Annotated in this window: 56 protein-coding genes, 8 tRNA genes, 1 pseudogene and 1 riboswitch (1 of these 66 cut by a window edge); of the genes and pseudogenes, 42 read left to right on the top strand and 23 right to left on the bottom strand. The window is 61.5% G+C overall.

The window, feature by feature from the left end:
* Positions 1 to 694 carry the 5' portion of a sulfurtransferase gene (locus AC6I97_RS15390; RefSeq protein ID WP_224089642.1) on the bottom strand. It extends 233 nt beyond the left edge of the window, so the window shows 694 of its 927 coding nt (coding positions 1–694); the start codon lies at positions 692 to 694; its stop codon lies off the left edge, out of view.
* A gap of 212 nt (positions 695 to 906) precedes the next feature.
* Between AC6I97_RS15390 and zapE the strand changes: the two genes are divergently transcribed.
* A complete protein-coding gene (zapE, locus tag AC6I97_RS15385) occupies positions 907 to 1,947 on the top strand; it encodes a cell division protein ZapE (protein WP_224090952.1) in 1,041 nt (346 codons plus the stop codon).
* A 13-nt stretch (positions 1,948 to 1,960) separates the two neighbouring features.
* Here the strand turns inward: zapE and AC6I97_RS15380 are convergent, their stop codons facing one another.
* The 9 genes from AC6I97_RS15380 to AC6I97_RS15340 form a co-directional block, all read right to left on the bottom strand.
* Positions 1,961 to 3,181 carry a benzoate/H(+) symporter BenE family transporter gene (locus AC6I97_RS15380; protein WP_497945348.1) on the bottom strand — a complete coding sequence of 407 codons (1,221 nt, stop codon included), beginning with the start codon at positions 3,179 to 3,181 and terminating at the stop codon, positions 1,961 to 1,963.
* A gap of 116 nt (positions 3,182 to 3,297) precedes the next feature.
* Positions 3,298 to 3,531: an antitoxin gene (locus AC6I97_RS15375; protein ID WP_224167109.1), complete on the bottom strand. Its 234-nt coding sequence runs from the start codon at positions 3,529 to 3,531 to the stop codon at positions 3,298 to 3,300.
* An 83-nt stretch (positions 3,532 to 3,614) separates the two neighbouring features.
* The gene (locus AC6I97_RS15370; protein WP_216923133.1) at positions 3,615 to 5,069 is read right to left on the bottom strand and encodes an amino acid permease; all 1,455 of its coding nucleotides are present in this window, start codon (positions 5,067 to 5,069) and stop codon (positions 3,615 to 3,617) included.
* A 174-nt stretch (positions 5,070 to 5,243) separates the two neighbouring features.
* Positions 5,244 to 5,319: transfer RNA gene (locus tag AC6I97_RS15365), tRNA-Gly, on the bottom strand.
* Between the two features lie 57 nt (positions 5,320 to 5,376).
* A tRNA-Val gene (locus tag AC6I97_RS15360) sits at positions 5,377 to 5,451 on the bottom strand.
* Between the two features lie 24 nt (positions 5,452 to 5,475).
* Positions 5,476 to 5,548 (bottom strand) — tRNA-Gly (locus tag AC6I97_RS15355).
* Positions 5,549 to 5,605: 57 nt separating this feature from the next.
* Positions 5,606 to 5,680, bottom strand: a tRNA-Val gene (locus AC6I97_RS15350).
* A gap of 38 nt (positions 5,681 to 5,718) precedes the next feature.
* Positions 5,719 to 5,789, bottom strand: a tRNA-Cys gene (locus tag AC6I97_RS15345).
* A 45-nt stretch (positions 5,790 to 5,834) separates the two neighbouring features.
* A tRNA-Gly gene (locus tag AC6I97_RS15340) sits at positions 5,835 to 5,907 on the bottom strand.
* A gap of 270 nt (positions 5,908 to 6,177) precedes the next feature.
* Here AC6I97_RS15340 and AC6I97_RS15335 point away from each other — a divergent pair.
* Positions 6,178 to 6,252, top strand: a tRNA-Val gene (locus AC6I97_RS15335).
* Between the two features lie 37 nt (positions 6,253 to 6,289).
* Here AC6I97_RS15335 and AC6I97_RS15330 read toward each other — a convergent pair.
* From AC6I97_RS15330 to AC6I97_RS15300, 7 genes and pseudogenes are all read right to left on the bottom strand, one after another.
* Positions 6,290 to 6,490: a hypothetical protein gene (locus tag AC6I97_RS15330; protein ID WP_497947284.1), complete on the bottom strand. Its 201-nt coding sequence runs from the start codon at positions 6,488 to 6,490 to the stop codon at positions 6,290 to 6,292.
* A 652-nt stretch (positions 6,491 to 7,142) separates the two neighbouring features.
* Positions 7,143 to 7,292: pseudogene (locus tag AC6I97_RS15325) on the bottom strand (RNA polymerase sigma factor); the annotation flags it as partial.
* Between the two features lie 75 nt (positions 7,293 to 7,367).
* Entirely contained in the window at positions 7,368 to 8,243 is an 876-nt protein-coding gene (locus AC6I97_RS15320) for an NmrA/HSCARG family protein (protein WP_497945347.1), read from the bottom strand.
* Positions 8,201 to 8,467, bottom strand: a complete 267-nt coding sequence (locus tag AC6I97_RS15315) for an FAD-dependent oxidoreductase (RefSeq protein WP_497945346.1) — start codon at positions 8,465 to 8,467, stop codon at positions 8,201 to 8,203. The genes AC6I97_RS15320 and AC6I97_RS15315 overlap by 43 nt, the downstream gene beginning before the upstream one ends.
* Entirely contained in the window at positions 8,449 to 8,652 is a 204-nt protein-coding gene (locus AC6I97_RS15310) for a hypothetical protein (protein ID WP_497947280.1), read from the bottom strand. The genes AC6I97_RS15315 and AC6I97_RS15310 overlap by 19 nt, the downstream gene beginning before the upstream one ends.
* A 103-nt stretch (positions 8,653 to 8,755) precedes the next feature.
* Positions 8,756 to 10,054 carry a Y-family DNA polymerase gene (locus tag AC6I97_RS15305; protein ID WP_497945345.1) on the bottom strand — a complete coding sequence of 433 codons (1,299 nt, stop codon included), beginning with the start codon at positions 10,052 to 10,054 and terminating at the stop codon, positions 8,756 to 8,758.
* Entirely contained in the window at positions 10,047 to 10,478 is a 432-nt protein-coding gene (locus tag AC6I97_RS15300; protein ID WP_224089653.1) for a LexA family protein, read from the bottom strand. Before AC6I97_RS15300 ends, AC6I97_RS15305 begins: the two co-directional genes overlap by 8 nt.
* Before the next feature lie 1,416 nt (positions 10,479 to 11,894).
* Here AC6I97_RS15300 and AC6I97_RS15295 point away from each other — a divergent pair.
* The 17 genes from AC6I97_RS15295 to hisF all read left to right on the top strand — a co-directional run bounded on the left by AC6I97_RS15295 (position 11,895) and on the right by hisF (position 27,703).
* On the top strand, positions 11,895 to 13,859 hold the full coding sequence (locus AC6I97_RS15295; RefSeq protein ID WP_497945344.1) for a CLIPPER-2 domain-containing protein: 1,965 nt from the start codon (positions 11,895 to 11,897) through the stop codon (positions 13,857 to 13,859).
* A 171-nt stretch (positions 13,860 to 14,030) separates the two neighbouring features.
* The gene (locus AC6I97_RS15290) at positions 14,031 to 15,512 is read left to right on the top strand and encodes a SpaH/EbpB family LPXTG-anchored major pilin (protein ID WP_497945343.1); all 1,482 of its coding nucleotides are present in this window, start codon (positions 14,031 to 14,033) and stop codon (positions 15,510 to 15,512) included.
* Positions 15,513 to 15,732: 220 nt separating this feature from the next.
* Positions 15,733 to 15,912 carry a hypothetical protein gene (locus AC6I97_RS15285; protein ID WP_497945342.1) on the top strand — a complete coding sequence of 60 codons (180 nt, stop codon included), beginning with the start codon at positions 15,733 to 15,735 and terminating at the stop codon, positions 15,910 to 15,912.
* A gap of 37 nt (positions 15,913 to 15,949) precedes the next feature.
* Positions 15,950 to 16,903 carry a cytochrome gene (locus tag AC6I97_RS15280; RefSeq protein WP_497945341.1) on the top strand — a complete coding sequence of 318 codons (954 nt, stop codon included), beginning with the start codon at positions 15,950 to 15,952 and terminating at the stop codon, positions 16,901 to 16,903.
* Positions 16,904 to 16,953: 50 nt separating this feature from the next.
* Entirely contained in the window at positions 16,954 to 17,526 is a 573-nt protein-coding gene (gene def, locus AC6I97_RS15275) for a peptide deformylase (protein WP_224089662.1), read from the top strand.
* Positions 17,523 to 18,443, top strand: a complete 921-nt coding sequence (fmt, locus tag AC6I97_RS15270) for a methionyl-tRNA formyltransferase (protein WP_224089663.1) — start codon at positions 17,523 to 17,525, stop codon at positions 18,441 to 18,443. Before def ends, fmt begins: the two co-directional genes overlap by 4 nt.
* Positions 18,440 to 19,990: an RsmB/NOP family class I SAM-dependent RNA methyltransferase gene (locus AC6I97_RS15265; protein WP_224167121.1), complete on the top strand. Its 1,551-nt coding sequence runs from the start codon at positions 18,440 to 18,442 to the stop codon at positions 19,988 to 19,990. The genes fmt and AC6I97_RS15265 overlap by 4 nt, the downstream gene beginning before the upstream one ends.
* A gap of 125 nt (positions 19,991 to 20,115) precedes the next feature.
* Complete coding sequence (rpe, locus tag AC6I97_RS15260; RefSeq protein WP_224089664.1) at positions 20,116 to 20,802, top strand: ribulose-phosphate 3-epimerase; 687 nt, start codon at positions 20,116 to 20,118, stop codon at positions 20,800 to 20,802.
* Between the two features lie 77 nt (positions 20,803 to 20,879).
* Positions 20,880 to 21,034, top strand: a riboswitch (FMN riboswitch).
* An 87-nt stretch (positions 21,035 to 21,121) separates the two neighbouring features.
* Complete coding sequence (gene pnuC / locus AC6I97_RS15255; RefSeq protein WP_497945340.1) at positions 21,122 to 21,814, top strand: nicotinamide riboside transporter PnuC; 693 nt, start codon at positions 21,122 to 21,124, stop codon at positions 21,812 to 21,814.
* Positions 21,815 to 21,855: 41 nt separating this feature from the next.
* Positions 21,856 to 22,947 (top strand): bifunctional diaminohydroxyphosphoribosylaminopyrimidine deaminase/5-amino-6-(5-phosphoribosylamino)uracil reductase RibD, encoded by a 1,092-nt coding sequence (gene ribD / locus AC6I97_RS15250; RefSeq protein ID WP_497947132.1) that lies wholly within the window; start codon positions 21,856 to 21,858, stop codon positions 22,945 to 22,947.
* On the top strand, positions 22,947 to 23,645 hold the full coding sequence (locus AC6I97_RS15245; protein ID WP_497945339.1) for a riboflavin synthase: 699 nt from the start codon (positions 22,947 to 22,949) through the stop codon (positions 23,643 to 23,645). Before ribD ends, AC6I97_RS15245 begins: the two co-directional genes overlap by 1 nt.
* On the top strand, positions 23,642 to 24,337 hold the full coding sequence (ribB, locus tag AC6I97_RS15240) for a 3,4-dihydroxy-2-butanone-4-phosphate synthase (RefSeq protein WP_224167124.1): 696 nt from the start codon (positions 23,642 to 23,644) through the stop codon (positions 24,335 to 24,337). The genes AC6I97_RS15245 and ribB overlap by 4 nt, the downstream gene beginning before the upstream one ends.
* A complete protein-coding gene (gene ribA, locus AC6I97_RS15235) occupies positions 24,334 to 25,038 on the top strand; it encodes a GTP cyclohydrolase II (protein WP_224167125.1) in 705 nt (234 codons plus the stop codon). The genes ribB and ribA overlap by 4 nt, the downstream gene beginning before the upstream one ends.
* Positions 25,039 to 25,056: 18 nt before the next feature.
* Positions 25,057 to 25,542: a 6,7-dimethyl-8-ribityllumazine synthase gene (gene ribH, locus AC6I97_RS15230; RefSeq protein ID WP_223948696.1), complete on the top strand. Its 486-nt coding sequence runs from the start codon at positions 25,057 to 25,059 to the stop codon at positions 25,540 to 25,542.
* Between the two features lie 131 nt (positions 25,543 to 25,673).
* On the top strand, positions 25,674 to 25,937 hold the full coding sequence (locus AC6I97_RS15225) for a phosphoribosyl-ATP diphosphatase (RefSeq protein WP_018778638.1): 264 nt from the start codon (positions 25,674 to 25,676) through the stop codon (positions 25,935 to 25,937).
* A gap of 84 nt (positions 25,938 to 26,021) precedes the next feature.
* On the top strand, positions 26,022 to 26,882 hold the full coding sequence (gene hisG / locus AC6I97_RS15220; RefSeq protein WP_224089667.1) for an ATP phosphoribosyltransferase: 861 nt from the start codon (positions 26,022 to 26,024) through the stop codon (positions 26,880 to 26,882).
* Positions 26,883 to 26,926: 44 nt separating this feature from the next.
* Positions 26,927 to 27,703: an imidazole glycerol phosphate synthase subunit HisF gene (gene hisF / locus AC6I97_RS15215; RefSeq protein ID WP_497945338.1), complete on the top strand. Its 777-nt coding sequence runs from the start codon at positions 26,927 to 26,929 to the stop codon at positions 27,701 to 27,703.
* 83 nt (positions 27,704 to 27,786) lie between these two features.
* Here hisF and AC6I97_RS15210 read toward each other — a convergent pair whose 3' ends face one another.
* Complete coding sequence (locus AC6I97_RS15210) at positions 27,787 to 28,431, bottom strand: TIGR03085 family metal-binding protein (RefSeq protein WP_224090954.1); 645 nt, start codon at positions 28,429 to 28,431, stop codon at positions 27,787 to 27,789.
* 89 nt (positions 28,432 to 28,520) lie between these two features.
* Here AC6I97_RS15210 and hisI point away from each other — a divergent pair, with 89 nt between their 5' ends.
* The 11 genes from hisI to pyk all read left to right on the top strand — a co-directional run bounded on the left by hisI (position 28,521) and on the right by pyk (position 43,752).
* Complete coding sequence (hisI, locus tag AC6I97_RS15205) at positions 28,521 to 28,937, top strand: phosphoribosyl-AMP cyclohydrolase (RefSeq protein ID WP_224089670.1); 417 nt, start codon at positions 28,521 to 28,523, stop codon at positions 28,935 to 28,937.
* A gap of 57 nt (positions 28,938 to 28,994) precedes the next feature.
* A complete protein-coding gene (locus AC6I97_RS15200) occupies positions 28,995 to 30,578 on the top strand; it encodes an anthranilate synthase component I (protein WP_497945337.1) in 1,584 nt (527 codons plus the stop codon).
* Positions 30,575 to 31,177, top strand: a complete 603-nt coding sequence (locus AC6I97_RS15195; RefSeq protein WP_224167128.1) for a Trp biosynthesis-associated membrane protein — start codon at positions 30,575 to 30,577, stop codon at positions 31,175 to 31,177. Before AC6I97_RS15200 ends, AC6I97_RS15195 begins: the two co-directional genes overlap by 4 nt.
* A gap of 131 nt (positions 31,178 to 31,308) precedes the next feature.
* Positions 31,309 to 31,581, top strand: a complete 273-nt coding sequence (locus tag AC6I97_RS15190) for an HGxxPAAW family protein (protein ID WP_216923214.1) — start codon at positions 31,309 to 31,311, stop codon at positions 31,579 to 31,581.
* A 2-nt stretch (positions 31,582 to 31,583) separates the two neighbouring features.
* Entirely contained in the window at positions 31,584 to 32,402 is an 819-nt protein-coding gene (trpC, locus tag AC6I97_RS15185) for an indole-3-glycerol phosphate synthase TrpC (protein ID WP_497945336.1), read from the top strand.
* A gap of 113 nt (positions 32,403 to 32,515) precedes the next feature.
* Positions 32,516 to 33,892 (top strand): tryptophan synthase subunit beta, encoded by a 1,377-nt coding sequence (trpB, locus tag AC6I97_RS15180; protein ID WP_497945335.1) that lies wholly within the window; start codon positions 32,516 to 32,518, stop codon positions 33,890 to 33,892.
* Positions 33,892 to 34,704, top strand: a complete 813-nt coding sequence (gene trpA, locus AC6I97_RS15175; protein ID WP_216923226.1) for a tryptophan synthase subunit alpha — start codon at positions 33,892 to 33,894, stop codon at positions 34,702 to 34,704. Before trpB ends, trpA begins: the two co-directional genes overlap by 1 nt.
* Before the next feature lie 23 nt (positions 34,705 to 34,727).
* Positions 34,728 to 35,882: a prolipoprotein diacylglyceryl transferase gene (gene lgt, locus AC6I97_RS15170; RefSeq protein WP_497945334.1), complete on the top strand. Its 1,155-nt coding sequence runs from the start codon at positions 34,728 to 34,730 to the stop codon at positions 35,880 to 35,882.
* 260 nt (positions 35,883 to 36,142) lie between these two features.
* Positions 36,143 to 40,756: a glutamate synthase large subunit gene (gltB, locus tag AC6I97_RS15165; protein ID WP_224167133.1), complete on the top strand. Its 4,614-nt coding sequence runs from the start codon at positions 36,143 to 36,145 to the stop codon at positions 40,754 to 40,756.
* Entirely contained in the window at positions 40,749 to 42,206 is a 1,458-nt protein-coding gene (locus AC6I97_RS15160) for a glutamate synthase subunit beta (RefSeq protein WP_224089680.1), read from the top strand. The genes gltB and AC6I97_RS15160 overlap by 8 nt, the downstream gene beginning before the upstream one ends.
* Positions 42,207 to 42,261: 55 nt before the next feature.
* A complete protein-coding gene (gene pyk / locus AC6I97_RS15155; RefSeq protein WP_309931740.1) occupies positions 42,262 to 43,752 on the top strand; it encodes a pyruvate kinase in 1,491 nt (496 codons plus the stop codon).
* Positions 43,753 to 43,889: 137 nt separating this feature from the next.
* Here the strand turns inward: pyk and AC6I97_RS15150 are convergent, their stop codons facing one another.
* Positions 43,890 to 44,495 (bottom strand): ANTAR domain-containing response regulator, encoded by a 606-nt coding sequence (locus AC6I97_RS15150; protein ID WP_216923235.1) that lies wholly within the window; start codon positions 44,493 to 44,495, stop codon positions 43,890 to 43,892.
* A 198-nt stretch (positions 44,496 to 44,693) separates the two neighbouring features.
* Between AC6I97_RS15150 and AC6I97_RS15145 the strand changes: the two genes are divergently transcribed.
* A tRNA-Leu gene (locus AC6I97_RS15145) sits at positions 44,694 to 44,775 on the top strand.
* Positions 44,776 to 44,873: 98 nt separating this feature from the next.
* Positions 44,874 to 45,992 carry a tyrosine-type recombinase/integrase gene (locus AC6I97_RS15140; protein ID WP_497945333.1) on the top strand — a complete coding sequence of 373 codons (1,119 nt, stop codon included), beginning with the start codon at positions 44,874 to 44,876 and terminating at the stop codon, positions 45,990 to 45,992.
* Between the two features lie 15 nt (positions 45,993 to 46,007).
* On the opposite strand, the gene AC6I97_RS15135 is transcribed toward AC6I97_RS15140, so the two are convergent.
* The gene (locus AC6I97_RS15135; RefSeq protein WP_497945332.1) at positions 46,008 to 46,274 is read right to left on the bottom strand and encodes a hypothetical protein; all 267 of its coding nucleotides are present in this window, start codon (positions 46,272 to 46,274) and stop codon (positions 46,008 to 46,010) included.
* Between the two features lie 346 nt (positions 46,275 to 46,620).
* Between AC6I97_RS15135 and AC6I97_RS15130 the strand changes: the two genes are divergently transcribed.
* The 7 genes from AC6I97_RS15130 to AC6I97_RS15100 all read left to right on the top strand — a co-directional run bounded on the left by AC6I97_RS15130 (position 46,621) and on the right by AC6I97_RS15100 (position 51,971).
* Positions 46,621 to 47,442 carry an ETEC_3214 domain-containing protein gene (locus AC6I97_RS15130; protein WP_497945331.1) on the top strand — a complete coding sequence of 274 codons (822 nt, stop codon included), beginning with the start codon at positions 46,621 to 46,623 and terminating at the stop codon, positions 47,440 to 47,442.
* Between the two features lie 164 nt (positions 47,443 to 47,606).
* Positions 47,607 to 48,305: a toll/interleukin-1 receptor domain-containing protein gene (locus AC6I97_RS15125; RefSeq protein WP_497945330.1), complete on the top strand. Its 699-nt coding sequence runs from the start codon at positions 47,607 to 47,609 to the stop codon at positions 48,303 to 48,305.
* Positions 48,296 to 48,505, top strand: a complete 210-nt coding sequence (locus AC6I97_RS15120) for a hypothetical protein (protein ID WP_497945329.1) — start codon at positions 48,296 to 48,298, stop codon at positions 48,503 to 48,505. Before AC6I97_RS15125 ends, AC6I97_RS15120 begins: the two co-directional genes overlap by 10 nt.
* 314 nt (positions 48,506 to 48,819) lie before the next feature.
* Positions 48,820 to 49,311, top strand: coding sequence for a hypothetical protein (locus AC6I97_RS15115; RefSeq protein ID WP_497945328.1), 492 nt, complete (start codon positions 48,820 to 48,822; stop codon positions 49,309 to 49,311).
* 110 nt (positions 49,312 to 49,421) lie between these two features.
* The gene (locus AC6I97_RS15110; protein WP_497945327.1) at positions 49,422 to 50,321 is read left to right on the top strand and encodes a hypothetical protein; all 900 of its coding nucleotides are present in this window, start codon (positions 49,422 to 49,424) and stop codon (positions 50,319 to 50,321) included.
* A complete protein-coding gene (locus AC6I97_RS15105) occupies positions 50,318 to 50,773 on the top strand; it encodes a hypothetical protein (protein ID WP_497945326.1) in 456 nt (151 codons plus the stop codon). The genes AC6I97_RS15110 and AC6I97_RS15105 overlap by 4 nt, the downstream gene beginning before the upstream one ends.
* Positions 50,763 to 51,971 (top strand): alpha/beta hydrolase family protein, encoded by a 1,209-nt coding sequence (locus tag AC6I97_RS15100; protein ID WP_497945325.1) that lies wholly within the window; start codon positions 50,763 to 50,765, stop codon positions 51,969 to 51,971. Before AC6I97_RS15105 ends, AC6I97_RS15100 begins: the two co-directional genes overlap by 11 nt.
* Here the strand turns inward: AC6I97_RS15100 and AC6I97_RS15095 are convergent.
* Positions 51,925 to 52,206 (bottom strand): helix-turn-helix domain-containing protein, encoded by a 282-nt coding sequence (locus AC6I97_RS15095; protein ID WP_497945324.1) that lies wholly within the window; start codon positions 52,204 to 52,206, stop codon positions 51,925 to 51,927. The genes AC6I97_RS15100 and AC6I97_RS15095 overlap by 47 nt on opposite strands.
* A 197-nt stretch (positions 52,207 to 52,403) precedes the next feature.
* Here AC6I97_RS15095 and AC6I97_RS15090 point away from each other — a divergent pair, with 197 nt between their 5' ends.
* Complete coding sequence (locus tag AC6I97_RS15090) at positions 52,404 to 52,907, top strand: hypothetical protein (RefSeq protein WP_497945323.1); 504 nt, start codon at positions 52,404 to 52,406, stop codon at positions 52,905 to 52,907.
* On the opposite strand, the gene AC6I97_RS15085 is transcribed toward AC6I97_RS15090, so the two are convergent.
* On the bottom strand, positions 52,861 to 53,184 hold the full coding sequence (locus tag AC6I97_RS15085) for an ArsR/SmtB family transcription factor (protein WP_497945322.1): 324 nt from the start codon (positions 53,182 to 53,184) through the stop codon (positions 52,861 to 52,863). The two genes, AC6I97_RS15090 and AC6I97_RS15085, sit on opposite strands and share 47 nt — an antisense overlap.
* Before the next feature lie 180 nt (positions 53,185 to 53,364).
* Between AC6I97_RS15085 and AC6I97_RS15080 the strand changes: the two genes are divergently transcribed.
* Entirely contained in the window at positions 53,365 to 54,258 is an 894-nt protein-coding gene (locus AC6I97_RS15080; protein ID WP_497945321.1) for an RNA polymerase sigma factor, read from the top strand.
* Here the strand turns inward: AC6I97_RS15080 and AC6I97_RS15075 are convergent.
* Positions 54,255 to 54,608 (bottom strand): hypothetical protein, encoded by a 354-nt coding sequence (locus AC6I97_RS15075; protein WP_497945320.1) that lies wholly within the window; start codon positions 54,606 to 54,608, stop codon positions 54,255 to 54,257. The genes AC6I97_RS15080 and AC6I97_RS15075 overlap by 4 nt on opposite strands.
* Positions 54,609 to 55,082: 474 nt before the next feature.
* On the opposite strand from AC6I97_RS15075, the gene AC6I97_RS15070 reads away from it, so the two are divergent.
* Positions 55,083 to 56,144 (top strand): C40 family peptidase, encoded by a 1,062-nt coding sequence (locus AC6I97_RS15070; protein ID WP_497945319.1) that lies wholly within the window; start codon positions 55,083 to 55,085, stop codon positions 56,142 to 56,144.
* Positions 56,145 to 56,230: the final 86 nt, after the last annotated feature.

The following is a 56,230-nucleotide window of genomic DNA, read 5'->3' as shown; positions in this document are numbered from 1 at the left end:
GTTCCTCACGGGAACGGTAGGTGCCGTCCTCAGCGGCTGCGCGGGCCCACGGGATCGAAGCAGCAGTGGGGATGTGGCCGCCACGCAGCGCGCCTTCTTCCGGGTACGCGGGCATGTGGGTGCGCTGGCCCGTGTACTCCTCGGGGGAGCGCACGTCGATCAGGGGGTTGCCCAGGTGAGCCAGGACGTCCTCTTTGAAGGCGCGGATGGGAGCGTCGTTCCGCTCTACTTCGGGGTAGGTTCCCGGGGCCGGCGTCGGTACGTCCGTGGTCAATTCGCGGCCTTCGGCGATCCACTTGTCGCGGCCACCGTCCAGCAGGCGCACATCTTCGTGTCCGAACAGCGTGAAGACCCAGAGGGCGTAGGCTGCCCACCAGTTGGACTTGTCACCGTAGATCACCACAGTGGTGTCGCGGGAGATGCCCTTGGATGCAGCCAGGGAGGCGAATGCGGCGCCGTCCACGTAGTCGCGGGTCACTTCATCATTCAGGTCGGTGTGCCAGTCGATCTTTACGGCACCCGGAATGTGGCCGGTTTCGTACAGGAGGACGTCCTCATCGGACTCCACGACTACCAGCTTGCCGTCGGCGATGGCGCCTTCGGCAAGTGCTGCGGCAAGCCACTGCGTGGACACGAGTCGTTCAGGGTTCGCGTAGGAAGCGAACTTTTCGTTTTGTTCAACGGGGTAGGACATGATGATGGCCTTTCACTGACAACGGGCGGAGCCAGGGCCCTGGAAGCTGCATCAGTTGCCGGCCCGGCGTGCTCCAACACTAACCACGGGCCGCGAGGAATGCTTCCCCGCTGGTCACATGGTGAAACATGGCCTTGGTCACGTCGCCGTTTTCGGGACGCCCGATGCCGGTATTCTTGCTGGGGACCCAAATACTGGAAGAACGGACCACCGTGGTACAGATCGAACAACTGGCTGCCCGCACACCGGCAGTCTCCGTGGAGGAACTCCTCAAGGGTTTCTACCCGTCTCCGCGATTCGGAGAGGTATCGTTCGACAGCTACCGCCCGGACCCCGCCCAGCCCAGCCAGGCCAATGCGGTCAAGCTGCTGTCGGCTTTTGCCGATGGCGTGGGCGCCGATGACGGCGGCGGGCTGTTCAAGAAGTTGTTCGCCAAGAAGACCCCCGCCACTCGGGCCGGCATTTACCTTGACGGAGGCTTCGGCGTCGGAAAGACCCACCTCCTGGCCTCCCTTTGGCACAGGTCTCCCGGTCCCAAGGCCTTTGGCACATTCGTTGAGTACACCAACCTCGTGGGCGCGCTCTCGTTCCGCAAGACCGTGGAAGCCCTCAGCAACTACAAGCTGGTCTGCATTGACGAATTCGAACTCGATGATCCCGGCGACACCGTGCTGATGTCCCGCCTGATGCGCGAACTGGCCGACGCCGGCGTAAAGTTGGCCGCTACCTCCAACACCCTGCCGGGTTCCTTGGGCGAAGGCCGCTTCGCAGCCGTGGACTTCCAGAGGGAAATCCAGGTCCTTGCCGACCAGTTCGACGTCGTCAGGATCGACGGCGAAGACTTCCGTCACCGCGGCCTGCCCGCAGCTCCATCACCTTTGAAGACTGAAGAACTCAAGCACCGCATGCACGCGGAGTTCGACGGACAAACAGTTGCCGTGGATGACTTCCGCACTCTCGTGCACCACCTTGCCGGCGTCCACCCCAGCCGGTACCGCCAGCTGATCTCAGGCATCGAAGCCGTGGTGTGGCGCGACGTCGAGACGATTACCGAGCAGGCAGTAGCGCTGCGCTTCGTGGTCCTCGCCGACCGCCTCTATGACAAAGATGTGCCGATTCTTGCCAGCGGCGTCCCCTTCGACAAACTCTTCACCGAAGAGATGATGACCGGGGGATACATGAAGAAGTACTTCCGTGCCGTGTCCAGGCTTACGGCTCTCGCCCGCGAGGGACAGAACCACGAACCTGCCTGATCCGGTTCCGGCCCTACTTATGTGAAGGTGTCAGCGGTTCCCGGTCTTTCAGCAACCAGCGGACCAGGATGCCTCCCGCCAAAGCCCAGAAGGCAGCCCCCACTCCTGCGAAGCTGATCCCTGAAGCGGCAAGCAGGAAGGTGATGCACGCCGGTACGCGTTCTTCGGCAACTGCCAATGCGGAGGAGATGGCTGAGGCCAGCGTGCCCAACAAGGCCAATCCTGCGACCGCTTCAAGCAAGCCGGCGGGTGCAGCAGCCACCACCGTGACAAGGGCTGCTGAGAACGCGGCCAGTATCAGGTAGGCAAGGCCAGCCACGAATGCCGCGATCCACCGCCTGCTGTGGTCTTTCCCTGCTTCCTCTCCGGCCGCCAATGCCGCGCTCAAAGCAGCAAGGTTGATCGCGTGGCCTCCGAATGGGGCGCCCGCAATGGTTCCGGCTCCGGTGACCACCATCGATGCCCGCCAGGGTGTTGTGAAGCCAAAGGATTTAAGCACGGCGACGCCGGGAATGTTCTGCGATGCCATCGTGACAATGAACAGGGGCAGGGCAAGCCCCACCGCTGCCTCCACCGTGAATGTTGGAGTGGTCCACTCGAGCCGCGGCAACAGGTCATCCCCGGGAATCTGAACGCCGTTCGCCACGATATGGATGCCGATGACGGCGAGGGCGACCACGAGTGAGGCCGGGACCGCCCAGCGGGCCGCGAACTTCGTCATCACCAACCAGCAAAGGGCCACCGGGCCAATCAGCACCGGCGCTTCTCCCAGGGATCTAAAAGGAGCCAGGCACAGGGGGAGGAGGACGCCTGCGAGCATCGCCTGCGCAAGCGGTGTGGGTATCTTCGCCATGAGCCTGCCAAGGCTGGGGAGTAACCCCGTCAGGACGATCAGCACCCCGACGACGACGAACGCACCCACCGCTGCCGGCCAGCCGCCGTCGACCACTCCTGCAGAGGCGAGGAGCGCGGCACCCGGCGTGGACCACGCCAGGGTGACAGGCATTTTCGACCGCCACGCCAGCCATAAAATGCCCAGTCCGAACGTGAGTGTGAGGGCCAGCAGGCCGCTGGAGGCTTGCGCCTGGTTGGCTCCCACAGCCTTCAGTCCGGCAAGGACCACGGCGAAGGAGGACGTGAAACCGACGAGGGCGGTGACAATGCCGGCGGTGATGGGTGCCGCCAACGTGTCCTGGCGGGAGGGACGCTGGACTGCGGAAGAGGCTGATGGCATAAGGACCAAAATACCGGACTGGAAGCTGGAGACCGGTTAAACGCCAAGGGCACCGGTGGCGCCTCTCGGCGGGACCGGTGCCCCCTTGACGTATCTGGTACGGCGGGCTCAGGCAGCTACAGCTGCTTAGGCTCATCCGTGACGGGAGCCTGTGCGGCGTTCCCGTCTGTTGAAGCCACGAAGTCGGAAGCGGCATTCTGAACCGCGTCAACCTGACCTGCGAACTTGCCGCCTGTCTTCTGGTCGACGAAGTCTCCGGCCTTTTCGATGCCATTCTGAATGGCTTCTTCGTTGCCCTGAATGAGACCCTGAGCCTTACCCTTCAGGTCGTCAATTAAACCCACGGGCACCTCCCTTCCTTCGCGGAGCCAGTTCGCTCCTCCGCGTCCGACCCTAACACCAGATCCTTGAGGTGCCAAGGATTCCAAGGGCGCTACGCCAAGGGCTTACTGAGCTCAAGGTGGCGTGGGCTGTCCGGATTCATGAGCGAGTGCTTCCGGCCGTAGGAGAAGTAGATGATCAAGCCAACAATGAGCCAGACGGCAAAACGTAGCCAGGTTTCCCAATGCAGCTGGGACATCAGGAACGCGGAAGCCAGCACGCCGAAGGCGGGAACTACGGGCATCCACGGCAAACGGAAGGTGCGGGGGGCATTTGGCTTCTTGTAGCGGAAGACGATGACGGAAATGCAAACCACAACGAATGCTGCCAGGATGCCGATGTTGGTGAGGTCCGCCACTTCCTTGATCGGGAAAACGCCGGCGAGGAACGCTGAGGCGATGCCCGCGATCCAGGTCACCCGCTGGGGTGTGCCGTGACGGTCGGTACGGGCGAACCATCCCGGCAGCAGGCCGTCGCGGCTCATGGAGAACCATACGCGGGTAACGCCCAGAAGGAAGGTCAGCATCACGGTCAGGATGGACAGGACAGCGAAGACCGAAATGATGGTGGCGATGATAGGCAGGCCAACCCCGGTGAAGGCCGATGCGAAGCCAGCCTTGGGATCGATGTCCTTGTAGTTCTGCATGCCGGTGAGGACGAGCGTAGCTGCCACATACAGCAGCATGGCGATGATCAGGGACAGGACGATCGCCTTGGGCATGTGCTTCTTGCCGTCCTTGGCTTCTTCCGCGGCGGTACTCATGGCGTCGTAACCAAAGACAGCGAAGAACACCGTGGCTGCACCGGCAAAGACCGGGCCGAAACCACTGGGCATGAACGGATTGAAGTTCTCAGTGTTGATGTAGAAAATGCCCAACCCGATGATGAAGAGGATCAACACCACCTTGATGGCAACAGCAACCAATTCGAAGCGGCCGAAAGCCTTGGTTCCCCTGCTGAGGATCCAGGTCACCAGGAGGCACACCAGGATCGCCGGAAGGTTGATGATGCCGCCCTTGCCTTCATCCACTGTGGACGTCATCCAGGTAGGCATGTGGATTCCGATGCCGGACAAGAAGGCATCGAAGTAGCCGGAGATGCCGATTGCCACAACGGCCACAATGGCGATGTATTCAAGCAGGAGATCCCAGCCAATGAACCAGCCAATGATCTCGCCCAAAGCCACATAGCCATAGGTGTAGGCGGAGCCGGCCCTGGGGATCATGCCGGCAAATTCGGCATAGGACAGAGCGGCCGCGCCGGAAGCGAGTCCGGCGATAAGGAACGAGACGAGCACTGCAGGGCCTACGCCCGGATTGTTGGCGTCGCCGTGGGCTACAAGGCCAGCCAGCGAGAAAATGCCGACGCCGATAATGCCGCCGACGCCGATGGCCGTCAGTTGCCAGAGGCCAAGACTCTTGAAGAGTCCACTGTGCTTGCTTTCTTCCTCGATATCGTCGATGGGCTTGCGCCGCATGACGGATTGGGAAGCCGTCTGTTGATTCATGGGGTACTCCTGCCAGTTGGCGTGGAACGGTGATGAGTTCGCATTACATTGTGCGAGAGGAATCACATTAGATAAAGCGACTTTTTCTTAGGTGTATCAGTTACCTCAAATGATGAATGACATTTGGCTCCGCGTGGGCATAAAAAAAGCAGCTCCGAGGAGCTGCCTTTTTGTTGGAGCGGACGACGAGATTCGAACTCGCGACATCCACCTTGGCAAGGTGGTGCTCTACCAGCTGAGCTACGTCCGCACATGTTGCCTGCCCGGCAAATGCCTGGCCTTCAACAACAAACAAGTTGCCTTGTTCTGGTGGGCGATACTGGGATCGAACCAGTGACCTCTTCCGTGTCAGGGAAGCGCGCTACCGCTGCGCCAATCGCCCGTTTCCGGGTCCTAATGAAAGGAGAGCGGACGACGAGATTCGAACTCGCGACATCCACCTTGGCAAGGTGGTGCTCTACCAGCTGAGCTACGTCCGCACATGTTGCCTGCCCGGCAAATGCCTGGCCTTCAACAACAAACAAGTTGCCTTGTTCTGGTGGGCGATACTGGGATCGAACCAGTGACCTCTTCCGTGTCAGGGAAGCGCGCTACCGCTGCGCCAATCGCCCATGCATCCAGCCGTGACTGGAAGACATGGTTTTCACCGAGGTGGGTACGGGATTCGAACCCGTGTATACGGCTTTGCAGGCCGCTGCCTCGCCTCTCGGCCAACCCACCGTGTAAGCAGATTCCGAGGAATTCTTGCCTTGACAGTGCCTTGCGAGCGGACGACGAGATTCGAACTCGCGACATCCACCTTGGCAAGGTGGTGCTCTACCAGCTGAGCTACGTCCGCAGTGCCGTTACGCCGGCCTGCCCAGTAGGCATTCCGTCGCTTTCCGACGAGTAAAAACTCTATAGGAGGTTGCTTCAAACTCCAAATCGGTTGCTTGCTTTTGCTTCCCAAGGGGCTTGGATCCTTGAATTTACGGGCCTCTTGGGGAGTTTCACGGCTGTAATTCCACCTTTGTGGTTCAGTGGTCTGAGCGCGTTTTGCAATCCAGCCCGGGTGGGCTAGTCTTCTGTATGCATCAGCGAGTTGATGCAGCATTTACCCGTTGTACCGGGGCGATTGGCGCAGTGGTAGCGCGCTTCGTTCACACCGAAGAGGTCACTGGTTCGAACCCAGTATCGCCCACCAACAGAAACCCCCGGATTTTCCGGGGGTTTCTTTGCTTTCATCCGGGGGTTTCTTTGCTTTCAGGCGTGGTGCCATCGCTGAGGTAAACCGGGATTTCGCGTTGGGGTCTAGGCAGGTTCCTGGCAGCTTCTTCCGGGTTTGCCGGATCGGTTCCGTTCATCTGGTCCGAGTACACGTAGCCCTTTGCTCCGTTGGTGGCGATTACTGCGAGTAGGTCCGGGGCTTCGCGTCCTGGCACCTCGACGCCATAGCTCTCGCCCTTCGCGTTGATTTTCCACTCGGTAGGACCTTGTGCGATGTATCTGGCGCTGTTTTGCCACCTGTTCCCAGTTTCGGTTGTGGGCCACCCCTTGTGTTGAGGGCTCCAAAGCAACGACATATTTTGACCAGGCACCGCGTGTTCCCAGATCGGACGAAGAGCAGGAGACGTTGGCGCCATCCGGGAAAACGAACTTACCTTCGGTGAGGCAGGTGAGTTCCACCTCAACACCCGTCGCACCAGCGGGAGCCTGTCCAAGGTCAATCGTTGCCGTGCCGCTGTAAACGGCAGTCGAGGGGGCGTTCATGATGGATCTCCTTTCAATACTGGCGAATGGACATGGTGAGGTGATCGAGGCAGCGCAGCCTTCAGCTTCTGGCGGGCACGTGTGCATACGGAATTTAGCTGCCCCGGGTGAAATCCCGAGTGCTTCAGCTGCCGCTGGCAAGGGCAACTCTTCGAAAACGACAAGGCTGACCAGCCTGAGGTCCAAGGGCTTCAAGACAGCCAACGCCGCTGCGACCTCATCATTCATCGACGAGTCGTAGTTTGGATGGGCCGGATCCAGTTCCGCTTCGGCTTCTCTGCGTCTGGGAATGGCGTCTAAGAGCCTTCGATGGCGGACCTTTGATCGCTGAAGATTCCTGGCGGTGTTTGTCGTTGTAACCAACAGCCACGGAAGGATCGAACCATCAACCAGCCTGACGCCTTCCCGACGGCGCCATAACTCAAGGAAAGCGGCTGCCGTGGCGTCTTCGGCGTCGTGCCTTCCTCCAACCAAGGAGCAGTTCGAGCCCCGACCTCCGGCAGGTAAGGTAAGCGGCAGCCCCGCGATCTCCGCGGTGCTCAGTACCGCTCACTTTGGCCGTTGTATCAGCCATTCCTTAACGGTCCGGGCCTCCGGCAGGACCTCGCGCGTTGCCTGCGTACTCATGTCGAACTGCCCGGTCCGCAGCCATCGCCACATGGTGGTGAGGTCCTTCCCCACGAACCGTTCAAACAGCTTCTCCGGCATCGGCAAACCACGGGGCTTTCGTCCGGTCCGTTCCCGCCACAAGGTGCGGCACTCGTCTATTGACCGCACGTCAGATGCCAGTCCCAGCACCGCGCCGCTCCACCGTTCGGGGTCGGCGAACATCCGGGCGGCGATGGCACCCAGATCGTCAACACAGAGCCAGCCCACCGGCCGGGTCGGGCCCATTAGCTTTGGCATCAGGTGCCAGGTGGAAAACTGCGGATAGTAACCTTTGTCCGTCATTAGTTCCATGAACGCCATTGGCCGGAGCACGGTGAGGGGCAGTCCGAGTTCGCGAAAGCGCCGGGCGATAACCAGCTTCGAGTCCCAGGAACCAACGCCTGTTGGCTGGTCGCTGACTCCTGCCGCCCCGTACACCACGTGGCGTATGCCCGCTTCAGCGGCGGCCTCCGCCACGTTGCTGCCTTGCCGGACTTCGGCGTCGATTCCACTGGTCATGGGATTCTGGACGTTGAAAAGCCCGTATGCCCCTTGGAACGGCGTCCGAAGAGAGCCGGGATCCTCGGTGTTCGCCTGCGGAACCTGGGCGCCGAGCGCGCGCAGGGCCTGTGAAGCGTCACTGGACGGATTTCTGGTCAGGGCGCGCACCTGCCAACCGTCTTTGAGGAGGTGACGGACCACGGCCGATCCCTGCCGGCCGGTCGCACCGACCACTACCACCACACCCGGAGTGCCCCTGCCCGACGAAAAAACCATAGCTCAGTATCCCATTCGGGCCGAGGATTTGACCCGGGGCGGAAGGAACAGCCCACGCCCCGTCCGGGCGGATGAGAGCGCCGGTTGCGAGAGTTTTTCGAGGATTTCATCGGCGGCTCGGCGGCTCGGCGGCCGGAGCGGGCGGCGCCATCCATGTAGCCGCTCCAGACTGTTGTGGTCTGTGCGCCTGTCCAGTGGATCTGGCCTACGGCTGGAGCGAGCAACCACCGTACTGGATCCAAGCGCTCGCATCGGCCTCAACCAGCTTCCGCGCTGCACTCAGGCAGGCCAGGCCCGCTCCCACAGCTGCCCGGGAACGGGAATAGAGCTGCCATCCGGTGGCCGGCGGCTCCCGCCGCAGCGTGAACGTATGCAGCTCTGCCTGGGCTCCAGATGGTCGAGCCTGCACCTGCCAGTACTCAACGCTGGCGACGTCCCCGGCGCCGACAGCTACGCGGTGCCGGCTTCGGGTGCAAGAGCCACTGCGGTTTCCTTTCTGTTGTTGCTGCCGGTCAGGCGGCTTTGACGAGGGGGAGTTCGTCCCAGTGGGTGGTGTATCTGGGGGAGAGCATGTCGCGTTTCATGGACCAGTCCGGCCCGTTTTTGATGCCGGCATGGCCCAGTCCAATGGAGCCACGGCCGTATCGTTTGCTGACCTCTTCGACGAGGATGCCGATGCCGCGTTCTTCGTGCGGGTTCTCGAACAATTCCAGGGGCTTCTGATTACCGGTCGGGCGGAGGTCGGTGACCATGATCCCGGCGCGGACGTACTTCACTCCCTCGTGGACCTGGGGGAGTAGGGCGTGGGCTGCCCTGGTCAGGAGCACAGGATCAGCGGTGGGCATCGGCAGCGCCAAACACACCGACGGGAAGGACTTTTCGTTTGGGTTGAAGTGCGACGTTGCTGCGAACGCGGTGAGAACTTTGGCTTGCAGGTCATGCTTGGCCAAGCGGGCACTGGCCATCTGCGCGTAGACGCTCATGACCTGCCGCAATCCGGCACCGGTTGTGATTGGTGTGGAGAAGGACCGCGAGAAGATCAGCTGGTCCCGGCCGATGCGTTCTTCCTCCATGGGAATGCACGGAGTGCCTTGCAGCTCCAGAACTGTGCGCATCATGACAATGGAGAACTTGTCGCGGATCGCCACAGGATTAGCCCGGGTGAGGTCCAGGATCGAGAAGATTCCCATCGCGTTCAGGCGCTTGGTGAGTCTGGTGGCCACGCCCCAGATTTCGATCACCGACAGCTTCGCCATGAGTGCTTCCCGTTGCTCGACGGGTACAGATTGCCAGCGGCAGACGCCATCGAACCAAGGGTTCTTCTTGGCCCATTTGTTGCACAGCTTGGCCAGCGTTTTCGTGGGCGCGATGCCCACACAGACAGGCACGCCGACGTGGCGCCTGCAGGCTTCTTTCATCGTCCGGCCCAGCTGCAGCAGCTCATCGGGTTCACCCTTGACGCCCAGGAATGCTTCGTCGATGGAGTAGACCTCCAGCCAGGCTGAATACCTGCCCAGCAGCTCCATGACCCTGGCTGAAATGTCCCCGTACAGTTCGTAGTTGCTGGACAGGGCCACCAGGCCCCATTCCTTGGCCCGGGGGCGCAGTTTGAACCACGGCTCGCCGAGCCCAATGCCCAGACGCTTGGCTTCCGGTGAACGGGTGACCGCGCAGCCGTCGTTGTTGGAGAGAACTATGAGCGGTTTACCCTCCAGTGCGGGATTGAAGACACGCTCGGCTGAGGCATAGAAGCAGTTCACGTCCACATGCGCTATCTCCTGCATCCGGCGCATGATTGCGGGCTTAGACATGGTGCAAACACCGTGTCGCAACGCCCCAGATGGTCAGGTCCGAGAGCGCTGGAACCTTGATGTCAGGAAAGTCCGGGTTGTCGGCCTGCAGGACGACACCGTGGGCAGTGATCCTCAGCCTCTTGATGGTCAGCTCGCCGTCAAGAACAGCGACAACGACAGATCCGTCCTTGGGCTCCAGTGCGCGGTTGACGATCAGCTCATCGCCGTCGCTGATGCCGGCCTGCTGCATGGACTGCCCGGTGACTCGGACAATGAAGGTACTGGTCACGTCCTTGATCAGGTGCTCGTTCAGGTCAATGCGACCGTCGAAGTAATCCTGGGCCGGTGAGGGGTAGCCAGCAGCAACCGCTACCGGTGCCATCAGTACAGCTACCAGAGAGAGTCCCGCATCTATCACACGGGGGCCAACTATCACGCCCACAACACACCTTTTTTCGAATATATGTTCGAATTAAAGTGTACGCCGTTCCACCGACAGAATAGGGACTCCACCAAGTCGCATTCGGTGCCTTATGCCCGGGGGGTGTGTGACCGGCCAACCGGAGGTGACCGGCCACACTGCACGTTGGCCAGGACGGGGGGTTGTCCCCCTGTCCAACGTGCGTACGCACTGACATGCGTACTCAGTCCGGACAAACTGTGCAGGCGGTGCGCTTGTGACGGGGGCCGGAAGGCCACAGTCTGTTTTGCCAACAGAGAGTCCGTGGCCTTTGAGCCCCGCGTCTACGTAGTGCGCGTTAGCAGAGGGTAGTGACGCGTTTTCTCAGAAAGCTTTCCTCGGTGGTGATTTCATCCAGCACTCCGGGACATCGAAGGCTGCGAAGGTTGCCGGCAGGTGATGCGGCAGAGCCGGTAGTTCGGCTTTGGCAGTAACCATCCTGCGCTGGAGGGCATCAAAGTCCACCAGGCTGTTGTTCCAGATGACAGCCTCTTCCGGCCAGCTCAGGATCCTGCCAGAAGGTCCGAGTTCCGGCCCGGTCGCCTTCCTGGGGAGCCCCGAGCTTCTCAAAGAGTTTTCGCTTTTCGCGACATGAACTTTTCCAATCCCGCACTCCTTTGACTGGAGACCCGACCTTGCCGGACGCAATCGGTCAGGCTCCGCAACATATGTTTGGCCGTCGGCTGTGGGGTCTGTCGGTCACTGTTCATTGGAGAGAATCCCTTGAAGTATCTGCTTGGGAAAATAACAGCCTTCGTTGCCGTATTAATGGTCGTTTTTGGCGCACTTTCAATGGGGGTGCTCCACCTAAGTCCATCAGCTCACGCCTACGAAGTAGCAACCAACCAGGCAAACGTTACCGGCGGAGCGGCTATTTTGACGATGCCAGGATCCGGTCTTACGGCCACCTATGATCAATCCGGACTGACTGACCTCGTGGGACAGTCAACGATGGGCAGCCGTGGATATGTGGCCTCTGATTTCTCACAAAACATTGGGACTGGGTCCCCGGCTGTTGAATTCGCTACCAACGCGGTCAATAATTGCGCGGCAACCGGTCCCTGTAGCGGCTTGGGGACGGTCACGATCGCGTTTAGCCAGCCCGTGAGGAATCCAGTGCTCAACATCGCTGGCCTCGGTGGAAACGTGACTTGGTACGAAAACAAGAAAGGACCTGTCGACCGCCAGTCCCAGCTCCACGCCGTGTTGAATCTCGCAACCGCGGGCTTGACGATGACCAAGCTTTCCGGTGGAAACCTTAGCGTGTCGGGAAATGCCATTACGGCCACTAACGACAACGCAGGTACTCGGTGCGCGACGACCACCCAAACGAACGATCCTCAGCCTGTAAATGCCCAAGCGACTGCGGCCTGTGGGTCTGTCCGTATCAATGGCATTGTGACCTCGTTGACGTTCGATATCAGCGCGGTCTTTGTCCAGACCACCAGCGCGCTTCCGCCATACACGATCAACGACGCCCAAGATCCAAACCATAACGCGGACAACTTCGTCATGGCGGTGACTGTTCCGCAGGATTTTGGTGATGCGCCTGCTACTTACGATCAAAACAACGCTGCGCGGGCGGATCTGTCGGATGTGACGTTGGGGGCGAATGTCACGGAGGACAACGCGTCGGTGGCGAACGGCACGGTTTCGCCGAATGCGGGTGCGACGGCGGCTTTGGACCTGATGGACGACGGCGTGACGCTGGCTCCGATGGTGCAGGGTTCTACCGGTTATTCCACGACGGTGGCGATCAGCGGGGCGAGCAAGCCGGGCACGACGTGTGGGTGGATTGATTTCAACAGGAACGGGCTTTTCGACAGCGCTACCGAGCGGGCCTGTGCCTCGTTCGTGGCCGGTGCGACGTCGGCGACGCTGACCTGGGTGGTCCCTGCCGGGGTGGGTGCGGGGACGACGTATGCGCGGTTCCGGATCGGTTACACCACCGCCCAGGTCCAGGTCCCGATCGGTGCATCGGATTCCGGTGAGGTGGAGGATTACCTCTTTACTGTTGCTCCCTCGTCTGCTCCGGCGATCACGTTGGTGAAAACGGTGAACAAGACCACGCTGGTGGCCGGTGAAACGGCCACATACACGTTCGTGGCGAAGAACACGGGCAACGTGACGCTGACCTCGGTGGTGATCACCGAAACCCAGTTCTCCGGAACGGGCACCATGTCGGCTTTGTCGTATGCCTGGCCTGGCCTTCCGGGGATCCTTTTGCCGGGGCAGTCCGTGACGGCGACCGCAACGTATGTGGTCACGGCCTCGGATGTGACCACGGGGTTGGTGACCAACACGGCGAAGGTCACCGGGAACCCGCCCCTGGGGTTGCCTGTCTCGGCAACCGATGATGCGCAGGTCACCGCGCCGGCTGCGTGGAAGATCAAGAAGAGCGCCACGGTCAACGGGTCCGTTCCCGCAAACCAGTCCGTGAGCCCTGGCCAGACCATCGTGTACACGGTGACGGCGTCCAGTATCAGCGGCACCATCACCGGGGTCGTGCTGAAGGACGACCTGGCAGAGGTCCTGGATGACGCGACGTTCGTGTCCGGGTCAGCGACCCTGGTCATCGGCACCGGAGCACCCGTGCCGGTGGCCAACCCCGTACCACCCTCCACGGTGCTGACCACGGCGGCGTTTACGCTGCCGGCCGGGCAGACGGCCACCCTGAAATACAGTGTGCTGGTCAAAGCCGGGGCGTGGAACGAACAACTCGTCAACGTCGTGACGGGCACCGCGACCACCACACCACCGCTGACCTGCGCACCCTCTTCCGGAGCGGCCGGCCCTGACTGCACCACCACGCACGTGACGCCGGCGAAGGTCCTGATCGAGAAGATCGGCGAGTCCTCCGGCGGGACCTGGGTGCCGATGGCAGGCTCCACCTGGGCGGTGCACGTCGATAACGCCGGCACCCCCGGTGCCGTGCTGGCCAGCCCCACCGTGACGGCCGTGGCGGGGCAAACAGGCCGGTTCCAACTCGAAGGAATCCAGCCCGGAACGTACTGGCTTGAAGAAACCACCGCCCCGGCCGGGTTCAACCTCCTGGCCGAACCGGTGAAATTCACCATCGCCACCAACGGCACCGTGACCCTCGGACAAGGCTCCACGGGACAAGGCTCCGCGGGTGGGGTGGTGACCAGTACCGACGCCGATGGTGACGGGATCTTCCTGCTCACGGTCCGGGACGTGCCGGCCCTGGAGCTGCCCGAGTCCGGCGGCATCGGCTGGTGGCCCTTCACCACCGCAGGATCGGCCCTGTTGCTGGCCGCCCTGGCCCTGGCCGCCAACCGCCGCCGTGAGTCCGCTACTACCCGGCAGGAATCCACGACCACCCGGCACGAGTCCATTACCTAAAGAAGAGCCGGGACGAGCCGGTCACTACCTAAAGAAGAGCCGGGACGAGCCGGTCACTACCTAAAGAAGAGTTCCCTCCTGGCCTTGTGCGTGTTGCGGGGCGGGGCGGTGCATGTCCATCTCCGAGTACCACCTGTAGGAAGAACCATCACGATGAAAGAGGAAAACACTGTGAGTAATCACCACACCGGGCGGCTTTGGAAGACCGCCGCCGCCACGATTGCCGGGGCGGTGTTGGCGATGTCCTTCTCCGTGGCCCCGGCTTCGGCTGCGCCCCTGGTTGACGGGGACATGACCGGTTCCATCACGGTCCATAAGTTCGAACGTCCCTCCACCCCGACGGGCCTGCCGAACAACGGCACGTCCGTGGACACGACCGGCCTGACACCGTTGGCCGGTATCGAGTTCACCATCGAGCAGGTCAACACCATTGACCTGTCCACCAACGCCGGCTGGGACGCCGCGCACAACCTCTCCAGCGTCTTCGCCCCGGCCGATCCCAACGGTTCGATCACCGGCGCCGGGTACACCCTGGGTGCTGCCCAGGTGAAGACCACCGACGCTGCCGGCACCGCAGCGTTCACCGCCTTGCCGGTGGGCCTGTACCTGGTGACGGAAACGAACTACCCGGCCGGTGTGACACCCTCGGCCCCGTTCCTGGTCTCCGTGCCGTTGACGGACCCGGATAACAACGACAACTGGATCTACGACGTCCACGTCTACCCGAAGAACTCCGTTGCCGGTGCTGAAAAGACCGTCACGGACGCCCCGGACGTGAAGCTCGGGGACCAGATCGACTTCACCATCACCGGTGACATCCCGAACGAAGACGTCATCGATGGCTACAAGATCGTGGATGTCCTGGACCAGAAGCTGACCTACATCGGTGCGTCCGCGACCCTCGTTGACGGCACACCCCTGACCGCGGGCACGGACTACACCGTGAACTTCGACGCCGCGAACAACACCGTCTCGGTCATCTTCACCCCCGCCGGTCTTGCCAAACTGGCAGCCCACACCGACACCCGCGTGCAGGTCATGGTCAACACCAAGGTCAACACCATCGGTGAAATCGAAAACGAAGCCCTCGTTTACCCCAACGCTGCCAGCTTCACCATCGCCCCGGGCCAGCCCGGCGGCCCGGTCGTCACACCCCCGGTCGTGACCAAGTGGGGAGAAATGACCCTGCAGAAGGTCAACGAGAACGGTGCAGCCCTTGCCGGTGCCGCGTTCTCCGTCTACACCAACGAAGCCGACGCGAAAGCCGGAACGAACCCGGTAGACCTCAACGGCCAGAGCGTCTTCACCGTCGCCGCGGACGGCACCTTGACGATCTCGGGCCTGCGTTACTCGGACTGGGCCAACGGCGCAGCCGTGGCACCCGGAACCCCGGACTACCGCACCTACTACCTCGTGGAAACCACCGCCCCGGCAGGCTACGAACTGCTCGCCGAGCCGGTTTCCTTCCTGATCAACAGCACCACCACCGGCGTCGGGATCGACCTGCAAGTCAAGAACATCCCCTCCAACAGCGGCTTTGAACTGCCGCTGACCGGTGGCGTCGGAACCGGCATCCTCTACGCAGCAGGAGCCCTCCTCGTCGCCGGCGCAGCCCTGATGCTCGTCCGCAACCGCCGCACCAACAACAACTAACACCCACTGCAGGGCGCCGCTACCGCGGCCCCCGCAGCAACCCCAAGTGGGGAAGAACGCCAACCACGCGCTCTTCCCCACTTGCATTCCCTTCTGCAGTCTCCATAACTGCCGCACCTCAAAACCGCCGCAGCCCTGTTGATGGTCAACTGCTGCGATACCGAGCCACATACGGAGCATTCCGGCGTCACAAAAATGCCGGCCAGTGCACAGCATCAACATGAATGGAACAACGGAACCTGAAGACTCCGAGGCACTCATGAAGGACTTGGCCACGACGTCGCCCATCCTTGCGGCAAAGCTCGCCCGCCTGCCGGCTGAACAGGCGGCAATGATCTTTGGGGAACGGCCCGTCGAAGGCGGAATTCGCCCAGCAAGAGCGGGCGCGCCTGGCAGCTGAGGGGAATTCTGTCGGTGCTCTGTGTCAGAGTCTTTGTATGACTGCTCCACTTCTTGCCCACGCAACCGACTACGGACGAATGTACGCCCGCTCCACAACGGAGCAATTCTCTGTCCCCTCCATCACCACGGTGATAGGGCAGCAGGCGCACTCCCTGGACGGTTGGTTCAGTTATATGGGGGCAAGCAGCTTGGCCGCAGATCCCGAACTTCCAGCCTTGCTTGGCAGCCCGGCGAGGATCCGGCAGGCGGTCAACAAAGCTTCCAAGGCAGCTGAGATCTATAGGGACCAAGCTGCGGCAAGAGGCGATCGCGTCCACAATTACTGTGAGCAGGTGGCCTTGCGCGCGCTGGGTCGTCCGCATCGGATGCAGGAATGCCGTGATGAGCTTGCCTCCCACGGTGAGCAGGCCTTTGCAGCCCGCTTTGACGAATGGTGGGAGCTGTACAGGGTGGAGCCGCTGGCTCCGGAAATCACTGTCTGGAACAAGACTGTTGGCTATGCCGGCACGCTGGACCTCGTTGCGAGGATTAACGGGCGCATCTGCCTGATCGATTACAAGACCAAGGGCACCACCCGCGATGGCACTGTCAAGGCACTCGACGACAAAGTCGTCATGCAACTGGTAGCGGGAATGAAGGCGGAAGAGAGCCTCGTTGACCCGGTAGCGGGGGAGTGGGAGCCGTGGAAGTTTGGTGCGAATCCAATGCTGCTGGCCGTGGCTATCGGAGAAACGGAAGTAAGGCCTCAACGAGCCAACCCGGATGTCCTTAAGCACCATTGGTGGAAGTTCTGTGCCCTGAGACGGGTGTGGGAGATGTCTGCCGATGTAACTGCGGCTGGGCAGGCACTCATGCCCGTCCCGCCGCCGTCGTTCGTCTCGCCCTCGTTGGAGCCCGCGTCGCCGTCGTTGGAGTCCGCCTCCCTGGTGCCTGCAGGCGCTGGGACCAGGGACAGCGGCAGCAGCTTGCACTCAACTAAACTGGCTTAGGCTCCGCAACAGCCGGACCAGAGTGTGACGATCGTGAGGACTGACAGCAGATGGCAATTTTGAGTATCCGAATCATTGGGGATCCGGTGTTGCGCACCGTAGCCGATCCCGTTACTGAATTCGGTCCGGAGCTCGCCAAGCTGGTAGCAGACATGATGGAAACCATGGAGGACGTGGAAGGCGCAGGCCTCGCTGCACCCCAGGTGGGCGTTAGTAAGCGGGTCTTCACCTATCGCATTGGCGGTGTAGAGGGACACATCATCAACCCGGTCCTGGAAAACAGCGAAGATTTCCAACCGGATGAAGTTGAGGGCTGCCTCTCCATACCCGGCCTTGGTTTTCCCGTGCGCCGTCACCGCGCAACGCGTGTTACGGGTGTGGATCTCAATGGCAATCCCGTAGAGGTTGAGGCCGAAGGTATGTTGGCACGTTGCTTCCAGCACGAGACCGATCACCTGGACGGCGTCCTTTACACGGACAGGCTGGAGGGCGAAGACCGAAAAGCCGCGCTGCGTGCCATCCGAAACGCCAACTACCACGCTGTGACGGAGCAGACCACATCCAAGCGGGCAAGCTCTGTTGGTTCCAGCTTTGGTGGCGGCAGTTTCGGGGCTCCCGAGTGAGGGTCCTCTTTGCAGGTACTCCGGCAGTCGCCGTCCCATCCTTGGATGCCTTGGTCAAGGCTGGCTTTGACATCGTTGCTGTCCTGACCCGCCCGGATGCACCGTTGGGACGCAAACGGGTTCTGACGCCGTCACCGGTTGCCGCCCGGGCCGAGGAACTTGGCATCGAGGTCATTCGCGCTGCCAAGGTGGACGCTGACACTACGGCCCGAATTGCTGAAATTGCTCCGGACGTAGCCGCCATCGTGGCTTATGGGGGAATCGTGCCTCGCGCTGCCTTGGGCGTTCCCCGGCACGGCTGGGTCAATCTCCACTTCTCGCTCCTGCCCGCGTGGCGTGGTGCTGCTCCGGTGCAGCGCTCCATCATCGCAGGTGACGACGTCACTGGGGCGGCTACCTTCCAGTTGGAAGAAGGGCTGGATACGGGCCCGGTGTTTGGGACGCTAACCGAAACCGTGCGCCCGGCTGACACCGCTGGTGATCTTCTTCAGCGCCTTTCCGTGAGTGGCGCCGTCCTCCTCAGCCAGACGCTGTCCGCCATCGACGCCGGCCAGGCGGCGCCGCAGCCGCAGACCGGCGAGGTTTCCCTGGCCCCCAAACTCTCGCTCGAGGACGGACGGTTGGACTGGCAACAGCCGGCCCTTGCCCTGAATCGAAGGGCACGTGGCGTTACGCCTGAGCCCGGCGCGTGGACCACGTTGGAGGGTCAAAGGATCAAGCTTGAACCCGTGGGGCTCCGGCCTGACGTCAAGGACATTGCTCCCGGAGCCGTCCGGGTCGATGGAAAGTCAGTGCTGGTAGGCACTGGTTCCCATGCAGTGGAATTGGGGCGGATTCAACCCGCCGGCAAAAAGATGATGTCGCCGGCCGACTGGGCCCGCGGCTTGGCTGCACCTGAGAAAGTGGTATTCCAATGAGCGAGTCCGGCCGGCGAGGCCCCAACAACAGCGGGAGCCGGGACGGTGGCGGACACGCCAATCGTGGAGGCCGTAGCGACAGCAAGCGCAATGCCCAGGGCAGGGAACGAAACAGGGGGCCCCAGCGGGGTTACTCCAATAACGCCCCGTCGCAGCGCACGCGTCGTGCTGATCCTGCGCGTTTGGTAGCTTACGAAGTCCTCCGCGCCGTTGCGTCGGAAGACGCGTATGCCAATCTTGTCCTTCCTGCCAGAATCCGGGAACATCGGCTGGACCGCCGCGACGCTGGTTTTGCAACCGAGCTGAGCTACGGTGCATTGCGGGGTCAGGGCACCTACGATGCCATCCTGGCCCGCTGCGTGGACCGGCCCCTCGAACAACTCGACCCAGCGATCCTTGATGCCTTGCGCATCGGCGCACATCAGCTGCTTTCCATGCGCGTTCCTGCCCATGCTGCGCTGGACCAAACCGTGGGCCTTGCCCGCGCGGTCATCGGCGCCGGGCCGTCTGCGCTCATCAACGCCGTCTTGCGGAAAGTCACCGCCCACACCATGGCCGAGTGGATGGACGTCCTGCTGGAGCAGGAGACTGACGAGACCAGGATTGCTGCACTGCGTCACGCACACCCGGAATGGATCGTCCGCGCACTTCGCCAGTCGTTGGTGAACCATGGAAGATCCAAAACCGAAATTGAAGCCCTGCTGGAGGCAGACAACGCGGCGCCTGTGGTTAATCTGGTTGCTCTGCCAGGGCTGGGGAACCTTGAGGAAGCTTTCGAAAACGGGGCTGCGGCTGGAGAGCTGGTAGAGGACTCCGCGCTGTCGGCCGGAGGCGACCTTGGCAGGCTCGAGTCGGTCCGGAGGGGAACTACCCGCGTTCAGGATGTCGGCTCACAACTCGTAGCCCGCGCAGTTGCAAGCGTCGATCTGGGAGCCCCTGCCCGCGAAGGAGAGCGCTGGCTGGACTTGTGCGCAGGGCCGGGAGGCAAAGCTGCATTGCTTGCCGCCCTGGCTCACCGTGATGGCGCGACCTTGCTCGCCAACGAGCCTGCACCGCACCGCGCCAAGCTGGTCCAGCAGGCGCTGTCTGCGGTACCTGCGGAATCCTGGACGGTGCGGACCGGTGATGGACGGGAGGTTGGCGGCGAACAACCCGACTCCTTTGACCGGGTATTGGTGGACGTTCCGTGCAGTGGTCTTGGTGCCTTACGCAGGCGTCCCGAATCACGGTGGCGCCGTGCACCCAAGGACATCGCGGACCTTGGTCCGCTGCAGCGAGAACTCCTGGTTTCGGCTATCGACGCCGTCAAGCCCGGAGGCGTTGTGGCCTACGTGACGTGTTCACCCCACCCGGCGGAAACCACAGCCGTCGTGGGTGATGTCCTCGGAAAACGTGATGACCTTGAGCTGCTCGACGCCGGCAAGGCACTGGACGCTGTAAGCCTCACCGGAAGTCTTGGGGCCGGGCACGAGCTTACGGCCCAGCTTTGGCCGCACGTTCACCACACGGATGCCATGTTCATGGCGCTCATCCGCAAAAAGTCCTAGCTCCGTAATTAGCCCTAGCTCCGCAAAAGTCCTGGCTCCGCAAAAGTCCTGGCCCCGCAAAAGTCCTGGCCCGCCACCCTCGCTTGAACACAAATCGATAAAACAACTGACCCAAAGGGGCTGCCTTGTCTCAGTGCTGTATCAACCCGAGCATCCTGTCCGCCGACTTCGTCAACCTTGAGGCGGAGCTGCAGCGGATCGGCAACGCCGATGCCGTGCACGTGGATGTCATGGACAACCACTTCGTTCCCAACCTGACGCTTGGCCTGCCGGTGGTACAGCGGATCCAAGCCGTCAGCCCGGTTCCCTTGGATGCACACCTGATGATTTCAGATGCTGACAGGTGGGCACCTGCCTATGCGGACGCGGGCCTCGCGTCGGTGACGTTTCATGTCGAGGCTGCCATGGCGCCTGTCAAGCTTGCCCGTGAACTGCGGGCCCGTGGTTCAAAAGCGGGTATGGCATTGCGGCCCGCCACTCCGGTTGAGCCGTATTTGGACATGCTCAGCGAACTGGACATGCTCCTGATCATGACGGTTGAACCGGGCTTTGGTGGCCAGTCCTTCCTGGATATCACCTTGCCCAAGATCCGCCGCGCCCGCGCAGCCATTGACGGATCCGGAATCGGCGTGGCCATTCAGGTGGATGGCGGGATCACCGAGGAAACCATCCTTCGCGCAGCTGAAGCGGGGGCGAACGTCTTCGTGGCAGGGTCAGCTGTGTACGGGGATGAAGACCCTGCCGCGGCAATCGATCGGCTCCGAGCGGCCGGGTCCAAGGCCGCAATGGCGGGCGGCTCGGCGAAACCGTGACGACCGTCATCAGATGTTACGAAGATTGCGGGGAATAGCTCAGGCATCTCCGCAGTTGTGGCAGAATAGCAACACACATACGTGCTCCGGGGTCGGTGTAAGTCCGAACCGGCGGTTATAGTCCGCGACCCGCGCGCCTTGGGATCCAAGTCATTGGAATCCCGCTGGCAAACGGTTGAACCGGTGGAATTCCGGTACCGACAGTTAAAGTCTGGATGGGAGAAGCACGTACAGTCATGCTGTGTGTGTCCTTAGGGACGCCGCGCAGTGCGCTGTCGTACACCCCCGGAGCCATCGCGGCTTACTGGGAAGGAACGGCATGGACTTTCTGCGATGGCTCTTCGAAGCACAGATTCCCGTTGGAGGATCTGCGCTTGTTTTACGCGAAGTGCTTGGCAACATCTTTGGGCTCGCCAGCGCCCTCGGCGGAATGCGCCGCAAAGTCTGGGCGTGGCCTGTAGGCATTCTGGGAAATATCCTCCTGCTGACGGTCTTCCTCGGCAACGTTTTCGGCGCAGCCACCCCGGCAACCCTATGGGGACAGGCTGCACGGCAGATCATGTTCATAGCGGTGGCCGTCTACGGTTGGTACCGCTGGCAGCAAGGGCGGCATGCCAGCAACCAGGGACGCGCAATCGTCCCGGGCTGGGCCAGTAACAAAGTCCGCATCGCCCTCCTTGGGGCAATGGTGGCCGGAACGGCCGCCCTGACACCCCTCTTCGACGCGCTGGGCTCCTACCCGCCCGTGTGGGCTGATGCCTGGACCTTCACAGGTTCCCTGCTGGCCACATACGGTATGGCCCGGGGATGGACCGAGTTCTGGCTCATCTGGGTGGCCGTTGACATAGTCGGCGTCCCGTTGCTCTTCAGCGCCGGGTACTACGCCAGTGCCGTCATGTATCTTTTCTACGGATTCTTTACGTTGACCGGTTTCTTCGTGTGGTGGCGGGCAGAGAAGCGCGAACGCGCCACGACCGCCACGGCCCCTGCTGTAGTAGGAGTCGCTCCGTGACTCTGAACCCCAAACTCTTCAATACCGCCGAGGCTGCGGCTATGGATGTGGCCCTTGCAGCTGCCTTGGGCGGGCCGCGTGGATCAAACCCGTTGGTGGGCGCCGTTGTGCTCAGCCCCGGAGGAGAACAGCTCGCCGTTGGCTACCATCGGGGAGCCGGCACAGCCCACGCCGAGGCAGATGCCATTCTTGAGGCACGCCGTCAGGGCGTGGATCTTGCAGGAACCACCATGGTCGTCACCCTGGAGCCCTGCAACCACGTGGGCCGCACCGGTCCCTGCGCACAGGCCATCATTGAGGCCGGGATCTCCAAGGTGATTTACGCCGTCGATGATCCCCACGATCCCGCCGCGGGCGGTGCCCGCACGCTGCAAGCCGCGGGAGTCGACGTCGAATCCGGCCTCGGCGCCGACAAGGCGTTTGACCTCAATCGGGAATGGTTCGACGCCGTCGCAACCCAACGTCCGTTCGTCACCTTGCACATCGCCCAGACGCTGGACAGCCGCATCGCCGCTGTGGACGGTACCAGCCAATGGATCTCCAGTCCTGAGTCCCTCGCGGACAACCACGGATTGCGGAGCCTCATCGATGCGATCCTGGTGGGCACTGGCACGGTACTTATCGACAATCCACGTCTGACGGCCCGGGCCTCCGACGGCAGCCTGGCGCAGCGCCAGCCGCTCCGCGCCGTCATGGGTTTGCGGGACGTTCCCGAAGACGCTGCGGTACGCGGAACCGATGGCCGTTTCGTGCACCTGCAGACCAGGGATCCGGCGGAAGCGCTCAGCCAACTGTTCCACCAAGGCGTCAGGCACCTCATGGTGGAAGGCGGTTCCAGCATCCTCAGCACGTTCCTTGCCGCCGGATTGGTGGACGAACTGATCGTCTATCTTGCTCCAACCCTTTTAGGATCTGGAACGCCTGCGCTGAACGACCTCGGCATCACTACGTTGGCCGATGCCCAACACTGGGCCTGGGACGATGCCGGTGGCGGGGCTGTACAGACCCTCGGCAACGACCTTCGGCTGCATCTGCGGTCAATGAGATCAGCGGTCGCCACAGCAGCGGCCAGCACAACCAAGAATTCCATTCCGCGCAGTGAAGCTGCGGAATACGTCACAGGAGGACACTGATGTTTACCGGAATCGTTGCCGAACAGGGCACCGTCCTGGGTATTGACCGCGACGGCGATGCCAGCGCGACGTTGCGGCTGAAAGCCCCGACCAGCACCGAGGGCCTGGCCTTGGGAGGTTCCATCGCAGTCAACGGAGTCTGCTTGACCGCAACCCGGATTGACGGCCAGGATTTCAGCGTCGACGTCATGGGGGAGACCCTGGTCCGCACCACCATCGGCGAGTTGGCCGCGGGGGATACCGTGAACCTCGAGCGCTGCGTCCCTGCTGGCGGGCGCCTTGACGGACATGTGGTCCAAGGACATGTTGACGGCGTGGGTGAGCTGCTGGAACGGGAGCCGCTGGGCAACTGGGATCGTTTGCGGCTTGGCGTCCCCGGGCCGCTGGCACGGTACATTGCCGAGAAAGGTTCGATCGCCGTCGACGGTGTTTCACTGACTGTAACGGCAGTGAGCGCGGCTGCTGAAGCGGCTCCGTGGTTCGAGGTAGGGCTCATTCCTACGACCTTGGAGGAGACCGGCCTGGGGGCCAAGCCGGTTGGCGCACGCGTAAACCTGGAAGTGGATGTGCTCGCCAAATACACCGAGCGGCTCCTGTCCTTTGCTCCACAGGGCTCCCCGGCGCATCGCGCCAGCGCGGAGACGGCCAGCGCGGAAACAGCCAGCGAGTCTGCCGAGAACCAGGAGGTTGCGCGATGAGCACCCCGACCAAGACGGTCTCGCCGGCGTCGGGTCGTACAGGCCTGGATCCCGTGGAATCTGCGATCGCGGCGATGGCTGCCGGCCAGGCAGTCATCGTGGTGGACAACGAAGACCGCGAGAACGAAGGCGACATCATTTTCGCTGCTGAACATGCCACGCCCGCCCTCATGGGGTGGACCATCCGGTATTCATCGGGCGTCATTTGCGTTCCGCTTGAAGCGGAACGGGCGGACGCCCTGGCGCTTCCGCCCATGGTGGCAGTCAATGAGGACGCCAAAGGCACTGCCTACACCGTTTCCTGCGATGCGGCGATCGGAGTGAGCACTGGTATTTCGGCCACGGACCGCGCATTGACGGCCCGGATCCTCGCCGACCCGCAGAGCACTCCGGCGGCGATTACGCGCCCCGGGCATATTTTCCCGCTGCGGGCGGTTAAGGGGGGAGTGCGTGAACGTCCGGGACACACGGAAGCAGCCGTGGACCTGTGTCGGCTTGCCGGGCTTGCTCCGGTGGGCGTGATCGCTGAGTTGGTACATGACGATGGTGAAATGATGCGCCTGGACAGCTTGCGCGATTTCGCCGCCGAACACGGATGCCCCCTCATCTCCATTGAGGATCTGGTGGCATACGTTGACGCGGTAGAGTCCCAGACGGCACACGTTTCAGTGGCAGACGAGGAGAAGCGATGACCGCACCGACAACGCGCAGCAGCGACGACACCGAGCCCACGCCCCACCCGGTGAGCGGCGGCCCGATTGTCCAGCTGCCCACCGCCTTTGGTGACTTTGTAGCCCAGGCCTGGACGGACCACGTTACGGGTGTGGAACACCTTGCCGTGAGTTCCCCCAACGCGCCCAAGGATGGCCAGGCGCCACTGGTGCGCCTGCATTCCGAATGCCTCACCGGCGACGTCTTCGGATCTTATCGTTGCGATTGCGGCGAGCAATTGGCTTTTGCCCTGGAGCTCATCCACGCTGAAGGTGGGACGCTGCTGTACTTGCGGGGCCAGGAAGGGCGAGGCATTGGCCTGGCCAACAAGATCAAGGCCTACGCTCTGCAGGAAGCCGGTTTCGATACCGTCGAGGCCAACGAACAGCTGGGATTGCCCGTAGACGCGCGCTCTTATAGTGCCGCGGGTCAGATCCTGGCCGAGATGGGCCTGCATGAAGTCCGCTTGCTCAGCAACAATCCGGACAAGCAGAACCGCCTGGCCCAGGCTGGCGTCTCGGTGGTGGAAATGGTTCCCACCGAGGTCCCTTCGCGTGAACAGAACGTTCGCTATTTGCAGACCAAGAAAGACCGGATGGATCACCGTCTGACGCTCGAAACCGAGCCCGTCGGCAACGGAAAGACTCCGTCCCGAAGCCCCTTTGACAACGAACAAGACTGAACGGAATTCCATCAAACAATGAGCGGACACGGCGCCCCCACTATCGACCTCACCACCCTCAAGCCCGAGGAAACCTCGCAGCTCAAGCTCGCCATTGTGGCAGCCAGCTGGCATACCCAGATCATGGATGGACTGGTTGATGGTGCCCTCCGCGCGGCGAAGGAAGCCGGCATCGCCGAGCCCACCCTGCTGCGCGTCCCTGGCAGCTTCGAACTCCCGGTTGCCGCGGCCCGGCTCGCACCGCACTTCGACGCCGTCGTGGCCCTCGGTGTTGTTATCCGCGGCGGTACGCCGCACTTCGAGTACGTATGCCAGGCCGCGACGTCGGGACTCACCGATGTCAGCGTCCGCACCGGCGTTCCGGTCGGGTTCGGCGTACTGACCTGCGATACGGAACAGCAGGGCTTGGACCGGGCGGGCCTCCCGGGCTCCAATGAAGACAAGGGACACGAGGCAGTGACCGCGGCCCTTGCCACGGCGGTGACGCTGAAGCAGTACAGCTGACGCGGAAGCAGTCCAGCTGACACTGGTCAGCAGGCGTTGAAGGGGATGTGCGTGTGTCTTCACTCACATCCCCTTCGTCATGCAACGCCCCAACAAGCGGTGCCAGCCCCTAAGCAAGTAGTCTGTAGGGCGTGAAGAATTTCGAGACGCTGTTCGCAGAACTGAGTGAGAAAGCAGCGACCCGCCCGGCAGGCTCGCGCACGGTTGCCGAACTGGACTCCGGAATCCACGGCATCGGTAAGAAAGTGGTCGAAGAGGCCGCCGAAGTGTGGATGGCCGCCGAGTACGAATCCGATGAAGCTGCTGCCGAGGAAATCTCCCAGTTGCTGTACCACCTGCAGGTCCTCATGCTCGCCAAGGGCCTCAGCCTGGAAGACGTTTACAAGCATCTCTAGCCACGCCACTCCGTCTTCAATAAGCGGAGCCAGCTGCGTGGCCGAAGTGCCTGAAAACCTCCATTCCAAACAGAAAGTCTCCCCATGCTCCGTGTAGCAGTCCCCAACAAGGGATCCCTGTCAGAAGCCGCCTCTGCAATGTTGTCCGAGGCCGGTTACCGCCAGCGCCGCGACACCCGCGAACTGGTCATGGTTGATCCCGACAATGACATTGAGTTCTTCTTCCTGCGCCCCCGCGACATCGCGGTGTATGTGGGCCAGGGAACCCTGGACGTCGGAATCACCGGACGCGACCTCTTGCTGGACGCAAAGGTGGAAGCCGAAGAACTCCTTCCCTTGGGCTTTGCCCCTTCTACTTTCCGTTTCGCCGGCCCCGTAGGTGACTTCACCGGCGTCGAGCAGCTCGAAGGCAAGCGCCTTGCTACCAGTTACGACGGGCTCCTGCGCGACTATCTGGCGGATCGTGGCGTGAACGCCAAGGTGGTCCGACTGGACGGGGCCGTCGAGTCATCGGTCCGGCTCGGCGTCGCGGACGCCATTGCCGACGTGGTCGAGACGGGCAACACCCTCAAGGCAGCCGGAATGGAAATCTTCGGTGATCCCATTCTTAAGTCCGAGGCCGTGCTCATCAGGCGCACAGGTCCCGGTGGTGCCGCGAATGGCACCGCCAAGGAAATCGACGTCCTCATCCGCCGTCTGCAGGGCGTCCTTGTGGCCCGGCAGTACGTGTTGATGGACTACGACATCCGCAAGGATCTGGTGGAGGATGCTGCCGCACTCACCCCTGGCCTTGAATCACCCACCGTTTCCCCGTTGCGGGATTCGGAATGGGTGGCCGTGCGTTCGATGGTCCCCAAGAAGGAAACCAACCGCATCATGGACGAGCTGTACGATCTGGGCGCCCGCGCCATCCTGGTCAGCAGCATCCACGCCTGCCGTATCTGATCCAGCATCACCATCGAGCAGAGCAGAATTCTAGGAGTAAGCACATGGCTGTAGCCGTACGCGTCATTCCCTGCCTGGACGTCGATGCCGGCCGCGTGGTCAAAGGCGTCAACTTCGAGGGCTTGCGGGACGCCGGAGACCCGGTGGAACTGGCGCACCGTTATGACAATGGCGGTGCGGATGAACTGACGTTCCTGGATGTCACCGCATCATCGGGCAACCGCGAAACCACGTTCGATGTCGTTCGCCGCACGGCCGAGGAAGTCTTCATTCCGCTGACCGTCGGTGGCGGCGTGCGCGGCGTGGCTGAGGTGGATAAGCTCCTGCGCTTCGGCGCTGACAAGGCATCGATCAACACCGCCGCTGTGGCCCGGCCTGAGGTCATCGATGAGATCACGCGCCACTTCGGCTCCCAGGTCCTGGTGCTCTCCGTGGATGCGCGCCGGACCCGCGAAGGCGACGCCCCGACGTCGTCCGGTTTTGAAGTCACCACCCACGGTGGCCGGACCGGGACGGGAATCGACGCCATCGCCTGGGCCAAGGAAGCCGCGGACCGGGGCGTGGGAGAAATCCTACTGAACTCGATCGACGCTGACGGCACCAAGGAGGGATTCGACCTTGAACTGATCCGTCTTGTCCGTGGGGCAGTCAACATACCGATCATCGCCTCCGGTGGTGCCGGGAAGCCCGCGCATTTCCCTCCAGCCGTGCAAGCCGGAGCCGATGCGGTGCTGGCAGCTTCGGTGTTCCACTTCGGTCCGGATGACATGATCGCCCAAGTCAAAGCAGCAATTCGCGAGGCTGGCTTCGAAGTCAGGTAGCTCCATCGCCAAAGCAACGCGGGGTCACTTCCGGCCCATCTCCGCAAGGATGATGGGCCCTAAGTGACCCCGCGTTGCTTGTCTTAAAGGCCGATGTCTGCGGTTTGTAGAAGCGCGACGGCGTCCGGCTGGCCTTCGAAGGTGACGAGGGCCTGGCTGGTGCGGCCGTGGGCATGCATCAGCAGTTCCCCGGGTTCGCCAACAATCGCAACCGACACCGGTGCGCGTTTGGCAACGTGCCGGGGGCCCGAGGGCCGCACCAGAACGATGCCGAGGTCCACACCGCGGTAAAGGAAAGCCGCCCGCTTGATCAGTTCATCCCACAAGGCATCCGAGTACGCTTCGTCGAGGGCCCTGGGCGCCCAGCGGTCACTTGCGCGGCGGATGTCCTCCGTGTGGACGAAATATTCGATGAGATTCGACGTTTCGTCCAGCGCCTTGATCTTCAGAGGGGAAAGGGCCGGCGGTCCTGCACGGAACGTCTTGACGAGTTCCGCGTAGTCGTCGGTGGTCTTGAGCTTGGCGGCAAGTTTGGCCGTCGCTTTGTCCGAAGCCTTGCCGAGGCTGGGGATCAGGAGGCCAATGCCCACGGCCGCTTTGCGCTCCCGCAGGTAGAGGTGCGCCGCAAGATCCCGGGTGAGCCACCCTTGGCAGAGCGTGGGGGAGTCAGGTCCGGCCGCCAGCAGGGTTTCGGCCAGTACTTCTCGGGAAGGATCGACGAAATGCATCACTTGTGAAACTAGCACGATCAGGGCAAGGTTGCGCAGTGGAACCGCCGCAGAATACGCCTCCCATCAAAGGCACTAGACTTGATCTGATGTCAGAGCAGTCCGCCCCCAGTCCAACTCCTGCCGTGGAGCTCTCCAGCGACCCCGCGGACACCCTGCCGCAGGAGATCGCCAGCGCCCTTAAGCGCGATTCCGCAGGCCTTGTAGCCGCCATCATCCAGCAGCACGATACCCATGAGGTCCTCATGCTGGGCTGGATGGATGACGAGGCACTTCGCCGCACCATGACCACGGGACGCGTGACCTTCTACTCGCGCTCCCGCCAGGAATACTGGCGCAAGGGCGACACTTCCGGGCACGTACAGTTCGTGAAGTCAGTCGCCCTTGACTGCGACGGCGATGCCCTCCTGGTCCGCGTTGACCAGATCGGCGCAGCCTGCCACACCGGTACCCGGACCTGCTTCGACGGGCGCGACTTTTCGGTTGTAACGGGCCACCGCGATTAAGGCATCCCCTAGTTTCCCTGACGCACCACCTAAGACCAAAGGCGGAGAACAATAGCCATGCAGGACCTTGGAATCATCAGCCCGGGCCTGGAAGAGTTCCGCGAACTCGCCGTCCACAGCCGTGTCATCCCTGTCCGACTCAAAGTCCTGGCCGACGCCGAGACCCCCATCGGCCTGTACCGTAAGCTCGCCAAGGGCCAGCCCGGTACTTTCCTCCTGGAGTCGGCAGCCGTTGGCGGGGCCTGGTCCCGCTATTCCTTCATTGGTGCCAAGTCCCGCGCCACCCTGACCACCAAGGATGGCCAGGCACACTGGATCGGTGAGCCACCGGTCGGCGTGCCCGTGGCAGGCAATCCGGTGGAGGCAGTCCGTGACACCATCGCCGCCCTGCAAACTGATCGTTTTGAAGGGCTGCCGCCCTTTACGTCAGGGCTCGTTGGGTTCCTGGGGTGGGAAGCTGTACGCCATTGGGAGAAGCTGACGGCACCGCCGGAAGACGACCTGCAGCTGCCTGAGATGGCCCTGAACCTGGTCACAGACATGGCAGTGCACGACAACGTGGATGGCACTGTCCTCCTGATCGCCAACGCGATCAACTTCGACAACAGTTCCGAGCGTGTGGACGACGCCTGGCACGACGCCGTGGCGCGGGTTAAAGCGCTGCTGGACCAGGTCAGCACGCCTGTCGCCCAGCCGGTTTCGGTGCTGGAGCCGGCCGCACTGGATTTTGCGTCGAGCGTGCAGGAACGCTGGGACGAGGCCAAGTACCTGGAAGCCATCGATCGCGGCAAGGAGGCGATCGTCGATGGCGAGGTCTTCCAGGTCGTCATTTCACGCCGCTTCGAAATGGAGTGCAAGGCCGACCCCCTGGACGTTTACCGCGTACTGCGCAACACCAACCCGAGCCCCTACATGTACATCTTCAACCTCGAGGATGCTGACGGCCGCGAGTACTCGATCGTAGGTTCCTCACCGGAGGCATTGGTGACGGTAACCGGCGGCGAAGTCATTACGCACCCCATCGCCGGATCGCGTCCGCGTGGCAAGACTGTTGAAGCCGACAAAGCCCTGGCCACGGAACTGCTGGCCGACCAGAAGGAGCGCGCCGAGCACCTTATGCTGGTTGACCTTTCACGCAACGACCTCTCCAAGGTGTGCGTGGCCGGCACGGTTGACGTCACCCAGTTCATGGAGGTGGAGCGGTTCAGCCACATCATGCACCTGGTGTCCACCGTGGTGGGAGAGTTGGCTCCCCACGCCAAGGCCTACGACGTCCTCAAGGCAACTTTCCCCGCGGGCACGCTGTCCGGAGCCCCGAAGCCGCGGGCGTTGCGCCTCCTGGACGAACTCGAACCGCACCGCCGTGGTATCTACGGTGGCGTGGTGGGCTACCTGGACTTCGCCGGTGACATGGACATGGCGATTGCCATCCGTTCTGCGTTGCTGCGGGAAGGCCGTGCCTACGTGCAGGCCGGCGGCGGGATCGTTGCCGATTCTCACAAGCCATCGGAAGCTCTTGAAACCGTGAACAAGGCCGCTGCGCCGCTTCGGGCCGTGCACACGGCCGGTTCTTTGCAGAACATTTCCGCCGAGACAGTGCGGGACGCAGGAATCGTCGACGGCGGGACGCCCGCCTCATGACCGCTGAAGCACCGGGACCCGCGGCGACCACACCGCCGCGTTGGGCACGGAAGTCAACGCTTGTTCTTGCAACGGCACTCCTGGCACTGGCTGTCTTTGGAACCACCACGCAGACCTGGATCGAGGTCCGGCTTGATCCCACAGCTGCCTCCAACAGCGACCTTCACGTCCAGGGCAGCAAGGCAGCCACGGCCGTTACCGCCCTGGCCCTGGTAGCGCTTGCCGGTGGGTTGGCGGCTTCCATCGCGGGGCGGATCGCCCGCTGGATCATCGCGGCCCTCCTTGCCCTGTCCGCTGCCGGGATAATCCTGGCAGCCGCTACGGTCCTGTCGGATCCTCTCGGCGCTGCCCAGGGCTCCATCGCTGCGGCAACGGGCATTTCGGGAGGTCAGGCGAACGTGGCCACAACGGTCTTCCCCGTCCTGGCTATCGTGGCCGGTGCCCTGCTTGCCGTCTGTGCAGTGGTCTTGCCGCTGGCAGGACGGCATTGGAAAACCCGGACCAAGTACGACGCCGCTGCCGTCAAGGAACGCGGTAGCGGACCCGTGGACGAGATCGACAGCTGGGACAGTCTTTCCCGCGGCGAAGACCCAACGTAGGCGGTCCAGCAATCTTTCGGGCCGGTCTGGCGCAACATAAGCGCCGGCGCTGGTCCTGACGTCGGACGATGTCCCGGCCGCCGTCAATAAATGGCAGAATGTAAGCAGTATTCATCCTGAGGAGATTCCACATGAGCAAAACCACAGTGTCCGCAAACCAAGCTACCTCCACCATGGCCAGCCACGCTGATGCCATCGGCCACGGTAACAGCCCGGCTGCCTGGACCTGCGTGATTGTGATGCTGGTCGGCGCCCTGATTTCCTCCATTGCTTTCGTCATCGCCAGCACCCCCATCTTCATCGGTGGTGTTGTGGTCATGGTGGCCGGCCTCATCGTAGGTTGGGCCATGCGCAAGGCCGGCTACGGAGTGGGTGGCAGCAAGCTGCAGAACAACGGCCACTAATCGTGACCGTTCTTGACGACATCATCGTCGGCGTCAAGGAGGACATGGAGGCCCGCCGCCGGCTTGTGTCCCTCGTTGAGCTGAAGGACCGCGTTGCAGCCGCAGCACCCGCGCGTGACGCCTGGGCTGCCCTGGGTGGTCCCTCCTCGAATCGTGACGATCTCAAGGTCATCGCTGAAATCAAACGTCGAAGCCCGTCCAAAGGCGACCTTGCACCCATTGATGACCCCGCCTCGCTTGCGGTGCAGTACGAAGATGGCGGAGCTTCGGTCATCAGCGTCCTTACCGAAAAGCGACGTTTTGGTGGATCGCTGGCGGATCTCGATGCCGTACGTGCCGCCGTCGATATTCCCTTGCTGCGCAAGGACTTCACGGTGGACGAGTACCAGATCTGGGAAGCCCGCGCCCATGGTGCGGACCTCATTCTGCTGATCGTTGCGGCTTTGTCTGATTCGGAGCTGGCTGACTTCAGCGCCCTCAGCCATGAGCTTGGCATGAACGTGCTGGTGGAAACGCATACCGAAGAGGAAATTGAGCGTGCCGTCGCTGCGCAGGCCAAAATCATCGGTATCAACGTCCGCAACCTGAAGACGCTCGGCGTCGACCGCTCAGTTTTCGGTTCATTGGCCGGTTTGATTCCGGCTGAGGCTGTGATTGTGGCGGAGTCCGGCGTACGGACGGCCGAGGACGTCACACACTATGCCGCTAGTGGCGCCAACGCCATTTTGGTGGGGGAGGCGCTGGTCAGCGACTCAACCCCGCGCGAACGCATCACCGAATTCAAGGCAGCTGGAGCTGCCGCCATCGCCGTCAGGAACTGAGGCAGTACCTGAAGCAAGGCGATAGCCATGAGGCAGCCCGGGCTTGTGCCTGCGGCTGCCTTGTGGCACGTGGAACTACCCGATGAACTAACTGGAACAGGACGGTGAGACTGATGGTGGACGCGCCAACAGCCAGCTCGGAAGAGAATGCGGCCGACGCATTCCTGCAAGGTGGCCATTCGCTGCGCAACGCAAGCGGGCCGTACTTCGGCAACTACGGTGGCCGTTGGATGCCCGAGTCACTTATCGCCGCACTCGACGAAGTCCAGGACACGTTCGAGAAAGCGAAAGCCGATCCCGATTTCCTCGCGGAGTTGAAGGACCTCAACAAGAACTACTCCGGGCGTCCCTCGCTGCTGACCGAGGCCAAGCGCTTCTCCCGCCACGCCGGTGGAGCCAGGATTTTCCTCAAGCGTGAAGACCTCAACCACACCGGTTCCCACAAGATCAACAACGTCCTGGGGCAAGCCCTCCTGGCCAAGCGCATGGGCAAGACCCGGGTCATTGCTGAAACCGGCGCAGGCCAGCACGGTGTTGCCAGTGCCACGGCAGCAGCCCTCCTGGGCCTGGAGTGCGTTGTCTACATGGGTGCCGAGGACTGCCGCCGCCAGGCTTTGAACGTTGCCCGTATGCAACTGCTCGGCGCCACCGTGGTTCCTGTGACCAACGGTTCGCAGACCCTCAAGGACGCCATCAACGACGCCCTGCGGGATTGGGTTTCCAACGTGGAGACCACTCACTACCTGTTGGGTACCGCTGCCGGAGCCCACCCGTTCCCTGCCATGGTCCGCTTCTTCCACGAAGTGATTGGCGAGGAAGCCCGCGCCCAGATCCTGGATCAGACCGGCAAGCTGCCCGACGCCATCTGTGCCTGCATTGGTGGTGGATCCAACGCCATCGGCCTGTTCCACAGCTTCCTTGACGACGCTTCCGTGAAGATCTACGGCTTTGAAGCCGGTGGCGATGGCGTTGAGACGGGGCGTCACGCCGCAGCAATCTCCCTGGGACGTCCCGGTGTGCTCCATGGTGCACGTTCGTACCTGATGCAGGACGAAGACGGCCAGACCATCGAATCCCACTCGATCTCTGCCGGACTTGACTACCCCAGCGTGGGACCCGAGCACTCGTACCTGGCGGACATCGGACGCGTGACGTACGAGGCCATCACGGACACCGAAGCCATGGACGCCTTCAGCCTCCTGTGCCGGACGGAGGGCATCATCCCGGCTATCGAGTCTGCGCACGCGCTTGCCGGTGCCATTAAAGTGGGCAAGCGCCTCACTGAGGGCAAAGAGGACCCGTCCGAGATCTCCGTGATCGTGAACCTGTCCGGACGAGGGGATAAGGACGTCGAAACAGCAGCCGCGTGGTTCAACATGCTGGACGAAGAAGGTCACGTCAAGGGCACCACGCTTTCTACCCGCAAGCCCAAGGGTCCTGTAGAGCGCACCTCCGAAGCAGCCGTGGACGTAAACGAGGACCAGAACTGATGACTGAACAATTCGCCAGCAAATCCGCTGCCGCCATCGACCGCGCCAAGGCCGAGGGCAGGGCTGCCCTTGTCGGATACCTTCCGGCAGGCTACCCCACTGTCCAGGACAGCATCGATGCAGGCATTGCCCTGGCACGGAACGGTGCGGACCTCATTGAGATCGGCATTCCCTACTCCGATCCCGTGATGGATGGGCCTGTAATCCAGGCTGCTACCACGGAAGCGATCAACAACGGTTTCCGTGTGGCCAATGTCTTCGACGTCGTTGCAGGGATCACAGCCGCTACTGACGCCGCCGTGTTGGTCATGACCTACTGGAACCCCGTCATGCGCATGGGCGTGGATGAGTTCTCCCGCCGCCTGGCTGAATCCGGTGGAGCCGGCCTTATTACTCCGGACCTTATTCCGGATGAGGCCAGTGAGTGGTTCGAGGCTTCGGACAAGTACGGACTGGACAGGGTCTTCCTGGTGGCCCCGTCATCCACGCCTGAACGCCTGGACATGACTGTCAAGGCCAGCCGCGGCTTCGTGTATGCCGTCTCCATCATGGGCGTGACCGGTACGCGCCAATCTGTCAGCAGCACAGCCGAAGACGTCGTGGCGCGTGCCCACGCTGCAGGTGCAGAACGGGTTTGCGTTGGCCTCGGTGTTTCCAACCCGGACCATGTCCGCGAGATAGCTGAGTACGCGGACGGCGTGATCGTCGGCACCGCTCTCGTGGCGGCCCTCCGCGACGGCGGCGTTGACGCCGTCGGCCAACTCACCAAGAACCTCAGCGCCGGCTTGGGCCGCGCAGCTGCAGACGCCTAGGAAAAAGGAAACAGCGAAGCCCAATGCAGACCGTCCTCCACGCAGCGGCAATGGTTCCACTAAGCATCCCGAGCCCATCGTGGTCCGGTTTCGACATTCCGCTGCCGTGGGGGACGCTGCGTATCCACGCGTACGCCCTCTGCATCCTGGCGGGAATCATCATCGGCCTGTGGCTGACGTCTTCCCGATGGAAGCGACGGGGAGCCCCGGAGGGCAGCCTGTGGGATATCGCTATTTGGGCGATTCCCTTCGGCATTATCGGTGGCCGCCTGTACCACGTGTTTTCGTCGCCGGATGCGTACTTCGGTCCTGGGTTCGACGGTACGGGTGACCTCTCCCTGATTCCGCAGATACAGCGGGGCGGCCTCGGTATTTGGGGTGCCGTGCTGCTTGGTGCCGTGGGTGCCTGGATCGGTTGCCGTCGGGCGGGCGTCAAGCTCACCGCGTTCCTGGATGCCGCAGCCCCCGGGTTGCTGCTTGCCCAGGCGATCGGACGTTGGGGAAACTGGTTCAACCAGGAACTCTTCGGCGCCCCCACCACATTGCCATGGGGACTCCAGATTGACCCCGCCAACGCCAACTTCCCAGCTGGCATGCCTGCGGATACGCTTTTCCACCCGACGTTCCTCTATGAATTCCTGTGGAACATCCTGGGCGTTGCCATACTTCTTCTGCTGGACCGGAAGTTCCACTTCCGCCGGGGACGCCTGTTCTGGCTGTACGCGATGTATTACACACTTGGCCGGGTGTGGATCGAAGCCCTCCGGATTGACGATGCCGAGCAAATCAGCCTCTTCGGAATCACCACCAGGCTGAATGTATGGACGAGCATCTTCGTCTTTGTTGCGGCGCTGGTTATCTTCGTTGTTCTCGGCAGGGGAGGCCGGCCAGAGCCGGACACCCCTTATTTGCCGGGTCGCGACCCGGAATCCACACCTGCCAAAGATGAGGCATCCGTGACGAGCGTCACCAGTCATGATGTGGACCCATCTGTCTCGGATAGTGGTTCCCGTGGTAATCTCCCAGATAACCAAAGCGATCCGGGCCACGTTGACGAGCAGCAGGATGCAGCAGGGGATTCCCTTACGGACGGCACGTCCAAGGCGGAGTCCGAATCTGCTGCGACTGCCGCAAGGAAGGCCCCCGGATCCTCGCTGGAAGCTGACGACACCAAGTAGTCGTTTCCGGCAAAGGGGCAACAGAGTCACCGCTCGTAGGGCCCAGTCCACAGCGTCGTGGCACCCCGGAAACCGGATCGCAGCATACCGATGTTCACTGGTCAAGCCGGGGCCAGTGGTCTGCGTAACTGTTAGTTGCGCTTGATTGGCTGGCCTACAATTCCAATAACTAGCGCTTTGTTGTGCCCATCACAAGGGCATGCAAGGTGGGGCCAACGTTGTCCCTTCCATACGCACGATCACGAGGAAGGACGTCTCCCATGACCCATCTTCATAACCCCGGTTGGTCCGAAAATATCGAACCGCAGGGTGCCATGTCTCCATTCAAGCGCTTTGCTGCGCTTCCGGAGGCCCGGGGTCTTTACAACCCGGACAAGGAGAAGGACGCCTGCGGCCTGGCAATTATTGCCACGCTCCGCGGGGAACCGGGATACGACATCGTGGAAGCGGCTCTGACTGCCCTCCGCAATCTCGAACACCGCGGCGCCGTGGGCGCCGATGAAGGTACGGGCGACGGTGCGGGCCTGCTGATGCAGGTTCCGGACGAGTTCTTCCGGGCCGTCACCGAATTCGAATTGCCCGCTCCGGGCCAGTACGTGGTGGGCACGGCCTTCCTTCCTGCTGAATCGCGCGAAGCAGCTACGGCCAAGGCCGGTATCGAAGCGCTGGCAGCGGACGAGGGCCTCACGGTCCTTGGCTGGCGCGAAGTTCCCGTGGTCGCAGACCTCGTGGGTGCCATGGCGCGTGCATGTATGCCGTACTTCTCGCAGCCCTTCTTTGCATCCGCTACCGGCGAGCAGCTTGAGCGCAACGAACTTGACTCCCGTGCCTGGCGGATCCGCAAGCGCGCCCAGAACAAGTACGGCGTGTACTTCCCGTCGCTGTCCTCGCGCACCATTGTGTACAAGGGCATGTTGACGACGGCCCAGTTGGAGCCGTTCTACCCGGACCTGTCGGACAAGCGCTTCAAGACCAAGCTTGCCATCGTCCACTCACGCTTTTCCACGAACACCTTCCCGTCGTGGCCACTGGCACAGCCGTTCCGCACCATCGCCCACAACGGCGAAATCAACACGGTCAAGGGCAACCGCAACTGGATGCGTGCACGCCAGTCGCAGCTGGCCAGCCCGCTGCTTGGCGACACCCCTGAAGAGCTGTACCCGATCTGCACCCCGGGTGCCTCGGACTCTGCCTCCTTCGATGAAGTAGCCGAGCTCCTTTGGCTCTCCGGCCGGCCGATCACGCACTCGATCATGATGATGATCCCTGAGGCGTGGGAGAACCACGCCACCATGGATCCTGCACGCCGCGCCTTCTACGAGTACCACTCGCTGCTCATGGAGCCGTGGGATGGTCCCGCCGCTGTCTCGTTCACTGACGGTAATCTCGTCGGCGCAACGCTGGACCGCAATGGCCTGCGCCCGGGACGCTACTGGATCACTGAAGACGGCTTGATCGTCTTTGCCTCGGAAGTGGGCGTCATCGAGGTCGAGCCTTCCAACGTGGTCAAGAAGGGTCGGGTTGCCCCGGGCAAGATGTTCCTGGTTGACACCGAAGCCGGCCGCATCATCGACGACGCCGAGGTCAAGGCCGAGGTCGCAGCAGCCAACCCGTGGGCCGAATGGCTCAAGGACAACCTGATCGACATCAACGAGCTCCCCGAGCGTGAGCACGTACGCCACACCGCTGCATCGGTGAACATCCGGCAGCGGACCTTCGGCTACACCACGGAAGAACTGAAGATCCTGCTCGGCCCCATGGCCCGTACAGGCGCTGAGCCCTTGGGCGCCATGGGTTCCGATACCCCGGTGGCCGTGCTGTCCAAGCGTCCGCGTTTGCTGTTCGACTACTTCGTGCAGTCCTTCGCCCAGGTCACCAACCCGCCGCTCGACGCCATCCGCGAAGAGCTGGTGACGTCACTGAAGTGCGCCATCGGCCCCAACGGCAACCTCTTGGATGGCAAGCAGGTTCGCCAGCCGCAGATCTCCCTGCCGTTCCCCGTGATCAACAACGATCAACTCGCCAAGATTTCGAACATCGAAAACGCCGACGGCGACCGCATCGCCATGAAGGTTCGGGGCCTTTACCGCCCGGAGGGTGGGGAAGCGGCACTGCGTGCCCGCCTCACGGAAATCTGTGAGCAGGTTTCCGGCGCGATCAACCGTGGCGTGCAGTACGTTGTGTTGTCCGACCGCGACTCGAACGCGCAATGGGCACCCATTCCATCGCTCCTGCTGGTCAGCGCTGTCCACCACCACTTGCTCCGCAGTGCCAACCGCACCAAGACGGCACTCGTGGTTGAGGCCGGCGACGTCCGCGAGACGCACCATGTTGCCGTGCTCATTGGCTATGGCGCATCGGCCGTCAACCCCTACCTCGCCATGGAATCGGTTGAACAGCTGATCTCCAACGGCGACGTCGAGGGCGTGACTCCGGAAGACGGCGTTTACAACCTCATCAAGGGCCTCGGCAAGGGTGTCCTGAAGATCATGTCCAAGATGGGCATCTCCACTGTTGCTTCCTACACCGGTGCCCAGACCTTCGAGGCACTGGGCCTGTCGCAGGAACTCGTTGACGAATTCTTCTCGGGTACGCACTCCCAACTGGGTGGCGTGGGCCTTGACGTTATTGCTGCGGAAGTTTCGGCACGTCACCAGATGGCGTACCCCGAAGGCGGCATAGAGCACCCGCACCGTCCGCTCCTGGGTGGCGGCGAGTACCAGTGGCGCCGTGACGGTGAACCGCACCTCTTCAACCCGGAGACCGTGTTCCGCCTGCAGCACGCTACCCGTGAGCGTCGCTACGACATCTTCAAGGCCTACACCAAGGGCGTTGACGATCAGTCCGAGAACCTGATGACCCTGCGTGGGTTGCTCAAGTTCAAGAGCGACGTCCGTCCGGCCGTGCCGCTGGAGGAAGTGGAGCCCGTCTCCAGCATCGTCAAGCGTTTCTCCACGGGCGCGATGAGCTACGGCTCCATCTCCAAGGAAGCCCACGAGACCCTCGCCATCGCCATGAACCGGTTGGGCGCCAAGTCCAATACCGGTGAAGGTGGCGAGGACGTTGACCGTCTGTTGGATCCGGAGCGCCGCTCTGCCATCAAGCAGATCGCTTCCGGCCGCTTCGGTGTCACCAGCCTGTACCTGACCAACGCCGACGACATCCAAATCAAGATGGCCCAGGGCGCCAAGCCCGGCGAGGGTGGCCAGTTGATGGCCCAGAAGGTCTACCCGTGGGTAGCCCGGACCCGCCACTCCACGCCCGGCGTCGGACTCATTTCCCCGCCCCCGCACCACGACATCTACTCGATCGAAGACCTCGCGCAGCTCATCTACGATGCCAAGCGCGCCAACCCTTCGGCCCGTGTACATGTGAAGCTGGTTTCGGAGGTCGGGATCGGCACGGTGGCCTCCGGCGTGACCAAGGCGAAGGCCGACGTCGTGCTTGTTTCAGGGCACGACGGCGGTACCGGCGCCTCGCCGCTGAACTCGCTCAAGCACGCGGGTGTGCCGTGGGAACTCGGCCTGGCCGAGACCCAGCAGACCCTCATGCTCAACGGACTCCGCGACCGCGTGGTCGTCCAGGTTGACGGCCAGCTCAAGACCGGCCGTGACGTGGTCATTGCCGCCCTCCTGGGTGGCGAAGAGTTCGGTTTCGCAACGGCTCCGCTGGTTGTCTCGGGCTGCATCATGATGCGCGTCTGCCACTTGGACACCTGCCCCGTTGGTGTTGCTACCCAGAACCCGGAACTGCGTTCGCGGTTCAACGGCAAGCCCGAATTCGTGGTCAACTTCTTCGAGTTCCTCGCAGAAGAAGTCCGCGAAATCCTGGCCGAGCTTGGCTTCCGCAGCCTCGAAGAGGCGATCGGCCACGCCGAGGTACTGGACACCCGCGAAGCGATCGACCACTGGAAGGCCGAAGGCCTGGACCTGGACCCGATCCTGCACGGTCTTGAGTTTGACGACGACGTGCCGCTGCGCAACATGACCACCCAGAACCACGAACTGGACAAGCACTTCGACCAGCGGCTCATCACCATGGCCGCCGAAGCGCTCAGCGACCGCATGCCCGTCAAGATCACCCTGGACGTCATCAACACGGACCGTTCCGTGGGTACGATGCTCGGCCACGTAGTGACCAAAACGTTCGGTACCGATGTGCTGGCGACGGACACGATCGACATCACGCTCAACGGCACGGCCGGCCAGTCACTTGGCGCATTCCTGCCCGCCGGCATCACGCTGCGCATGTATGGAGACTCCAACGACTACGTTGGCAAGGGCCTCTCCGGTGGACGCATCATCGTCCGCCCGGACCGCACCAACGTGTTCCAGGCAGAGCGAAACGTCATTGCCGGCAACGTCATCGGCTACGGCGCAACGAGCGGCGAGATGTTCCTGCGTGGCCAGGTCGGTGAACGCTTCCTGGTGCGTAACTCCGGTGCAACCGCCGTCGTCGAAGGTATTGGCGATCACGGATGCGAGTACATGACCGGTGGCCAAACACTGATCATTGGCCGTACCGGACGCAACTTCGGTGCAGGCATGTCCGGTGGTACCGCTTACGTGCTGGACCTGCAGCATGAGCGCGTCAACAAGGATGCGCTGGACTCCGGCGAACTTCAGCTCCTGGAGCTGGACGCCGAGGACCGCGACATCGTCCATGGCCTGCTCACCAAGCACGCCGAGGAAACCGAATCCGTCCTGGCCGGCCGTCTGCTCGAGAACTTCGACGACACCGCCGCCCGCATCACTAAAGTACTGCCGCGCGACTACGCCGCAGTCCTGCAAACCCGTCTCGACGCCATCGAAGAGGGCCTTGACCCCGACGGCGAAGAAGTATGGTCTCGAATCCTGGAGGTAACCGGTGGCTGATCCACGCGGATTTCTGAAAGTCCGGCAGCGCGAAACGCAGCCACGCCGTCCCGTTCCGGTCCGCATCATGGACTGGAAGGAAGTGTACGAAGCACAGGAAAAGGGCGTCCTGAAGAGCCAGGCCGGCCGCTGCATGGACTGTGGCGTACCGTTCTGCCACCAGGGCTGCCCGCTGGGCAACCTCATTCCTGAGTGGAACGACCTCGTGTGGCGGGACAAGGGTGAGGAAGCGATTGAACGCCTCCACGCCACGAACAACTTCCCGGAGTTCACCGGCCGTCTGTGCCCGGCACCCTGCGAAGCGTCCTGCGTGCTTGGCATCAACCAGCCTGCCGTGACCATCAAGCAGGTTGAGGTTTCCATCATTGATGAAGCCTTCGACAACGACTGGGTCCACCCCCTTCCGCCGACGCGCCTCACGGGCAAAACGGTCGCCGTGGTGGGCTCGGGTCCCGCAGGTCTCGCAGTTGCCCAGCAGCTGACGCGAGTTGGTCACACGGTTGCCGTGTACGAGCGTGACGACAAGATCGGCGGCTTGCTCCGGTACGGCATCCCCGACTTCAAAATGGAGAAGGAACAGGTTGACCGCCGCCTGGAGCAGATGAAAGCCGAAGGCACCCGCTTCCGCACCGGCGTCGCAGTCGGTACGGACGTGACCTGGGAACAACTGCGCCGCCGTTACGACGCCGTTGTGATCGCCACCGGTGCAACGGTTCCGCGCGACCTGCCCATTCCGGGCCGTGACCTTGAAGGTGTCCACTTCGCCATGGACTACCTGGTTCCTTCCAACCGCGTAGTGGCGGGGGAGAGCCCGGAGAATCACATCGACGCCCGTGGCAAGCATGTAGTCATCCTTGGTGGTGGCGACACCGGCGCGGACTGCATCGGTACAGCGCACCGTCACCAGGCGGCTTCAGTTACGACGCTCGCGATCGGCAAGCAGCCGCCTCTTGAGCGTGCCGGGCACCAGCCGTGGCCGACGTTCCCCACACTCTTCGAGGTCGCCAGCGCCCACGAAGAAGGTGGCGAACGTACCTACCTGGCCTCCACCGTGGAATTTGTTGGCGAGAATGGCAAGCTCACCGGGGTCAAGGTTGCCGAGACGGAGTTCGTGGACGGCAAGCGCCTCCCGAAGGCCGGGACCGAGCGGATCATTCCCGCTGACCTCGTCTTCCTGAGCCTCGGCTTCACCGGTGCTGAGCCGTCCGGTATCACCGAGCAAGTCAGTGCAGAATTCGACGGTCGGGGCAACGTAGCCCGCGACGGCTACTACATGACGAACACCGAGGGCGTGTTTGTTGCCGGTGACGCCGGACGTGGCCAGTCCCTGATTGTGTGGGCCATTGCCGAAGGCCGTGCATGCGCGGCGGCAGTGGACAAGTTCCTCATGGGAAGCACAATCCTTCCGGCACCGGTCGCCCCCACTGACCGGGCAATCGCGGTCTTATAACGCCGGTAGGAATGATCTTTAACTCAATCAGCAGCACACTACTTAGGGTAGGTATATGAGACGCGCGAAAATTGTGGCAACTTTCGGCCCGGCAATATCCAGCTACGACAACACTCTCGCAGTGCTGGAAGCCGGCGTTGACGTTGCCCGCATGAACATGAGCCACGGCGACTACTCCGTGCACGACAACACCTACGAGAATGTCCGCAAGGCTGCGGCGCAACTGCACAAGCCCGTGGCTATCATGGCTGACCTCCAGGGTCCCAAGATCCGCCTTGGCCGCTTTGTCGACGGCCCCCACGAACTGGCCGTTGGCGACACGTTCACCATCACCACTGAAGACGTCCCCGGCACCAAGGACATCTGCTCCACCACGCTGAAGAGCCTCACCGAAGACGTCAACGTGGGCGACGCCCTGCTGATCGACGACGGCAAGGTTGCCCTTCGCGCCATCGAGGTTGACGACGTCAAGGTCGTCGCCACCGTTACGGTCGGTGGCAAGGTGTCCAACAACAAGGGCATCAACCTGCCCGGTGTTGCCGTCAACGTCCCCGCACTGAGCGAAAAGGACGAGGACGACCTCCGTTGGGCCCTCAAGCGTGGCGTGGACCTGGTTGCCTTGTCCTTCGTCCGGGATGCCTCCGACATCAAGCGCGTCCACGAAATCATGGACGAAGAAGGCCGCCGCGTTCCGGTGATCGCCAAAATCGAAAAGCCCCAGGCCGTGGACCAGCTCCACGAAATCATCGATGCGTTCGACGCCATCATGGTTGCCCGTGGCGACCTCGGCGTTGAGCTCCCGCTCGAAGAGGTGCCGATCGTCCAGAAGCGCGCCATTGAACTGGCACGCCGCTGGGCCAAGCCCGTCATCGTGGCAACGCAGGTCCTGGAATCCATGATCGACAACCCGCGTCCGACGCGTGCCGAGGCTTCTGACTGCGCCAACGCAGTTCTCGACGGCGCCGATGCAGTCATGCTGTCCGGCGAAACCTCAGTGGGGCAGTACCCCATCGAAACCGTCAAGGTCATGGCCCGGATCATCGAGTCCACCGAAGAACACGGCCTCGAGCGCGTCCCCCCGCTGGGCACCAAGCCCAAGACCCGTGGTGGCGCCATCACCCGTGCCGCCGTCGAAATCGCCGACCAGCTGGACGCAAAGTACATCTGTACCTTCACCCAGTCCGGTGACTCGGCACGCCGTTTGTCGCGTCTGCGTCCGGTCAAGCCGGTCTTCGCGTTCACGCCTGTTGAGCACGTGTGGAACCAGCTTGCCCTCACCTGGGGCATCCAGCCGGTGCTGGTTCCCTCCGTTGGCCACACCGACGAAATGACCGCACAGGTTGACCGCAGCCTCCTGGACATGAAGATCGTCGATGAAGGCGACCTCGTTGTCATCGCTGCCGGTTCCCCTCCCGGACAGGCCGGTTCCACGAACTCGCTGAAGGTCCACAAGGTGGGCGACCTCGCCGACACTTCCAAGGTTGACGCGTCGCGCAAGGAACCTGTGGGTCCGTGGCCCGAAAAGAAGAGCAAGACCAGGGCGTAGTCCCCTCGGTTTGAAAGCGGGCCCCGCCGTTTGGCGGGGCCCGCTTTGTTTTGTCTTGTTTCGTCTCTTAAGCAGGCACGACGGCGGCCGGTCACCTTTCGCGTAGGTGACCGGCCGCCGTCGTTTGCTGCTTGGTGCTAGTTGACCTGGTTGATGATCGTTTCAGCAACCTCACGCATGCTCAGGCGACGGTCCATGGACGTCTTCTGAATCCAGCGGAAGGCCTCCGGCTCGGTGAGGCCCATCTTCGTAGTCAGGAGGCTCTTGGCGCGCTCTACGAGCTTGCGTGTGGCGAACTGCTCCTGGAGGTCGGACACCTCGTTTTCGAGGGCCTTGATCTCCTCGTGGCGGGAAAGCGCGATCTCAATGGCCGGGATGAGGTCAGCCGGCGTAAACGGCTTCACGACGTAGGCCATGGCACCGGCGTCGCGGGCACGCTCCACGAGTTCCTTCTGGCTGAAAGCAGTCAACAGGACTACGGGGGCGATGCGGGCCTTGACGATCTTTTCTGCCGCCGAGATGCCATCCATCACGGGCATCTTCACATCCATGAGGACAAGGTCCGGCTTCAGCTCTTCGGCCAGCTGCACGGCCTTCTCGCCGTTGTCTGCCTCGCCGACGACGTCGTACCCTTCGCCCTTCAGGATCTCGATAATGTCCAAGCGGATGAGGGTCTCATCCTCGGCTACGACGACGCGTCGGGCCGGCTGGGCTGCGGGTGTGGACTCCGTCTGTTCGGTCACGGGATCTCCTTGAAAAGGTTCGGCGGGTTCATGTCCATCTTAGTGTGGACCGCTGCGGCACATGATTTTGTTGCACTCGCGTGCCCGGTTCTTTGATTTAGCCTATCTGCATGTAGAGTAGTTTCGCGTGCTGGGAAAGGATCGCGTTGCTCACAGGAATGAGGGCAGTCAGCGAGAGTTAACTTCCCGGTAATCCGCGCCCGAGTGGCGGAATTGGCAGACGCGCCGCACTCAAAATGCGGTATCGAAAGGTGTGTGGGTTCGAGTCCCACCTCGGGCACTGTATTGTCGCAGGTCAGGGGCTTTTTAGCCCCTGACCGTGCACAAAACCCCTAAAAGTGTGCACAGCGGCGTAGCGTTTTCTGCATGGCCAGCATCATGACACGCACCAAAAAGGACGGTTCCCAGTCCTTCACGGTGCGCTGGCGGGACCCAAGGATCGGGAAGCAGCAGGGGCTCACCGTCGCCACTCACGCCGAAGCCGAAACCCTGAAGCGGTTGCTCGACGCCAACGGCCAGAACTTCGAAGTAGCCCAGCACGCCATTCTCGAAAACGCGAAGCGTGCACCCACCGTTGCAGAAGTAATCCAGGAGCACATCGATCTGCTCGTCAGGCCCTCAAGTGGCACTGTGAAGACCTACCAGACCATGCTGGATCTGCACGTGAAGAAGGTCATAGGCGGGCTGCCCGTCGACAAGCTCGACTACCGGGCGATTGCATTCTGGGTGAAGTCCATGATGGCCAAGGGCCGTTCACCAAAGACAATCAAGAATGTACATGGCCTGATCTCAGGGTCCATGAACACCGCCGAGATGCTCGGCTACATCACCCGCAACCCCTGCCGTGGTGTGCAGTTGCCGAGCGTGGAGAAGGCCGAGGACGAAATGATGTTCCTCACCCATGCGGAGTTCGGACTCATCATGGAGAGCATGGGGCAGCGGTACAGGGACTTCACGAACTTCCTGGTGATGACCGGAACGCGCTTCGGAGAAGCGACCGCGTTGACCGTGGCGGATATTGATCTGTTAGGGAAGCCAGCGACAGCCCGCATTAATAAGGCGTGGAAACGGGACGGGCAGAACCAGTTCTACATCGGGCCGACGAAGACGGGCGCTGGGAAACGAACCATTGGGTTGAATCCTGCACTGGTGGATTTGCTGATTCCGCTGGTGGCCGGGCGGCCCAGCAGCGACCTGCTGTTCACGACGCCTAAGGGGGAACGCATCGTCCACAAGCTGTACTGGCACCATTACTGGGTGCCGGCGGTGAAGGCGGCGCAGCTTCGTGGGCTACGAAAGGACCCACGTATTCACGACCTGCGGCATACGCACGCGTCCTGGCTGATTCAGGATGGGGTGCCGATCTTCACGATCTCCCGGAGGCTGGGGCACGCTTCGATCAAGACAACTGAGCAGGTCTATGGACACCTCATGCCCGAGGCCCTGCAGGTCGGGGCGGATGCAACGGAGCGGCAGGTCGCGGCGTTCATGCGCTAATGCTGTTCTGGTCTCTTAGGAGACGAGGCGGTTGCGGGCTCGGGTGCCGATGAGGCGGGTGCTGGTTGGGCTGGCACCGTGCGCCGCAGACGACGGGTGGGATGACGGAAGGATCTCGCTGAGCCTGGCTATTTCTGCGATGTGCTCTGAGGTGAACACGATCTTGCCTTTGCCCCAGCACGCGTGGGGGAACCGCCCGGCTGCTGCTCCGTCGCGAAGCCACCCCTCACTGCAGCGCATGATTGCTGCGGCTTCGGCAGGCTCGAAGAATTCCAGGTCCATCTCAGTCCGATCACAATTGGTCTAGTGTCGACAATTCATTGGCTTTCCTGATCACGAGGACATGACGGGATTCACGCAAACTGGGTTTTCTCTGATGCTAGGTGCGCGCCCTGCCATCGGATAATGATTGAACAAGTCGGCGTCGTTAGGCTCTCGACGCCGAAGGTCCTGCAGTTCTCACGACAACATGTGTTGCTGACATTTGGTGCAGGGGTGCCTACCGGACAATCTGGGGAGGCATCGAATTTAGGGTCTACCACGCAGAATCGTCAAGTGGACGGACGGTGCAGCCCCTGCTCGGAGCGCCGATTCAGATAATTGGCCGGTATCCACGGATCATTGCAGAGTGGACTTTCTCGAAACCTTGAAGCTGGTGGGCGCATTCCTGGCTGCCCTTATTGCCTCCCGGACTATCTTTGCCGGAGTGCGCACCTGGTATCACAACGGCTGGGGGAGCCGCCTTGTGTGGCGGAAGAAGCTCAACCTGCTTAGCAACTGGGCTGACGACGACTACATCAAGGACCTACTTGGTACACCGGTCTTCCGCCATGAAGGCCAGCTTTACGGAGTGAAGGCAAGCGACGAGCTGTCATGGGTAGATCGCATCTACTCAACACCCCATGCATGGGTGGTAACCCGCAGTATCAGGCAGCGTGTTGAATGCTGGTCAGTAACAATCACTGATCCGAAGTTCTGGTGGGATGTCGAGGATGCCACTTTCAACATACTGAAAGGCCAGCTGGGCAGGGCAACCTTCGCTTCACTCGTGAAGAGACCGTCTGGTCGGTTCGAGCAGCGTGGTTCCAGAAGGTACGAGTATGGCGAGAGTACCTCCTTTGGTAATCCCGGCGCCTACCAGAACTTCGTCTTCCTGTACCACCCCGGCGGTGTCGGGAGTCCGCATCCGAGCGGTCAGGATATCGTCATGACCGGTGACTTTACTCGCGACGGGGAGCACGGAGAGATCACACCGCTGGATGAGACGCGCATGAACACGACGGTCAACACCATCATCGTCTTGTCGCCTTCCATCAGCGTGGCCGACCTTATGAAACAGTCTTTGCCCGTAGCTGATGCGGATGTGACGCGCCTCTTTCAGCCTTACCGGAAGTTGCGAACCCGCAGGGGTCTACGACAGAGGTCCCGGAGTCTACGGAAATGGAAGTAGAAGGATCTTTCTTGTCGGACTGCGGCGCGCGATCCATCGAGTCCTAGATGATGTGCTGGCCTGTAGTTTCGACCCAGAGACTGGCTTCGCGATCAATCTGCACTCTCTAGACACTCTCCGTTGGTACGCTTATTTGAGTAATTCAAAAATGAACGGGATGTGTCTTGAAGGTTTTTATTAGCTGGTCTGGCAACACAAAAGCAGTGGCCCAGGCCATCTACAAGTGTCTTCCCAGTCTCTTTGACAATGCTAAGCCGTGGATCAGCACGGAGAACCGTTCCGGTTCCATTTGGCTCCCCGAAATGGACAAGCAGCTTAGCGATACGGATTTCGGCATCGTCTGTGTATCAAAGCAGAATCAAGGTGCGCCCTGGCTCAACTACGAGGCGGGAGCATTGTCCCGCAAGGTAGATGCCAAGCGTGAACTCATGCCGGTGCTGCTCGTCGACTTTGATGACACCGTAGAGGTCACGGGTCCTGTGACTGGCTTCCAGATGAAGTTCGCCAACCTCGAAGACTTCTTCGTCATCATGAAGGACCTCAACGAGAGCGAGCTGGGGCCTGGGATCGATGCTGACATCCTCAGAATGCGTGTCGAACTCATCTGGCCCAGCATTGAAGCTGAAGTCAAAAAGGTGAAAAGTAGTCATGACTCTCAGGATGTAAAGAAGCGCACTGATGACGATAAGTACGAAGAACTACTTGTCACCGTTCGCGATATTGCTGAGACGACGGCGATACTTGCCCACCAGCGATGGGGCGGTCCGGGTCAGGACTTCAGACTCTCTGACCACGACATGCGAGTTGTGGCGAGGCCGTTGGTGATGTCGGCCGGGCTACCGGCTTGGGTGAGATGTCCATAACCTTCCCTGACAAGAAGCGGGCGCGAGTTGGCTCAGAGAATCCGGTGAACGATGTCATTGCAGGCAACATGGCAGAAGCTGTTGCGGAGATTCTCGAACACGAAATCGAAATTTCTTACTATCCCATGGACAAATCAGAGATAGAAGATCTGCGAGCCATGCTTGCTATGAGAAATCTGGTATCTCATCCGGAAGCCTAAATCGAACGGTGCTTGCTAAGGCCGGTGATAGCCGTCAGGGCGGGTTTCGCTTTGACACGAACAGAACCGCATTGGCGGCGGTGGATCTATTTACATAACAGATGAGGCTGAAGGCTCGTTCACCTACCTCTTTTCATTTGCCAAACGGCGCAAAGCTCTTGGGTTCACCCCTACCCTAAATCAGGACTCTTCTGGTCTGGACATGTCCAGAGCTTGAGGGTTCAATGGACTTGAGGGTTCGACGTGGGTCTGACGCGTCTTAGTAGGTGTTGGCCCTCGGACGTACCGAGCGGGATCACGTCACAGGGGACGCCATGGACAGAGACTCATACTCCTCGGGACAATCGCCGGCAGAGCGCGCAGCGAAGGCCTTCGATTCGTTGGTGCTTCCTGCTCACTTGAGCTTGGAACGCCTTATCAGGGTGGTCGAGCGAGTGCGGTATCGGCCTATCGAAATCGAGGCCTCTGAAGCGCTGAACGGTGGCAGTGTCTGCGGATTATGGCTTTCCACGGATAGTGTCGAGATCATCCTGCATGCTCTCAGCCCATCCGGTGTTCACCGACAACAGTTCGTCCTTCACGAGTTGGGGCACATGGTGTTGCGGCACGATGAACTGGTTGTACCCCTCGACTACATCGAAGTGCTCTTTCCGAACATCCCGCCTTCTCTGGTCCGTCGCGCCCTGGCCCGCAGCAGTTTCACTGATGAGCTGGAGGCGGCTGCGGAATATCTCGCGGACCTCTTCGCCGCAGCGATCAGGAACAGCGCGAGGGAGCCAAGGTCCTTCGAGAAGGTATTCGGATGATCCAGGTTGTGGCCGCGGTTTTGATGTGGCTTCTCGTCATTTCTCTATTGCCAGGAACAAGGCGGCGGGACCACAGCGTTTTGACTGCCGCCATCACGATTGCGGTGGCAATGACCCTCAACATCGACCCGGTCTACACGAGCCTTGACGCGGCGTCTGCCGGACGGAACTACGTTGACCTACTGGCCAATGTCTCCATGGTGGTGGGCATCTACTTTCTCTCGAAGGCGATTATCCGAGCAGCCATCCCAGAAGACTCTGGAGAGCGACAAGACACTCTGGGAGCCGTAGTCCTGGGCGTTGTGATCCTTGGACTAGCTTTTAGCTTTAGCTTTATCACCACGCGCGGAAGCTCGACGCGTTTCATGCTTGACTACGGCGATCAGTTCCCAGCTGCCTTGTACTCAGCCATCCAGTTCGTCTACATCGGTTACGTGGTCAGTGTCACTGGAGCTACGTGCTTTCGATTCCGTCCCGGCATGTCGAGGCCCTATTACCGCGTGGCATTCACGTTCATTGGAATCGGCTGCGCGCTGGCCGTGCTGCTTGTAGCGCTTGTCCTTGTCATGGACACACTGCACTTGCAAGGCCATCTCGATGCTATGCACGCGATATCGCCTGCGTACGACACAACGGTGATTGCTGCCATGGCGTTCCTTTGCGTGGGTCTGGCGATCCCGCCTGTTGCACGGCGTATTCTTCGCCGCAATAACGCGGCGACTGAGGACGACTTGGTCCGGGGCCTCCGAGGAGTCTGGGACAAGACCGCCGGGTTGCGGCAGGACGTTCGCCTGCAGCTTGGAGTTGAAGACGTAGCTCAGCGGGATCCAGCACTGAAACTCCATCGGATGCTCGTGGAGGTGCAGGACGCTCTTCTCGTTGAACCAGGATTAGCGAGTTCCTTGGATATCCGGGAGCTTAGAGTGTTGAGTGCTGCCGAGAATTATCTGGCTGGACCGATTGACCATGGAACAAAGATGCGGAAGGGAAGAGGGGAGCGGGCGCTATGACAGATGATGGTGCCAACCTCTCCGAGACGCCGCAGTCCAAGTTGGCCCGGAAGCTCAACTTGCTTCTCGATCTCTATGAAGCAGGTAGCGCAGAGACTCTGACCTACCCAAAGATCAGCAGGCACATGAGTCAGGGGGGAACCCCGCTATCGCGATCTCGTTGGGCTTACATGCGCAGTGGAGACAGTTCACTGGCTACTGATGCCGCACTGCTAAGAAATCTGGCTGAGTTCTTCGGGGTGGACAGTGACTACCTCCTCGACGATGTAGGGGAGATTCCGCGGCTAGTGGACGCGCAGTTGGAGCTTCTTCGGGCTTTGCGGGAGTCGCGAGTGCGTAATTTTGCCGCCCGACAGCTGCAGGGAATCTCTCCAGAAACGCTGGAGAAGCTCCGCCAGGTGATCGACGACCGGAGGAAGCAGAAGGAGGAGAACGGTGTCGGTGACAAATAGGCAGCTAGCCGTCGATGCCGGACTGACGATTGGATCGGTCGCGCTCCTGGCGGGTCTGTGTGGATCTGCGTACTTTGCGCGCCGCGTGGTCGTACCCAAATTCAGCCGTCGCGAGGACCTTGCCATTCGGTCGGTGTACCCCGGCAATGATGGGCAACTTTTTATTGAACTTCCGGCAACCACACACACCAAGGCAGATGGACTGCACAGCTTATGGTTTGCGAAGGGGACCGGCCATGCGTGCTTGGGTCCAGTGGTTGAAACCAGCGAGGACAGAGGCTCACTCACCCGCGTGGTGGAGCGCGTGGACTCCGGAAACCTTGCACAAGCGGCGGCAGGGATCTGGAGTGGTTACGTCTACTCCGAACCCGAACAACTAGGCCTGCCATACCGAAACGTTGAGATTACCGTCGACGACGGCCTGGCTCCGGCCTGGAGGTTCGACTTGCCTTCTTCTGACAGGGCTGGGACGTGGGCGATCCATATCCACGGAATGGGGGGCAGGAGAGCTGGTTGTCTTCGAGGCATACCAGTCGCCAGACGTCTGGGACTGACCTCGCTGGTTGTCTCGTTCCGAAACGACGGCGACGCACCGCCGTCGTTCGATAAGCGTTACCGCCTCGGCGAAACCGAGTGGCGCGATATCGAGGACGCCATGAATTATGCCGTTGCCGAAGGCGCGAAGCGCATGGTTATCTTCGGGTGGTCATTGGGTGCGGCCATAGCCTTACAAGCGGCGGCCCTATCAGCGCACGCCCCTCGAATAGTCGGGATGGTCCTTGACGCCCCTGTCTTCGATTGGCGGACGACCCTGCGGGCCAACGCGAAAGCCGCCGGGCTGCCACAACCGCTCGTGCAGTTGGGCTTCGGCATTCTGGAGTCGAAAGCGCTTCGGTGGGTAACAGGCCTAGCCGAACCAATACGTCTGGATGCCCTGGATTGGCTGGCCCGGGCGTCGGAGCTGAAGAAGCCGATCCTGATCCTTCATGGTATGCAAGACGACACCACCCCATTGGAGTCGTCCCGGAAGGCTTCAACCTTGCGACCCGACCTCGTCAGCTTGGTGGAGTTTGAGTCGGTGGGTCACTCCCTCGAGTGGAATTTCGACCCCGATAAGTGGGAGCACTCCGTTGAGGACTGGGTCCATGGACTTACGTTGGCTGACGCCAGTTTCGAACAAGCGGTGGCGGGGTCGTAGGAGGCATTTGCACGGAGTATTGGTCGGCCAACTCGATGAGCTGGCTCTCAATAAGCGATGACCGTGCGGAGAATCGCTCACCGCCCAAATCATGAACGAGGCCGGCTAACTCGAGGAGCTTGAGATGGCGTCGAATGGTGGCCCTGGAAGTCTGAAGCTCTGAGGCCAGGACCGTACGGGTTACCGGCCCGCTCCTTATCAAGATGCGAAGTATCTGCGTACGTGTTCGGTTCATAAGGATGGATGTCGACATGGAAACCACGGCTCGGAGTGACAAGATTGACGCTGTAGACGGGTCTACAGCAGCAGGATACGCCTGCAATCATCCGCACAACAGATTCAACAGCAATTGATTGTGTCGGTACGGCGCTCGCGGAATACTGATGGCGAAGGAGCCATATTTTGCGGAGACAGGCGATCGGAAGGTGGAGCATGCCGGCGAAAGACGCTAGCCGCAACGGCGAGCTACCGCAGGCAACGCTCGCGCGGCGATTGAACCTCCTGTTGGACGTCGTTGTTGCCGAGAGGGGATCGCCGGTTACCTTCAGGGAAGTTGAGGCCGGACTCCAGGCTAGGGGTGTCAAGATCTCACGGGCCAGGTGGTTCTATATGAAGGATGGGACAGGGCGCTTGGTCAGCGATCCTCAGTTACTCACCGCCATCTGTGAGATGTTCGACGTCGATCCTTCCTTTCTGTTGAACGGCGTGGAAGGCGACATTCCTGAGCGCATAGATTCACAGTTGGAGTTTGTGAAGTCTTTGAGGGCGGCCCGAGTGAAGTCATTTGCCGTCAGGACGCTGGGGGATGTCTCCCCGGAGACACTGCGCGCTATCACCGAGTATTTGAACAAGGACATCGACCTCCACCCGCATGGAGAACGGGCAGCGGCTAGTCCTCCAGGACATAGCGAAGGTGAGCGTCCAGCAGCTCCTTGATGCGAGCAGGATTTGCTGAGTACCGCGGGGAACGGCCGTGGCGACGCCCGGCTGGAACGTCGACGACGATCGCCCCTACCTGCTCCAGGGCGACCAGATGCTTTGCGACACTTGGCTCGCCAGCGCTGACGGAATCCACGATGTCGCCGCGCGTCGCCGGGCCGAAAGTCGTGAGAAACCTCAGTATTTCGTTCCTTGCCCTGTTTCCGAAGGTGGCCACGGCTGCCTCGACGTCGGGTGACCAAGCGTCGTCGTGAGGTTGCGTAATCCGCGGCATGGCTCAATTCTTGCCGAACAACGTGAAAAAAGTAAGAACCGCACTCTTGACGATACTTAAAGTATCTTTGACAATAATTTTTAGATGCTTTGGTTTGTGGCTGAGTCGTTTCGGCCGCGACAACGTCGCCGCTTTGCGGCGAACGTTAGAGAACAGTAGCTATTCGAAGCGGTGAGGGCGATGAGCCTAAACGACAAAATTGAGCAGGCCGGACGACTGCAGCCACATCCCGGAACGGTGGACATCTCGCTTACTGGTCCTCCCGAGCCGATGTTGTCCGTGTCCGTTGACCAGATGATGGGAGCTGTTGAAGGGGTGCGGCGCTACGTCGTTTCTCACTTGGCTCATATCGGACGCGCATGCGATGTTGACGACGTCCTGCAAGACATCCGTGTGGCTGTCTGGAATGGCGTAGCGCGGGGGAGCTACCGCGCGTTGCCTGGCGTCCCCTTTGAAGCATGGGTCCAGGGCGTGACGTCGAACATCTGCGCCGCTCACGCCCGACGCGAGCTCAACCACAAGACGCTACCTCTGTTGCTCGACCCCACGGGTGACGAGGTTTCGGGTCCCTGGGGTCGGCTATCAGCGATCCTCATCGCGCAGGAGAATCCCGAAAACCAGGAGATCATCGACCATGAGTGGGCGGTTATGGTCCTGCAGTTAACTCGAGAAGCTGTGTCAGCACCCACGTGGCGGATGGCCGTTGACAGCCTCACCGCGCCCCGCCAATATGCGCTCCCCACGCCGCACGACCGCCGTCGTTGGAACGCTGTGGCTGCCGTCCGCCAGACGGCGAAGACAGTCAGCCTGGCACTCGATGTCACCCCGGGCAGCATCGGCGATGTCGGCCAACTCTGTCAACGTGCGGTTGAGTGCCTCCCAAGTGTCCTCCTGCGTGAGGTTGCCAACGCGATAGTTCTTCCCGACATTCACGGATCGGAACGGCAAGCAGCGATTGCTCGGCTAGCCCATGAGCTTGGTGTCACCGATCGCTATGTTGCTGTGCAGATCGGCACCGCACGTCGCCTCTACCAAACCGCTTGGCGCGTAGTACGCAGGGCGGCCTCCTTCTAATCGGCGGATGCCTTAGCTCCGCAGCTGACAACCAGTGCCTCTGAGGTGGCGATCATGAGCATTCGCAAGGCCAACGGGTTTCGGACACGTTTAGGACGATGGGTCTTTGGGCTCACGATCCTTTTGATGGTTGGTACCTTGGCTCTGCTCATCGCGCTGCCGTCCAAGGGGCCGGTCACCGGGGCGCCCCCGGTGGCTACTCCCGTAGCTTTGGCTCCTGCGCCGAGCGCATCTGCTGCTGCGCCGCAGCCGTCGGTCAAACCTTCCGGAACAACGAAACGGCCAGCTGTTTCGCCTGCGCCAAGGCCGACCGACTTTCGGGCGGTTGCCTCTTCCGCTGCAGAGGCCATCTACACCTGGGATACGAGGGCCTCCTCCTACTCGGAGGTCTACGGAAGGATGCGCGATCTCTGGGTTCTCCTTCCGGACGATTCCAATCCGTGGACCGTTCTGGTTCAAGAGTTTGAGGCTACAGGTGTAAACGCTGGATCGTTCATGGCTTTGGCGGGCCAAAGCGCCTTTCGTCACGCGAAGTCGGAGTCATTAATGTGTGACGAGCAGCTGGCCAAGGTACGCGAGCGGCCTGCTCCGTGGCCAGGGCTGCATGTCTGCACTGTGCGACTTTCTGTTGAGGACCACACATCGGCAAGTACCAACTCGTACTTCGCACCCGTCAGTGTAATGGTGAACTGTCCTCCGGCGCCGACAGCACCTGCTGATCGGTGCGTGATGGTCGCGTTCTACGCTTCATCCAACCGAATCGTTTACTGATGCCTCATCCAGGACTTGCTGTCGTTCTCGTGCGACGGCGCACCCTTCTCAGGTTGATCGGAGCTTTCGTTGCGGTGGTCGCGCTCGCATTTGCTGTCGTCACCGGTGCCGTGGCGGTTGTTTTGGTGGGGGATAGCCCGACAGCGGTCGTTGCTTGTGTCCCTGGCGCTAAGGCTGGTGCTGGTGGCGACCCCGATGTACTCGACCTGGCAACCGGCGTTGGAGTCGCCGGGCTGTCGGCAGCCCAGGTAAATGTCGCCAAGGGGTACGTCTCGGTCGGCAAAGGACTCGGCTTGCCTCGAGAGGCACTGGCCATCGCCATCATGATGTCTTTGCAAGAGTCCAGTCTGAGGATGTTGGCCAATGCCAACGTTCCTGAGTCGTTTAACTTTCCGCACGACGGTGTTGGGAGCGACCACGATTCTGTGGGTTCGGCGCAGCAACGTCCTGCCGCGGGGTGGGGGACTGTTCAGGAGCTGATGGATGTCACCTACAATGCTCAAGCTTTTTATGGTGGGCCGGCGGGTCCAAATCATGGAAGCCCGCGCGGGTTGTTGGACATCCCCGGCTGGACTTCGATGAGTAAGGGGCAGGCTGCACAGGCGGTGCAGGTTTCGGCATTTCCGGAGTTATACGACCGATGGGAACCGCAAGCATCCGCGATCGTGGATGCCCTTAGCGGGATTGCGCCCGCTCGTGTGTGCACGGATGCTCCCCCCGCGGGGTCCGACGCCGTCCCAGCTGAAGGTTTAATCCAGATCCGCCAGGACATTCTTCGCTTCACGAAGTTAGGGGTCGGGGGTACCTATGTCTGGGGTGGTACTGCGTTCAAGGCGTGGGACTGTTCAGGATTCGTTCAGTGGATTTATCGGCAGGTCGGCATTGAGCTTCCGCGGGTGGAGCAGTGGCGGGTCGGGCGGATGACAAACAATCCTCAGATTGGCGACCTGGTGGTGCAGAACCCAATTGGGCCGAACAATTGGGGACACGTGGGGATCTACGCCGGCAACGGGATGATGTACAGTGCGCTCAACCCATCTGCGGGAACGTTGATACATCCCATCGACTGGAACCCTGGCGCGGCGTACTTCGACCTTTTGTGGGACCCCGCGTGACAAGTGGGTAGATGTCGCTGGGGCACTCCAGCGGGGTTGGATTCTCGTCGGTCCGGGACTGTTCTGGATCATGCGGAGGCGCATGA

This window comes from Arthrobacter sp. TmtSoilC48, assembly GCF_059739425.1.
Note: the sequence above shows the minus strand (reverse complement) of the source record. Positions and strands in the feature narration are given on the sequence as shown.

Bases quoted from the DNA above. Each gene is read 5' to 3' on its own strand.
- hisG (WP_224089667.1), top strand. From the start codon at position 26,022: ATGCTCCGTGTAGCAGTCCCCAACAAGGGATCCCTGTCAGAAGCCGCC.
- AC6I97_RS15080 (WP_497945321.1), top strand. From the start codon at position 53,365: ATGAGCCTAAACGACAAAATTGAGCAGGCCGGACGACTGCAGCCACAT.
- AC6I97_RS15090 (WP_497945323.1), top strand. From the start codon at position 52,404: ATGCCGGCGAAAGACGCTAGCCGCAACGGCGAGCTACCGCAGGCAACG.
- AC6I97_RS15380 (WP_497945348.1), bottom strand. From the start codon at position 3,181: ATGCCATCAGCCTCTTCCGCAGTCCAGCGTCCCTCCCGCCAGGACACG.
- AC6I97_RS15320 (WP_497945347.1), bottom strand. From the start codon at position 8,243: ATGGTTTTTTCGTCGGGCAGGGGCACTCCGGGTGTGGTGGTAGTGGTC.
- AC6I97_RS15105 (WP_497945326.1), top strand. From the start codon at position 50,318: ATGACAGATGATGGTGCCAACCTCTCCGAGACGCCGCAGTCCAAGTTG.
- ribB (WP_224167124.1), top strand. From the start codon at position 23,642: ATGAGCACCCCGACCAAGACGGTCTCGCCGGCGTCGGGTCGTACAGGC.
- AC6I97_RS15265 (WP_224167121.1), top strand. From the start codon at position 18,440: ATGAGCGAGTCCGGCCGGCGAGGCCCCAACAACAGCGGGAGCCGGGAC.
- AC6I97_RS15200 (WP_497945337.1), top strand. From the start codon at position 28,995: ATGCAGGACCTTGGAATCATCAGCCCGGGCCTGGAAGAGTTCCGCGAA.
- AC6I97_RS15210 (WP_224090954.1), bottom strand. From the start codon at position 28,431: ATGCATTTCGTCGATCCTTCCCGAGAAGTACTGGCCGAAACCCTGCTG.
- ribD (WP_497947132.1), top strand. From the start codon at position 21,856: ATGGATGTGGCCCTTGCAGCTGCCTTGGGCGGGCCGCGTGGATCAAAC.
- AC6I97_RS15195 (WP_224167128.1), top strand. From the start codon at position 30,575: ATGACCGCTGAAGCACCGGGACCCGCGGCGACCACACCGCCGCGTTGG.
- pnuC (WP_497945340.1), top strand. From the start codon at position 21,122: ATGGACTTTCTGCGATGGCTCTTCGAAGCACAGATTCCCGTTGGAGGA.
- AC6I97_RS15140 (WP_497945333.1), top strand. From the start codon at position 44,874: ATGACACGCACCAAAAAGGACGGTTCCCAGTCCTTCACGGTGCGCTGG.
- trpB (WP_497945335.1), top strand. From the start codon at position 32,516: ATGGTGGACGCGCCAACAGCCAGCTCGGAAGAGAATGCGGCCGACGCA.
- AC6I97_RS15245 (WP_497945339.1), top strand. From the start codon at position 22,947: ATGTTTACCGGAATCGTTGCCGAACAGGGCACCGTCCTGGGTATTGAC.
- hisF (WP_497945338.1), top strand. From the start codon at position 26,927: ATGGCTGTAGCCGTACGCGTCATTCCCTGCCTGGACGTCGATGCCGGC.
- AC6I97_RS15135 (WP_497945332.1), bottom strand. From the start codon at position 46,274: ATGGACCTGGAATTCTTCGAGCCTGCCGAAGCCGCAGCAATCATGCGC.
- AC6I97_RS15110 (WP_497945327.1), top strand. From the start codon at position 49,422: ATGACCCTCAACATCGACCCGGTCTACACGAGCCTTGACGCGGCGTCT.
- ribH (WP_223948696.1), top strand. From the start codon at position 25,057: ATGAGCGGACACGGCGCCCCCACTATCGACCTCACCACCCTCAAGCCC.
- AC6I97_RS15370 (WP_216923133.1), bottom strand. From the start codon at position 5,069: ATGAATCAACAGACGGCTTCCCAATCCGTCATGCGGCGCAAGCCCATC.
- AC6I97_RS15085 (WP_497945322.1), bottom strand. From the start codon at position 53,184: ATGCCGCGGATTACGCAACCTCACGACGACGCTTGGTCACCCGACGTC.
- lgt (WP_497945334.1), top strand. From the start codon at position 34,728: ATGCAGACCGTCCTCCACGCAGCGGCAATGGTTCCACTAAGCATCCCG.
- def (WP_224089662.1), top strand. From the start codon at position 16,954: ATGGCAATTTTGAGTATCCGAATCATTGGGGATCCGGTGTTGCGCACC.
- hisI (WP_224089670.1), top strand. From the start codon at position 28,521: ATGTCAGAGCAGTCCGCCCCCAGTCCAACTCCTGCCGTGGAGCTCTCC.
- AC6I97_RS15280 (WP_497945341.1), top strand. From the start codon at position 15,950: ATGACTGCTCCACTTCTTGCCCACGCAACCGACTACGGACGAATGTAC.
- AC6I97_RS15095 (WP_497945324.1), bottom strand. From the start codon at position 52,206: ATGAACCGAACACGTACGCAGATACTTCGCATCTTGATAAGGAGCGGG.
- AC6I97_RS15075 (WP_497945320.1), bottom strand. From the start codon at position 54,608: ATGGCCTCTGCAGCGGAAGAGGCAACCGCCCGAAAGTCGGTCGGCCTT.
- AC6I97_RS15305 (WP_497945345.1), bottom strand. From the start codon at position 10,054: ATGTCTAAGCCCGCAATCATGCGCCGGATGCAGGAGATAGCGCATGTG.
- AC6I97_RS15115 (WP_497945328.1), top strand. From the start codon at position 48,820: ATGGACAGAGACTCATACTCCTCGGGACAATCGCCGGCAGAGCGCGCA.
- AC6I97_RS15120 (WP_497945329.1), top strand. From the start codon at position 48,296: ATGTCCATAACCTTCCCTGACAAGAAGCGGGCGCGAGTTGGCTCAGAG.
- trpA (WP_216923226.1), top strand. From the start codon at position 33,892: ATGACTGAACAATTCGCCAGCAAATCCGCTGCCGCCATCGACCGCGCC.
- AC6I97_RS15285 (WP_497945342.1), top strand. From the start codon at position 15,733: ATGAATGGAACAACGGAACCTGAAGACTCCGAGGCACTCATGAAGGAC.
- AC6I97_RS15190 (WP_216923214.1), top strand. From the start codon at position 31,309: ATGAGCAAAACCACAGTGTCCGCAAACCAAGCTACCTCCACCATGGCC.
- pyk (WP_309931740.1), top strand. From the start codon at position 42,262: ATGAGACGCGCGAAAATTGTGGCAACTTTCGGCCCGGCAATATCCAGC.
- ribA (WP_224167125.1), top strand. From the start codon at position 24,334: ATGACCGCACCGACAACGCGCAGCAGCGACGACACCGAGCCCACGCCC.
- gltB (WP_224167133.1), top strand. From the start codon at position 36,143: ATGACCCATCTTCATAACCCCGGTTGGTCCGAAAATATCGAACCGCAG.